42 protein-coding genes (1 of these 42 only partly in view) are annotated in these 57,671 nt (G+C 35.3%); 6 read left to right on the top strand and 36 right to left on the bottom strand.

Going from position 1 to position 57,671, the window contains the following annotated elements; all coding sequences use genetic code 11:
• Positions 1–215: 215 nt before the first annotated feature.
• Complete coding sequence (locus tag LC095_RS18865) at positions 216–1,601, bottom strand: MFS transporter (RefSeq protein ID WP_226529625.1); 1,386 nt, start codon at positions 1,599–1,601, stop codon at positions 216–218.
• An 82-nt stretch (positions 1,602–1,683) separates the two neighbouring features.
• Positions 1,684–3,462, bottom strand: a complete 1,779-nt coding sequence (locus LC095_RS18870) for a sulfatase (protein WP_226529626.1) — start codon at positions 3,460–3,462, stop codon at positions 1,684–1,686.
• Positions 3,463–3,796: 334 nt separating this feature from the next.
• On the opposite strand from LC095_RS18870, the gene LC095_RS18875 reads away from it, so the two are divergent.
• Positions 3,797–4,852, top strand: coding sequence for a LacI family DNA-binding transcriptional regulator (locus tag LC095_RS18875; protein ID WP_226529627.1), 1,056 nt, complete (start codon positions 3,797–3,799; stop codon positions 4,850–4,852).
• Between the two features lie 68 nt (positions 4,853–4,920).
• On the top strand, positions 4,921–5,889 hold the full coding sequence (locus LC095_RS18880; RefSeq protein WP_226529628.1) for a formylglycine-generating enzyme family protein: 969 nt from the start codon (positions 4,921–4,923) through the stop codon (positions 5,887–5,889).
• Between the two features lie 276 nt (positions 5,890–6,165).
• Here the strand turns inward: LC095_RS18880 and LC095_RS18885 are convergent, their stop codons facing one another.
• Both LC095_RS18885 and LC095_RS18890 read right to left on the bottom strand, forming a co-directional pair.
• Positions 6,166–7,707, bottom strand: coding sequence for a sulfatase (locus LC095_RS18885; protein ID WP_226529629.1), 1,542 nt, complete (start codon positions 7,705–7,707; stop codon positions 6,166–6,168).
• A 61-nt stretch (positions 7,708–7,768) separates the two neighbouring features.
• Positions 7,769–9,136, bottom strand: a complete 1,368-nt coding sequence (locus tag LC095_RS18890; RefSeq protein WP_226529630.1) for an MFS transporter — start codon at positions 9,134–9,136, stop codon at positions 7,769–7,771.
• Between the two features lie 447 nt (positions 9,137–9,583).
• Here LC095_RS18890 and LC095_RS27165 point away from each other — a divergent pair, with 447 nt between their 5' ends.
• Positions 9,584–10,321, top strand: a complete 738-nt coding sequence (locus LC095_RS27165; protein WP_226529680.1) for a helix-turn-helix domain-containing protein — start codon at positions 9,584–9,586, stop codon at positions 10,319–10,321.
• A gap of 173 nt (positions 10,322–10,494) precedes the next feature.
• Here LC095_RS27165 and LC095_RS18900 read toward each other — a convergent pair whose 3' ends face one another.
• The 26 genes from LC095_RS18900 to LC095_RS19025 all read right to left on the bottom strand — a co-directional run bounded on the left by LC095_RS18900 (position 10,495) and on the right by LC095_RS19025 (position 49,465).
• Positions 10,495–12,315: a heparinase II/III family protein gene (locus tag LC095_RS18900; protein WP_226529631.1), complete on the bottom strand. Its 1,821-nt coding sequence runs from the start codon at positions 12,313–12,315 to the stop codon at positions 10,495–10,497.
• A gap of 108 nt (positions 12,316–12,423) precedes the next feature.
• A complete protein-coding gene (locus LC095_RS18905) occupies positions 12,424–14,268 on the bottom strand; it encodes a DUF2264 domain-containing protein (protein ID WP_226529632.1) in 1,845 nt (614 codons plus the stop codon).
• 82 nt (positions 14,269–14,350) lie between these two features.
• Positions 14,351–15,958: a response regulator transcription factor gene (locus tag LC095_RS18910; RefSeq protein ID WP_226529633.1), complete on the bottom strand. Its 1,608-nt coding sequence runs from the start codon at positions 15,956–15,958 to the stop codon at positions 14,351–14,353.
• A complete protein-coding gene (locus LC095_RS18915) occupies positions 15,958–17,772 on the bottom strand; it encodes a sensor histidine kinase (RefSeq protein ID WP_226529634.1) in 1,815 nt (604 codons plus the stop codon). The genes LC095_RS18910 and LC095_RS18915 overlap by 1 nt, the downstream gene beginning before the upstream one ends.
• Positions 17,773–17,917: 145 nt before the next feature.
• A complete protein-coding gene (locus LC095_RS18920; protein ID WP_226529635.1) occupies positions 17,918–19,045 on the bottom strand; it encodes a glycoside hydrolase family 88 protein in 1,128 nt (375 codons plus the stop codon).
• A 126-nt stretch (positions 19,046–19,171) separates the two neighbouring features.
• The gene (locus LC095_RS18925; RefSeq protein ID WP_226529636.1) at positions 19,172–20,533 is read right to left on the bottom strand and encodes an ABC transporter substrate-binding protein; all 1,362 of its coding nucleotides are present in this window, start codon (positions 20,531–20,533) and stop codon (positions 19,172–19,174) included.
• 138 nt (positions 20,534–20,671) lie between these two features.
• Positions 20,672–21,505, bottom strand: a complete 834-nt coding sequence (locus LC095_RS18930) for a carbohydrate ABC transporter permease (RefSeq protein ID WP_226529637.1) — start codon at positions 21,503–21,505, stop codon at positions 20,672–20,674.
• Positions 21,506–21,517: 12 nt separating this feature from the next.
• Positions 21,518–22,456, bottom strand: a complete 939-nt coding sequence (locus LC095_RS18935) for a carbohydrate ABC transporter permease (RefSeq protein ID WP_226529638.1) — start codon at positions 22,454–22,456, stop codon at positions 21,518–21,520.
• Positions 22,457–22,641: 185 nt separating this feature from the next.
• Positions 22,642–23,265, bottom strand: a complete 624-nt coding sequence (locus LC095_RS18940; protein WP_226529639.1) for a YesL family protein — start codon at positions 23,263–23,265, stop codon at positions 22,642–22,644.
• A 266-nt stretch (positions 23,266–23,531) separates the two neighbouring features.
• On the bottom strand, positions 23,532–27,320 hold the full coding sequence (locus LC095_RS18945; protein WP_226529640.1) for an S-layer protein: 3,789 nt from the start codon (positions 27,318–27,320) through the stop codon (positions 23,532–23,534).
• Between the two features lie 676 nt (positions 27,321–27,996).
• Entirely contained in the window at positions 27,997–29,205 is a 1,209-nt protein-coding gene (locus LC095_RS18950; protein ID WP_226529641.1) for a PP2C family protein-serine/threonine phosphatase, read from the bottom strand.
• Between the two features lie 16 nt (positions 29,206–29,221).
• Complete coding sequence (locus LC095_RS18955; RefSeq protein WP_226529642.1) at positions 29,222–30,043, bottom strand: alpha/beta fold hydrolase; 822 nt, start codon at positions 30,041–30,043, stop codon at positions 29,222–29,224.
• A gap of 159 nt (positions 30,044–30,202) precedes the next feature.
• Positions 30,203–31,480, bottom strand: a complete 1,278-nt coding sequence (locus tag LC095_RS18960; protein ID WP_226529643.1) for an MFS transporter — start codon at positions 31,478–31,480, stop codon at positions 30,203–30,205.
• A 28-nt stretch (positions 31,481–31,508) separates the two neighbouring features.
• Positions 31,509–31,823, bottom strand: a complete 315-nt coding sequence (gene rhaM / locus LC095_RS18965) for an L-rhamnose mutarotase (protein WP_226529644.1) — start codon at positions 31,821–31,823, stop codon at positions 31,509–31,511.
• A gap of 600 nt (positions 31,824–32,423) precedes the next feature.
• Positions 32,424–34,040, bottom strand: coding sequence for a response regulator transcription factor (locus LC095_RS18970; protein ID WP_226529645.1), 1,617 nt, complete (start codon positions 34,038–34,040; stop codon positions 32,424–32,426).
• A gap of 2 nt (positions 34,041–34,042) precedes the next feature.
• The gene (locus LC095_RS18975) at positions 34,043–35,845 is read right to left on the bottom strand and encodes a sensor histidine kinase (RefSeq protein WP_226529646.1); all 1,803 of its coding nucleotides are present in this window, start codon (positions 35,843–35,845) and stop codon (positions 34,043–34,045) included.
• On the bottom strand, positions 35,835–36,866 hold the full coding sequence (locus LC095_RS18980; protein ID WP_226529647.1) for an autoinducer 2 ABC transporter substrate-binding protein: 1,032 nt from the start codon (positions 36,864–36,866) through the stop codon (positions 35,835–35,837). The genes LC095_RS18975 and LC095_RS18980 overlap by 11 nt, the downstream gene beginning before the upstream one ends.
• Before the next feature lie 144 nt (positions 36,867–37,010).
• Positions 37,011–38,264 carry an L-rhamnose isomerase gene (rhaA, locus tag LC095_RS18985; protein WP_226529648.1) on the bottom strand — a complete coding sequence of 418 codons (1,254 nt, stop codon included), beginning with the start codon at positions 38,262–38,264 and terminating at the stop codon, positions 37,011–37,013.
• Between the two features lie 5 nt (positions 38,265–38,269).
• Positions 38,270–39,685 (bottom strand): rhamnulokinase, encoded by a 1,416-nt coding sequence (gene rhaB / locus LC095_RS18990; RefSeq protein WP_226529649.1) that lies wholly within the window; start codon positions 39,683–39,685, stop codon positions 38,270–38,272.
• 160 nt (positions 39,686–39,845) lie between these two features.
• Positions 39,846–40,811: an AraC family transcriptional regulator gene (locus LC095_RS18995; protein WP_226529650.1), complete on the bottom strand. Its 966-nt coding sequence runs from the start codon at positions 40,809–40,811 to the stop codon at positions 39,846–39,848.
• 101 nt (positions 40,812–40,912) lie between these two features.
• Positions 40,913–41,680 carry a DeoR/GlpR family DNA-binding transcription regulator gene (locus LC095_RS19000; RefSeq protein ID WP_226529651.1) on the bottom strand — a complete coding sequence of 256 codons (768 nt, stop codon included), beginning with the start codon at positions 41,678–41,680 and terminating at the stop codon, positions 40,913–40,915.
• A 247-nt stretch (positions 41,681–41,927) separates the two neighbouring features.
• The gene (locus tag LC095_RS19005; protein WP_226529652.1) at positions 41,928–43,997 is read right to left on the bottom strand and encodes a bifunctional aldolase/short-chain dehydrogenase; all 2,070 of its coding nucleotides are present in this window, start codon (positions 43,995–43,997) and stop codon (positions 41,928–41,930) included.
• Between the two features lie 108 nt (positions 43,998–44,105).
• On the bottom strand, positions 44,106–44,825 hold the full coding sequence (locus tag LC095_RS19010) for a LutC/YkgG family protein (protein WP_226529653.1): 720 nt from the start codon (positions 44,823–44,825) through the stop codon (positions 44,106–44,108).
• A 4-nt stretch (positions 44,826–44,829) separates the two neighbouring features.
• Positions 44,830–46,254: a LutB/LldF family L-lactate oxidation iron-sulfur protein gene (locus tag LC095_RS19015; protein WP_226529654.1), complete on the bottom strand. Its 1,425-nt coding sequence runs from the start codon at positions 46,252–46,254 to the stop codon at positions 44,830–44,832.
• Between the two features lies 1 nt (position 46,255).
• Positions 46,256–46,978 (bottom strand): (Fe-S)-binding protein, encoded by a 723-nt coding sequence (locus LC095_RS19020; protein WP_226529655.1) that lies wholly within the window; start codon positions 46,976–46,978, stop codon positions 46,256–46,258.
• Positions 46,979–47,461: 483 nt separating this feature from the next.
• Entirely contained in the window at positions 47,462–49,465 is a 2,004-nt protein-coding gene (locus LC095_RS19025) for an LTA synthase family protein (protein ID WP_226529656.1), read from the bottom strand.
• A gap of 302 nt (positions 49,466–49,767) precedes the next feature.
• Here LC095_RS19025 and ytvI point away from each other — a divergent pair, with 302 nt between their 5' ends.
• The gene (ytvI, locus tag LC095_RS19030) at positions 49,768–50,805 is read left to right on the top strand and encodes a sporulation integral membrane protein YtvI (protein WP_226529657.1); all 1,038 of its coding nucleotides are present in this window, start codon (positions 49,768–49,770) and stop codon (positions 50,803–50,805) included.
• Positions 50,806–51,030: 225 nt separating this feature from the next.
• On the opposite strand, the gene LC095_RS19035 is transcribed toward ytvI, so the two are convergent.
• Entirely contained in the window at positions 51,031–51,789 is a 759-nt protein-coding gene (locus LC095_RS19035; protein ID WP_226529658.1) for an SDR family oxidoreductase, read from the bottom strand.
• A gap of 202 nt (positions 51,790–51,991) precedes the next feature.
• Here LC095_RS19035 and LC095_RS19040 point away from each other — a divergent pair, with 202 nt between their 5' ends.
• Positions 51,992–52,609, top strand: a complete 618-nt coding sequence (locus LC095_RS19040; protein WP_226529659.1) for a TetR/AcrR family transcriptional regulator — start codon at positions 51,992–51,994, stop codon at positions 52,607–52,609.
• Positions 52,610–52,640: 31 nt separating this feature from the next.
• Positions 52,641–53,384, top strand: coding sequence for a GTP pyrophosphokinase family protein (locus tag LC095_RS19045; protein WP_226529660.1), 744 nt, complete (start codon positions 52,641–52,643; stop codon positions 53,382–53,384).
• Positions 53,385–53,441: 57 nt separating this feature from the next.
• Here the strand turns inward: LC095_RS19045 and LC095_RS19050 are convergent, their stop codons facing one another.
• The 5 genes from LC095_RS19050 to LC095_RS19070 all read right to left on the bottom strand — a co-directional run.
• The gene (locus LC095_RS19050) at positions 53,442–54,212 is read right to left on the bottom strand and encodes a class I SAM-dependent methyltransferase (protein ID WP_226529661.1); all 771 of its coding nucleotides are present in this window, start codon (positions 54,210–54,212) and stop codon (positions 53,442–53,444) included.
• A gap of 197 nt (positions 54,213–54,409) precedes the next feature.
• Positions 54,410–55,195 (bottom strand): Cof-type HAD-IIB family hydrolase, encoded by a 786-nt coding sequence (locus LC095_RS19055; RefSeq protein WP_226529662.1) that lies wholly within the window; start codon positions 55,193–55,195, stop codon positions 54,410–54,412.
• Between the two features lie 75 nt (positions 55,196–55,270).
• Positions 55,271–56,230: a LacI family DNA-binding transcriptional regulator gene (locus LC095_RS19060; RefSeq protein WP_226529681.1), complete on the bottom strand. Its 960-nt coding sequence runs from the start codon at positions 56,228–56,230 to the stop codon at positions 55,271–55,273.
• 465 nt (positions 56,231–56,695) lie between these two features.
• Positions 56,696–57,370, bottom strand: a complete 675-nt coding sequence (locus tag LC095_RS19065) for a PspA/IM30 family protein (protein WP_226529663.1) — start codon at positions 57,368–57,370, stop codon at positions 56,696–56,698.
• A 1-nt stretch (position 57,371) separates the two neighbouring features.
• Positions 57,372–57,671: the 3' portion of a hypothetical protein gene (locus LC095_RS19070; protein ID WP_226529664.1), read on the bottom strand. Its footprint extends 87 nt past the window's final position; 300 of the gene's 387 nt are visible here — the last part of the coding sequence; the start codon falls outside the window, past its right edge — the gene reads right to left on this strand; its stop codon occupies positions 57,372–57,374.

The raw sequence follows: 57,671 nt of genomic DNA on the forward strand, positions 1-57,671 counted from the left end.
GGACATTTATGCTTTATTCTTTTTTTCTAATTGTTAATGCTATCCCTTACTATCTTTATGACAAAAACAATACTAGTATCAAATAATACTAGTATTGTACAAGCAGGAAACTTAAAATATAGAGTTTTTAAAATCACTAATTTTATGCTTCATTTCTAAAGATTTATTACTCTTGTTTTCTTTAAAATTTCTAGGTATTACTTTCTAGAATTCTTTCAAGCTTCCTTTGAAAGTTGCTTAGCTTCCTTTCTTTCCTTAATTTCTTGAATAATCTTCGCATAGAATTTGTTATCGATTTTATAGAATTTTAACGCAATAATCGTAGCCACATGACCTAAGATTGGGAATATTGCATATAGATATAGGATCATTTGTAACGTTTCAGGAGATTGCGCTTGACCGGCAACATATCCAGCACTCGCTAAAAGTGCTCCACCAAGAATTCCACCAACCGCACTTCCTAATTTGTTAATGAATGTTAAACTAGACGATACGACGCCAGCACCTTTCAAACCTGTCTTCCACTCACCATATTCAACACAATCCGGTAGCATTGCCCAAGCAATGGCGCCTGTAAATGGGGCAAGAGCAATCGCTAGCGCTGCTGCAGTAAAGTTCATCCAAATCATTTCCGACGGAGCTACTAGTAAAACGATAAATGGAACGATGGATGCAATACTTCCATATAAGAAGACGCCTTTTTTCTCGATCTTCTTAGATAGAGTAGGCATAAGGAAAAACAACGGAATCGAAACTAGTAAACCAACTAGAGATAACATAGGAAATAAATCCGCTCTACCAACATTATAAGTCCAGAAATATAAAGCAACGGCACTTTGAATAGATGTGGCAATTAGATTTGTGCTCATGGCAATCATTAGCATTAACAATGGGGTATTTTTTCCAATTAATGATAATTGATCCTTAAAAGCAATCTTTGGTTTTGAACCAACTTTATCATTTACTATTTCGACCTTATCATGTCGTTTAGCACTACTTGCACACGTCCAAAAGCTTAATACGATAACGAAAGCATAAATAATAGCTGTAACCAGGTATCCCTGTTCTCCGCCACCAAATATAGCGACAAGAGGTAAGAAAGCAACTTGAGCTAACATTTGAGCAGGAATCCCCATAAATTGCTTTGCAGTGGCAATCCAGGTTCTTTGATTTGGATCTTCACTTAAAACGGGTGTTAATGAATGATATGGAATATTTACAACAGTCGAGATTAATGAGTAAAGAATATATGTTACAAAAACGTATACTATTTTTTGGCCGTCCGGTAAATCTGGTATCCAGAATAAAGATACTGTACTTAAACCTAGTAATGGAGCACCGAAAATGACATATGGACGATATTTACCTAATTTGGAATTCGTTCGATCTGCTATTATCCCCATTAATGGATCTGTAACAGCATCAATAAATCGAGTAATAAAGAACAAAGTACCTACTAACGCTGGTGAAATCCCTTCCACTTCAGTATAGAAAAACATTAAATAAGTCAAAATCAACATGAAAGGTAAATTTGAACCTAATCCACCAAACGCGTACTTAAAAACTTCACTTTTACTAGCTACTCTAACAAGATTTTGCATGTGGTTAACACCCCTTTGTGTATTTAAGAAGAATGTCAAGTGAAGTCCCTATTTCATATTCGACACTTCACTTGCATTCTATTTAACTTGTACGACCTGCTAATCCGATAAAATACTTTGCTTTCTCTTTTTCACCCTTTGGTAGAGAAACACCTATAAATTCCTCAACTACTTCAGTATTCACTTCCATGTAGTTCGAGCCTAATACAAATTCTTTAAACTCATTTAATAGTTTTTGGCGTGTATTCTCAGGAGTTATATTAAGTAATGCTCTCATTTGGTTTTGTGCAGCTCGATCCCAGCGATGTTCTTCCAAGATATTTATTTTTTCTGCTTTTTGAATAGCTTCTTTCTGTTTCTTCAATTCCTCAATCGTCATGATTCCATCTTCAGGGATTCCTAATCTTATAAATTGCTCTTTAGGGGCATCATTTTTTCTTAGTTGATCCGCTATTTTTTGGATAAATGCTAATTCAATCTCTAGGTCTTCTATTTCTTCTTTTTGTTTTGGGTCAGCTGTTAAGTTGAACAGCTTGGATCCATATTGAAATGCATTTACAAACCCAGTTCCAGCTTGAATTTTCATCAACTGACATCCTTGAGTAAATGAAAACGACTCTTGAATTTCTATGTTTTGTAACTCCCCTGGAGCAAAAGGCTGTCTCATATGTGTTGGCATTAATGTATATTCGAATAACGGTTTATTTTCTGGAGATACAGGACCTCTCATATAGACATAATGGCCATCAGTTATATTGACATGACCTCCATGGAATCCGAATAAAGCGTTCTCACGAATCGGCTGATCTGATTGAATCACTTGTCTTAAAGGCTTCCCATCCATATTTTCCGGTAATGTAACACCAAAGAATTCAAGTAAAGTAGGAGCTAAATCTACTGTTTGAACGATTGATTGTCTTCTTTCTCCTTTTTTCCCTTCTCTAGGATCCCATACAAATAGTGGTGTGTGAGCGATTTCGTCATAAACTGGCATAACACTCTTAGACCACCAGCCGTGCTCACCTAATAAATATCCATGATCTGTATTAACAATTAACATTGTATCTTTCCACATATCATGTTCATCCATCATATCCATGACTTTTCCTAAATAATTGTCGCACATACTTAGTAGAGCAGCATATTCATATTTACCATGTTCCACCACTTCATCTGACTCTTGAACAAAATAATAAGGTGGCCAATCAAAATGTTTACCATTGTACTCATGAGGATACAGATCTTTGTATTGCTGATAAGCAAAAAATGGTTCATGTGGATCAAATGTTTCTAGTTGTAGAAACCAATTGTCTTCGTCTTTGTTTTTTTGGATAAAATCCATACCTAAAGAGAATGTTACAGCCTGTGGATGGTCTTCTTCTGATTCAAAATAACTTCGATTCACCGTATCTTGTTTAAACATAGTAGAACTACCAAATGGCTCAGGTGTTTCAGTGTCGGGAATTTCTGGGGCTTTTACATGCCCTTTCCATGGATCTCCCTCTTGTCCTCGTACCATTTCGAAGGAACTATATCTTGGGTGATATGTGGCACCACCATCTTCCCAATAGTGCTGGTGATCTGTTACTAAATGTGTGTAAACACCATTTTGTTTCAACATTTCTGGCATCGAATGATCAAATGGTTCGATAGGTCCCCAGCTACGATGTAAGAAGTTATAACGACCTGTATGGAGCTCTCTTCTTGCCGGCATACAAGGTAAGCTTCCTGCGTAACTCTGATCAAATGCGACTGTTTTTTCTCCTAATCGTTTAAAATTAGGTGCGTGTGTCCAATCACAGCCATAGTTTGGCAGCATATGCCTATTTAGTGAATCAAACATCACCATAATTGCTCGCATTTCTCTCATCTCCTCTTTTTCTACTTATCAAAAATGCTTTGTAAAGTTAAATAATCTCAATATATAAAAGCGCTTTTATAAATTACGAAAAATAATAACCTTAATGGAGACAGTATAAGTTTTTCATTTTAATATTTTATGGAAGCGCTTTTATATCCTATGAAACAAATTTATCAGATAATTAAAACACCTGCAAGATTAATTAATTTATAGGGGTATAACAAAATGTTATATATTAATCTTGTTTTATTTACCATTAACGAATTGACCATCTTTAATAAGTTTGATAAGTTTTTATTATGGAAGCACTTCCACATCTAATGCTCTTTTAACTATGAAAGGAACAAATATGAAAGCATCTATCTATGACGTAGCAAATTTAGCTGGAGTTTCCATCTCCACTGTTTCAAGAGTTTTAAATAAAAGTGGCTATGTAAGCAGCAAAACGGAAAAGAAAGTATATGATGCCGTTGATAAATTAAATTATATACCTAACGTTGTTGCCCAAAACTTAGCGAAAAGTGAAACAAAATTGATTGGATTATATTTTCCCCCTCTACTTGACTCAACAGAAATTCTATCAAGTACGTATATCCTAGAGTTCATAAAGGGAGTTAATGATATTTTGATACAAAAGGGCTATCATCTTCTGTTAATTAACGAAATGAATGATAGAGACCAAATTTTATCTGACAACTATAGGCCTCAGTATTATTCTTTTATTAAGCAGAACCGTATTGATGGCCTTATATTAGGAAGTGCCCCTATCGCATGCTCTTCCTTTTTAGAGCTACTCAATCTGAAATTGCCGATGGTATATATTGGTGAAAAACTTTTTCATAATGGACTAAATGTATACGCTCAATTTAAACAATATAATAAAGATGTACTGGACTATTTTTATAGCAGGGGTCATCGGCATGTAGCTGTTATTAGCTTAGAAGAAAGATTAGAGTCGGTGATACGTGAGTATAAAGAAGAAAAACAAATTGACGAGCTAAAGGTGGAGCATTATTTTTATCCAGAGAATGTGGATTCTTATCTCGACCTATTAAGAAAAATTTTCACTAGCGAAGATAAACCATCAGCATTATTAGTCCATGATCTAACGAAGGTTCAACAGACCATTAACTTTTTAAACAATATTCAATTGTCTGTTCCTGATGACGTATCAATAATGACGATTGAACATAAATATCAAGAAGCTGAAAAATGCTTTCCGTCCGTGACAAGTGTGTATGTTCCTGCTTATCAAATGGGTGTTGAGGCTGCTAAGCTTCTCTTTGAATATCTTCAAGAGTCACAAGACTATTCAAAAGAAATGATCGTGGATTCAAAGATCATAGAACGGAAGTCTGTTAAAAGAATGACTGAATTGAGTAATAATTAATAATAAAAGCTACACCTTCTAATTCATTCAGACCTATTAACAAGAAAGCATAATAAGGATGTGACGAAATGAAAACAGATCAAAAAATGTCGTGTTGTTCGATTAAAAGAGGAGAAACTCTTCAAGATACAGAAGCTGTAACGCAACAAACTCAAGAAATTACAGCATCAACCGAAATTCAATTCAAAGATAAAATGGTTCATCTTCCAGGTGGGGAATTTCTAATGGGGACAAACGAAAAAGAAGGTTTTCCCGCTGATGGTGAAGGCCCTGTTCGAAAAGTAAAAGTAGGTCCCTTCTTAATTGACAAGTATGCCGTTACAAATGATGAATTCAAGCAATTTGTACAAGCCACTGGATATGTAACAGAATCTGAGAAATTCGGTTGGTCTTATGTGTTTCACAACTTTTTACCTCCACAAATGTTAGCACGGGTGAATCGAGTTGTATCGACCCCATGGTGGTGTGGAGTTAACGGAGCTTTTTGGTACCAACCAGAAGGTCCAGGTTCAACGATTGATGACCGTATGGACCATCCAGTTGTTCACGTAACTTGGAATGATGCCCAAGCTTTTTGTAAGTGGGCCGGTAAGAGACTGCCAACAGAAGCAGAATGGGAATATGCTGCGCGTGGAGGTCTTGAGCAAAAAATATACCCATGGGGTGATGAATTAGCTCCAAATGGTGAGCACTATTGTAATATTTGGCAAGGGAAATTTCCTGAAAAGAATACAACTGAGGATGGTTATAAAGGGACGGCTCCGGCCATATCTTTCCCTGAAAACGGATTTGGTCTATATAATGTGTCAGGAAATGTATGGGAATGGTGTTCCGATTGGTTTAGCAGAAGTATCCACAGTCGCGGAGGACGTGAAAATCCTCAAGGCCCAACAAAAGGCGAAACGAAGATTATGCGTGGTGGGTCTTATTTATGTCATGTATCTTATTGTAATCGATACAGAGTTGCTGCACGTACATCAAATACACCAGATAGTTCATCAGGGCATGTAGGGTTTCGATGTGTGGCGGATGTGTAAAGTTGATATACAGTTTTTTTATTCTTAAAATGGTATTAATTAAAATTTATAAAACCGTAGAACATTCGCTGACTTAAAATAGCTAAGTAGTGTATGTTCTTTTTCTTTTAAAAAACTAGAATTATGTATTATATAATTCATAACTAAAAGTAATATTCTCATCCAATCCACTCTAATATCCAATACAGAAAGAATATATAGGAATTTATCTTGATTGTAAAACAAAATATACCTTAGTCTAGCAAAATACTAAACTAAGGTATATTGTAGACACTTTTAAAATAAGTTTCTCATCATCTTTCCAGCAAACGTAACTCTAGCTTCATCAACTTCTTCTGGAAATTCACCAGAATGTCTTCTCTTCAATTCACTAAACTGATGTTCTCTTCCAGTTTGAACAAGTCTTTCTCCATAATTTTTCAGGAAGCCTTTCGCATGGTATGGCCCTCCTTCTTTCATAACAGTCCATAAAGGATCAACATCATCACCCGATTTGAGCATCATTTCATCATGCCATTCATGTAGATAGTATGTTGCTTCCATACAAATATTTTTGTTTTGTTCGGCAACATTGTTTTCTTCTCTTGGATCCTCTTTAAGATTAAATAGCATTTCTTTATCAAATAAATGATATCCATCATGATATGTTCTCATATATAACCAGTCCCCGAAACGTACACTACGCTGAGCAACGTGAGCACATTGAGACACAACTAGGTAGTCACGTCCGCATTCTTTTCCTTCTTTTAATACAGAAGCATAGCTTGTTCCATCCCAATCGGGTGAAGCAGGTAGCTCTAACATTTCAGCTAATGTAACTGGTAAATCTAAATGATAATGCAACCCATCATCAACAATTCCTTGTTGCATTCCAGGCCAAGAAATAATCATTGGAATGCGGCAAGTTCCGTCATCAGCTGTAGCGTGCTCTCCATAAATCCCTAATTGCCCCATGTTCTCACCATGGTCTGCAGAGATGATGATAATTGTGTCCTCTAAAATTCCCTTCTCTTCTAATAATGCAAACAATTTCCCAACATGATCATCAAGGTAGCGAATACCACAGTCATAGCCATCAATCATCGCTCTCAAATCGTCCATGTTCTTGATCTCACCAGGACTTCTTGGAAATTTATCACTTTCTACATTCGTATACGTGTTTCCATTATGATCGATCACTAATTCATGGACTGTATGAGGACCTACAGCTTCTTTGTGCTTTTCTAACGTTTCTTCATTAACCCATTCTGGTAGTGGCTCTTCAGCAAATGGATTACCAAAACTCTCAGGTGCACGATATGGCGTGTGTGCATCCCAGTAATTTACGTAAAGTAACCAGTCATCTTTTTCTGCATTTCGATCTAACCAATCGGTTACAACAGGAGAAACTTGTTCAGCTGATTCCATTCCAAACTTACCAGTGTTGATAATTTCGTTAAAACCTGCGTAGAAATTATATGTTGCATGACGTTGCGGGAATGGACTGATTAACGTTGTATTTAATCCTGCTCCTAGTTGTAAGAAAGAAGGTAGAGATCCGCCAACTGATAGTCTGCCAAAAAGGTTACGATTCACTCCTTCGAGTTTCATATCCCCAGCTGTTCCTCCATGTCCGACTAAACCATTACGAATTCCAAATTGACCAGACATCAATGCTGTTCGGGAAGGTGCACACGGCGCATCTGACGTATAGTAATTATTAAATCGGACACCCTTTTCTGCAATTTTATCAATATTAGGTGATGTATTACGGTGATAACCGTAGCATCCTAGATGACGTGGGCTTACTGAATCTAAATCTAAAAATAAAATTCTCATAATTTCTCTTCTCCTCTTTCCCTATTTTAGTTGAATGTGAATAGTAAATTTAGCTAACTAATTAAGCCTCTTTTGCAATGTCTTCATTAGATTTATTTCTATTTTTCAAGTCTTCTACTACTTGTGCATGAATTTTATCAAGTTTATAGAACTGCAAAAGGATAAGAACTAATGCAAAACTGATAACTGGAAACCATATAAAGCTAAATTCAATCGCTTTCAAAGTTTCAGTGGATTGTTGAGTTAAAGCTGGGTCATAATGATACATTGCTAATAGCCAAGCTCCAGCAGCTCCTCCGATCCCCATTCCAAACTTAGCTGCAAATGTAGAACCTGAGTATAAAAGACCTGTTGCACGAACACCTGATTTCCACTCACCATAATCAATCGTGTCAGCAATTAGAGAGAATAATAGACTCGGAACAAACCCTAGACCTAACCCGCCAAGTCCTACGCCAATTAACAAGAATGGTATAGATTGGGTGATTGAACTGAAATAAATAATGAAAGATCCTACAATTGCAATGACAATCCCAAACTGCATGGTTTTCTTACCGCCAAGTCTCTTAGTAACAAACGGAATTAACATTAAGGATACAATCGTTAAATAATTTAAAGCCATGACAACAGGTACAATATCTTCTCTTCCAAAGTTATATTTAAGGAAATAAACGGTTGTTTGATTACGAATAATAAACACGAAGAAGAAAGCAAGTTTTGCAGTAAAAATAATTAACCACGGTATATTAAACGCTTTCATCCCATCTTTTAAAGGTACACTCTTTTTACTACTATTGTAGTATTCTCTTTCTTTCGTGTTTTTGAAAGCATTAATAAACATAGGAATTGATATGATACCAAATACTGTCATTGTTATCGCGAAACCCTTTGCATCATTACCGTTTCCAAGGTAAGCAACTAAAGGTAACGTGGCAACAGAAACAATAAAACCACCAATCTGCCCGAAGATCATACGGATAGAAGTTACTTCATGACGCTCTTGTGGATTATTTGACATGCTTGGTAGCATGGCAGATAACGGAATGTTAATAAATGTATAAATAAGGCCTAATAAAATATAACTAGAATAAGCGAATAAGATCTTTCCTTGAGTATCGAGGTCTGGAGTTAAAAACGTTAAAACACCTACTGCTGCAAACGGAAGAGCTAACCATAGAAAATAAGGTCTACATTTCCCCCACTTCGTACTTGTACGATCTATTACATAGCCTGCAAGTAAATCTGTTCCTGCGTCGAGAAATCTAACAATCAAGAATAAGGTACCAACAACACCTGCACCTATCCCATAAACATCTGTATAGAAATAAAGTAAATAAGTTGAGACCATCACAAAAATTAAATTTGAAGCTGTATCTGCTAATCCATAACTTATTCTTTCTTTCCATGAAACTTGATCTACTTTATACATAAGTAACCCTCCCATATTTGCGTTTAGTTAGAATCAAATTAAAGTATTTGATTACTTTTAAAGAACAAAATATTTTCCCCTGCCACCACCTTTACATTTGTTTACAGTCTTTAAACTTACTTCAAATGGGCTAATTTACGAATTCCTAAGGCGCCTTTAAACATTACAAAACTATTATGATTTCAGAAAAGATCACATGTACTGTAAACGCTTAACCTCCTTATTGGTAATAAGTATACGAGTAATACCGATTTATAGTCCATGTACAATTTATCGATTTCATGTATGATTTTTTACAACCTTTTACTTTTTCTATATTTCTAATCAGAGAGATCATATATAGTAAAATTATAGAAATTATTCGTGTAAGGAGGGCTTCATATCATTAACATATTAGGAGTTTTTTTTGATAATTTAATTCCAAATTGGCATTCACAAACAGAAAAAATTGATTATAATGTCTTTATTTTAGTAGTAAAAGGAAAAGTCAACTATTCAATATATGGAGAACAGATTATTGCTGAAAAGGGAGATCTCATTTTTATTCCATCTGGAACCTTACGCGGTGCAAAGAATCATGAATCTGGGGAGCATCAAAAATACACCGTTGCGTTTAAACTAGATGAAACTGTTAATTATTCAAATCCATTTCCTATTGAGAAAAAATTCCATAAGATTAAAACAAGAACTCCTGAATATGTTAAGCATCGTTTTGAAAGGTTATTTGTGGATAGTAGAGGTGATAAAAAATTCCGATCTTATATTTGTGTTGGAATACTTCAGGAATTACTTGGTATGTTTGCCCGAGAGCTAGAAAGCCCTACTGTCACACCTAGTAAGGTGAAATACACGTCTATCATTGAGAACTACCTGTTAGAAAATTACCGTAAAAATATTGAAATAGAGCAGCTCGCAAAATTAATTAATCGGTCTCAAAGTTACACAATCTCGATCTTTAAGGAACTAATGGGTCAGTCTCCAATTAGATATATCCATCAACTAAGAATTATTGAAGCATGTAATCTCTTATTAAATACCGATATGACAATAGTAGCTATTTCAGATTATCTCGGATACTATGACCCTTCTTATTTTTCTCGTATGTTCAAAAAACTAACGGCAATGTCTCCTAAAGAATTTGCAATGTATGGACACCAGGTTGAGGTTGATGCTTTATTTTCGTAAAAAAGGATTCAAAAATGTTAGTCTTCATTAATTAGTCTATTCAGAATTTAATTTCTTTAAAAAATAAAGCGTGAATTCTACTTAAGAATTCACGCTTGAACGTTTTGCCAAGTCAAAAATTGATTCGTCTCTTACTTAACATGCACCTTCCATATCACGAAGCGTTGTCCCATTCATTCCCCAAATACAAACCGAAAATCTACACAAGTAACTTCCCTTCGTTCTTTAACTGTAAAATCTAATTGATAAAACTCTTCCTTTTCACCAAAGTGATTTAAAAAATGATTTTTTTGTATACTCAAATCCAATTTGTCTCTGTCAAAAAGTATCTTTATCTTATCATTCCCCACCAACACAACACCAGTAGACTCTTCTGTGATCTTTAAAACTGGTGAAATAAATCGTTCAACGATTGAAGTTGGTTTTTCTGTGCAATAATACGTATCAGACAAAATCATTTCAGGTTTATGCTTCTTTTTCCATATGAATTTTCTTACTAACTTTTCTAGTGTTCCAACATCATAAGCTTTTGCAAGATCCATTTTGAGCACATCTTCTTCTTCACTAGTGAGAAAATCAATAATAGAAGCATGCCGCGCTGCCCCCGCTGATTGATATTGATGATTGATGATTGGAACAGAGTGGCCTTGTGAACTATTACATAAAAATGAATACCGTTCTTGATTAAAATATCCCTCACAATACATTCCACTTCCTAAGTCCTTTAGAAACGTTTCTCCTTTTGCTTGTAAAATAAAATGACCCATATCATTATGATTATGCGGCTCATCATTATGACCGCCTTTACAGGCAAAAACGTAATCAGTATGTCTTGAAATGAGCCACTGAGAATCTTTCAAGTAGTATGTTGCATTTCCCCAAGGTTTTCCCGCTTTATTCTCATCAAACCAAATGAAATTTCTAAATGCCGGTGCCCATCTGCTGCAATGATCATCAGCATATGCTGCACGAAGCTCTGTTTCAGGGACTTCAAGATTCGGAAAAACATCCTTTAAATAATGACTTAAGCCTAAAAAGACAGATCCTGTTTCTGTTGAATCAGAGAAATTCACGACCTTATTTTTATAAATAAAACATTTCTGCTGAAAAGCAGCAATTTGATCGACTTTATCTATCTGAAATAAATCAATTTCTCCAGATGTTTTTTTCTTAAGTAAGTCGGCAAAATAAACATAGTAACCAAAGCCATATTGCCAGTATCCATATCCCTCCATACAGGCTCCATCTTCATTAAAACCCTTTAAATAATAGGTCATTGCCCGAACAACTCTCTCTAAAATAGAGGTGAGCATATGTTCATCATCCACAACATACAAAGCAGCTGCACCAATTGAGCCTGCACACACTGCTGCCCAGTTATGTGTGGATGTCTCCCAATGGAATGAGTGATTTTGAAACGGCAGTATGACTCTGCGGTACACCTCCTGTTTCATTCTCTTCTGAATAAGCGGATCCAAAACATGGTCCATTAATTCGTTTATTTCACTAAGTGTAAAGGCTGTCTCAGCTGCAAAAAGATCAATGGTATAATGGGGATTCTGTATTGTTTGTAGAAAATCCTCTTCATGTTCTGTTTTCATCTCAGGACTATTCTTCAAGTGTGCTGGTAAACACCAACTGTATTCATTGCATATCGACCAAATTGTTTCGTGTAATTCCCTTAAATAAGCAGAATCGCTTGTATCTAATAAAGTCATGATCGCAAACGTATTAAGGCGTCTTCTTTTTGCAAAATAGCTTTTTTCATATTCAAGTCTTGAGCCTGTTTCTCTGAAGATCGTAAATTCTTCAAATGTTAGTTCTTTTATAGGATTTTGCAGTAGCCTATTTGCCTCTTCTCTAATTTCGGTAATCAGTGGCATATAGGATAATTTTCCCTTTATGCTTTCAAACCAGTTTGTTTGGTCTATTTTTGATGAAAACAAAAGAGATGAAGCATTTGGCTTCAACATCTTTTCAAGTTCAATAAACAATGACATTCACCTCTCAAATTAGGTCTAACTGAAACTTTGAAAAAAATCGAAAAAATGAAGGAGCTTCATCCAGAAACTTTATCTCATTCTTTCGATTCTTCAACTGTTTTATATTGTTATTGTAATTGGGTCATGATTACTAAAACGAATCTTCATATGATCTTCTGTTACCTCTACCTCTGGTTCGTTTTCCCAACACTGTTCAATGCCGGATTCTCCATAGACTGCACTAACTAAAAAGCTGGTTCCCGGGGTAATTCTCTTTTGAATCGTCGGGATAACCGTACGAGAATGTAGTATGTTTGTGTTAGAGTTCGGATAAATGAAAGTTGCTTTTCCTTCACCATAAAGGCTCTTCACTCCACTTGTTCCCCAGAATGTCTTGATCATACATTCTTGATCTTTCTCTAGAATTTCCATCTGTGGTTCTAGTTTCTTATCTTCAATTCCTAATGCAAAGCCCCCATCAGCTGTATCTAGCAATCTGCCAGTCTCAATGCGGTGAATTCTAATATGCCAAGGTGTACCCGGAACAAGCCACGTCTTTACTTCCACATCATTCCAAGGCTTCCATTTGGAATAGATATAATCATTCTCTATCGTAAATTCTTCACTATTTCTTTTTACTCGATAGAGATTATCTCCTTCACTTAAGGCTAGCATTGAATCAAATGCCCCCTGTGAAAGGCCCCACTCTGCTCGGGGAACACTAAATCCAAAAGCTGTTGAATAGACAAATTTCTCATATTTTGCTGATGTATGCGTATGTTCATTTGTTGATACATGACCTGAGTTAAAAGCTAGAGCATGATCGCCGGCTTCATTGCGGCATATAATGAGATGAGGTTCTTTCTGAACCACTTTCTCACCAATGGTAGGTAGTGGCTCCTCTTCTGCCTTCCAGAACGGATGCTCCTTATCTAGCGCCAACGGTAAAAAGGCTTTTAATGACCAATAAGGAGAACCTGGTGAATTATAGTTTTCTCCCATAACTAAGTTTGGATAAGAGTATCCGATCGTCAAAATACCCATATCATTGAAAATAGGTTGTTTAAACCACCATCTTAAATTTCTCAGAATAATCCCTTTCATGACACCTATGGAAAATGGCTCTATGCCTGCATATACAGCCGCCCCCCAAAATGAGATACTAGCAAATCTATACGTCAAGCTTCGACCGTAAGGAATCGCGGTTCCATCTGATGAAAACCATGCGATAAAGTCTTTTGCAAATTCCTCTGCTCGAGCCTTATACTTCTGAGACCTAATCGGATCTTCATTTTCCATAACCTTCGCATAGATTAATCCATAAAAATGAAAAGCAAAGGGTACATAATAATCTGAATGTCCATTAATACCATCTGCATACCATCCATTAGATAAATAAAATTGATCCATTCTCTCTAAGTTCACTTCTATTTTTTCTCGGTCATACGGCTCTCCAACATTTTTCAACCCTAAGTTAACTAGAACAGCGAAAAAAAGCCAATTGCAATCATGTGCATGACATTGATTAACCTGAGATAACCAAGCACTTACATTCTCTCTTTCTTGTAGAGTAAGAGGTTCCCATATCTTGTTTGGTATAAGTAATAAAGCAAGACCAAATGAAGCCATCTCAACAATTCTTTGATCAAAATGCTTAATCTCTCCCCAGTATTCCTCATGATTAGGGTCTGTTCCATTTTTTAATCCTTGTAGATGCATTTCCCACAGGTCATACTCGACATCTGTACCTGCCAAAAAAGGTGCCAATCCCCATAAAAGTCTGGAGAATCCCTCCATCTCTGAAGTAGAATCAGAGTAAGCAGCACTTGTGTTACCTAATTTTATACGCGCAAAGCCTTTACTATAGAAAGGCTTTAATGGATTACAAATTTGTCTTAATGCCTCTTCAACATCTTCTCTGGTTTTGAGTGGATTTGTTTTAATAGATTCCGAATAGGTTAGCATATGAAAATGGCTCCTTTCTTCATTACATTAATAATAGAAATAGATAAATCATTACGTTTAACCGCTTACAAAAACACTGTTGTTATTTCCTCTCACCCCTATACTCAATGGGTGTAACACCGGCATAGTTTTTAAACACTTTAATAAAGTAACTTTGATTATCATATCCGAGTCTTTCACAAATTTTCCCGACCGAATCAACCGTTTGTTCAAGTAATTCTTTTGCTCTATTCATCTTAGCTTTTGTGACATATTCTACGAAGGTTTCTCCAACTTCCTTCTTAAAAAGTCTACTAAAATAACTCGAATTTAAATAAAGAACATTTGCTACTTCATCGAGGGTGATTTTTTTTTCCAAATTTATTTCAACATACTTACAAGCATCGATTACTTCTTTACGTCTCGATTTTGTCGCTGACTCGTTTACCGCCTTTAAAAGCATTTCAAAATATTGAATGAGCCATTTTCTTAGTTCTATTAAGGAATCAATCGCTATTATTTCCTCATGTAATATTTCATTTGAAGTATTTGTACCGAAAAATTGTAAAGCCTTTAGTTTAACTTTTAGATCTAACAACAGCTTTAATACCCAGTCTTTCACCATTTCGGATGAATACTGTTTTTCCTTAAAAATGTCCATCCATTTTGTGATAAGCGGCGTTACTTCTGCGGTATCCTTTTTTATCATAAGCTGTCTAATTTCATTTGATGCCTTGTCATACCATTCAAATAAGCTATCCGATGATTTGGTCTCTGCTCTCTTTTTTTCAATCGTACAATTTTCTATATAAAAGCGTTGATTTGTACTATCAAGTAAGGTTTGCAGTGAATGTTTAAATGACATATAGCTATCTAATGGGTCTCCCACTAAAAAGGAAAGTGATATTTTCAACGTATGAAAGACATTCCTCTGAATTATCTCAAGACACCTGGTTGTTTTTCCATAACTGTCTGATTTTAATGTGGAGTTATAGGGAAAAAATAAAAAAGATTCCTTTTTTTCTAATGTAAAATGGGCTGATCCTTTTTCATCCTGTAAAACTTCACTTATGACATTTTGAATCGAAAATGTTAATGTATCTTCGGAAAGATAACATTCTTTTGCTGATCGATAATCCTGGATAAAACATAAAACCGGAATATATGATCTTCCTTTTACATCTAAGCCATAAGAGTGAGCTTCATCATACCATCCCACATTTTCGTAGGTATGTTGATAGAGAGTTTTCCTTAAAAACTCCCGTTTCATTGACTCTCTGTTTCTTTCAACAATACTCTCTAACTTGAATTCTTTTATTTTTTGTTGATTTTCTTTTTCTACATTTTTCTTTAACTTTATCAGTACTTCATCTAAGTCTTTCGGATCTAACGTATCTTTTAATAAATAATCCTGTACATTCAGCTTTAAAGATTGATGAGCATATTCAAACTCATTGTGGCATGTTAGCATACAAACTTGTAGATTGGGATTCATTTCTTTTAATTGTTTTGTTAATTCTATTCCGTTCATTTTAGGCATTCCAATGTCTGTTAGTAAAATATCCGGCATTTCATTTAACGCATAGGTAAGTGCACTAGCCCCATTCTCATGAATGCTTTGAAGATTTAAGCCTAGTTGATTCCAATTTATTATCTCTGATAATAGTTCCAAAACAGGATAATCATCATCTACCAGCATTACCTTATACATTAGCTCTTCAGCCTCCCTTTAAAAACAGACATCGTTATTTTTGTACCCTTACACTTTTCACTTCTTACTTCCATTTGAAAAGCATCTCCAAATGTCATACACATTCTCTCGAACACATTGGCAATCCCAATACTGGAAAAACCACTTTTATTTTGAACATGAATCAACTCCGAGTTTTTCGTGAGTCTGTTTCGAAAATTCGTTAATGTGGCTTCATCCATTCCTTCCCCATTATCTTCAATCATAATATAAAAATCATTTCTTCTTACAAAAGCTTCAAGCTTAATTTTACCGGCACTTTGGTTTAATCCATGAATGATTGAATTTTCAATAATAGGTTGTAAGATAAAGCGTGGGATTGCTTCTAAATAAGCAGCATCAGTAACGTTGACTTCAAACTCCACCTTTTCCCTTTGACGCATGTTCATTAATTGGACGTAATCTGTTACGATGTCTATTTCTTCTTTAAAAGTAATCATCCCTTTGTCTTTATCAATAGTCATTCGTAATAATTTCGATAAAGAGCTAATCATTTCAGCACTCTCATAATCACCTTTTCTCATAACCTTCATTCGGATAGAGTTTAGAACGTTGAATAAAAAGTGTGGGTTAATCTGCGCCTGCAGCATAGACAGTTCTGCTTTCCGCTTTCTATCTTGAGTTTCTGTTATTTCCCTAATCATCTCGTTGATTCGATCCAGCATTTGATCAAATGAGTTAGACAGTTGACCAATTTCATCTTTACTTTGGATGTTTGAGCGAACGTTTAAATCTCCTTTTTGAACGGTAGTGGCCACTTTACCCAAATGGACGAGCGGCTTTGTCATCGTTTGTAATACATACGTTAATAACAGAAAAAAGATCACAAAAGAGGTGAATTGCCCAATAAAGACTTTATGAAAGATTGAATTTATTTTAAAGATTGCTTGTTTGTATGGATTTACAGATACCAGTGTCCAACCTGTATAAGAAATAGGATGACTGGCATAAAGGTAGTTCTCATCAGAAGTTTCTATGATATTAGTAAAACCTGGCTTTTGGACTTCATCTTTATAAGTAAATGTTGTTCCTATCTTTTCATTATTAATATGAGATAAAATTTTATATGAAGAATCAACCAACATCATTTCTTCTTTTCCAGGCAAACTTTCAAATGCCTGTTTCACTTTCTCTTCCATAATTGTCACAACAACATACCCGTAAATTTTCAAATTAGCATCTCTTAACGGTCTGGCAACTGAAATTTGATATGGATTTGTCGCTTGTTCTGATTTAAACACAGTCGGCTGACTTCCTATCCAGATCGATTCATAACCAAAAACACGATCCAAGTCTTTAAACCAAGGCTCTTTAAAAAGTTTCTTTGGGTCATAGTCACTGACAGGATAATTTGTGTAGTGCTCACCATTCTTCAGAAGAATTGTCACATATGACTTCTCACCAAGTAAGGTAATATTTTCGATTAACATCGAGACTTTACGATTTTCTAAGTAACTTTCATATTCTTCTTCCTGCTCTATTAGCTGTTTATCATTTTTCGCATTTTTCTTTAATATTGAACTTATCTCGGAATCCAACTGTACATAATTTACGGCGTATAACATATCCTCAAAAAACTTATTGACATATTCTCCTGCTAATGTCAATTCCCTATTAGCATTTGACATTGCCTGTTCTTTCATTGCATCCTTTGTTAAATAACTGGTAATAAAAAGGGTAATAATGGCAGGAATAACAAGACAGATGACTGATGTGATAATAACTTTATTACGAAAAGAATTGGTTGTCAGCTTTTGAAGAATCGAATTCCACACAAAATTCCTCCTCCAATAAAACGATAAGACACAAGCAGAACACCCTCACAACCTCTGCATATATCTTATCAACTAGTTATTGAATATTGTCATTATTTCGATGTCTGTAATTAGTAGTAAAAACACTGTCTTGTTTTTTAATAACTTACCAAAATAGTTGTCTATTTCCTTTTAAAACGGCAAGACCTTCAACAAAGAAATAATCACCGTAAATGAGTGGTACATCTATGTTCTTACCTTCCGGATAATGACTTGTACCTTCAAGAATTAGACCATCCTCTTCTACAGTATCCCAAGCTCCGTAATTCTCATATAAAGACTTAATGATTTTTATGCCTGATTCCTTATATATTTTAGATTCTGTCTCACTTACCTGTTCAGATAATAACAATAGTCCGCATGCTGCAATTGCGCCTGCAGATGAATCCCGATGCTTTGTTATGTTCTCTGGAAGTCTAAAATCCCAATGTGGTACATAATCTTCAGGCAGGTTTGCAAGAAAGAAGTGTGAAACATTTTTAGCTGCCTGTAGATATTTATCCTCTTTTGTATATTTATAAAGAAGAGAAAGTCCATAAACAGCCCATGATGCGCCGCGGGACCATGCTGATTCAGGCGCATAGCCTTGACCTCCGATTGCCTCAACTCTTTCACCAGTCTCTGGATCAAATCGAATAATATGATACACTGATCCATCTTTTCGTATGAAATGATCCAATACGGTTTCCCCATGTTTTTTAGCAACAATACTATATCTTGGATCCCCTGTTACTTCTGTCGCCCAAAACAATAAAGGTAAATTCATTAAACAATCAATAATGGCCCAGCCTGCATTATCCTCACCTTCGTGCCATGGATTCCAAGCTCTAATATAGTTTCCTGATGCATTAAATCTTCCCATTAATAAGTTTGCCACTAACAATGCACGTCTTTTGGAGTCTTCATCACATAATAGTTTATATCTTGCAACACTTGTAAGTGTCCACATGAATCCCATATCATGATCTAATTTATAGTAATCTGTGATAACATGATCGAGCTGTTCTTCACATGATTCCGCTATTTCCTTAAATGAATTATTTTTTGTGTCACGATACAATAGCCATAAAAGCCCCGGCCAAAATCCCGCCGTCCACCATGATGGAGATTCTAAATGATAATCTCCTTTTACACTTGCATGCGGAAAGTTTGCACCAATTTTCACACTCGTTCTTTCCACTTTAGAATTGACTTTTTGCCAAGCTTCCTCAACCCAAGCTAAATTCGTAGACATATGATCACCTTTCTTTATTTTATGTTAGTAATTAAAAGAAAGGGCGCCAGCTTTTGCTGTATCCAATTTCTCCACTTTATGGTGAGAAAATGACATTTACGCCCGAACCTAAAATATTTCAATTGATTATTTATTATTATCGATAATTTCTTGTGCTCTTTCTTGAGTTGCTTTTATCGTTGCATCAATATCTTGATCACCTAAAATCAACTTTTCGTACTCTTCATTTACAACTTTGTACAGCTCTGCTTGATATGGTACAGGTGGTATAATCTTAGATGATTTTGCCCCTTTTAATACATTCACTAACGATTCTTTATCTACTTTTTCTGGTGTTGCCGTACCTGCCAGAATGCCGTCAATAATAGAATCTAGGTCTTCTTCACTTACACCATTCCAGGAAGGAACATTTTTCCCTTGAACCACTTGCCCTTCAGTTGTATACCAACGAATAAATGTATATGCTTCTTCCTTATGTTCAGAATTAGCAGCTACAGACATAAAGTCCGTTGTAACCGGGGAAAATCCACCAGCATCTCCCTCTTCATTTTTTGGATAAGGAGCTACTGCTACATTAAAGTCTAATGGGAACTGATCCGTACCACCCAGCTCAGTGTTCATCCAGCTGCCAATTAACACCATACTTGCATCTTGACCAAAGAATTGATTACGATAATGAAGCTTCTGTGAAATGATATCTGTATATGGTGTCGCTGACTTATCTACCTTTTCCATTTGTTCTCTCATTTCCAAAGTCTTTTTAAATAGTGGACTGTCGAAATTAGATGTGCCATCAGCTTTTACGAATTCTGTATTATCTTCTTCACTGGCAAGAGCTAATTTCATAAACTCCATCCAGCCTCCACCTTGAGGACCATGAAAATAGGTTCCATAATGATCGTCTGTTGTAAGCTTTTTCGCATATTCCATATACTCATCCCATGTCCAATCAGCCGGTACTTCAAGTCCTGCTTCATCTAAATGATTTTTGTTTAATAATACATACCAAGGATTAAACTTACCTGGAAGTGCGTAATAGCTATCATTAATCTTAGTATCTACTTTATATTCTTCGTTTAACTCGTATCCTTCTTCTTCGATAAATTCATCAATTGGCGCAACCATTCCTAACGCTACCCTTTGGGCATAACTAGCTGGATCACTAAACATTAAGACATCTAATTGCTCACCAGATGCAGCAGCTAAATCTAACTTCTGCGTTGCTTCCTGTGTGTCACCCTTTTCACTTAGGATAACGAGATCTACATCAATTTTAGGAAATTCTTCTTCAAATGCAGCGATGGTTTTTTCCCAATTATAGCTTGTTTCATTACCATGTGTATGGAATTTAATCGTAACCGCTTCGTCAGACCCCTTACTATCAGTTTCTGTCCCGGAGGTACTTTCTCCACCACCTCCTGAACAACCTGCCAGCACTCCAATTAACATAGTAGAAGCTGCTAATGTTGACCAAAACTTTCTTTTCATACTATATTTCCCCCTTTAATTAGCTTACTTTATTGTAAACCCTTACACAACACATTTTAGCAAAGGCATTTATCATAGTTATAAAAATAATTTTACCCATCTCGGAAATTATTTGACTTTTATAGTAGATATCTACTATTAACCTTTTACTCCACCTAGTGCAATTCCTTCAATTACTTGTTTTTGACCAATAATAAACACAATTAACAATGGTAGAATGGCAGATACAGCAGCAGCCATTATTAATGAATAAAATTCTCCATTAATTGTTGTAAACTTTTGCATAGCTAATTGAATGGTATAAAGTGCGTCTGTACGTAAGAAAATTAATGGATTTTGATAATCGTTCCAAGTCCATATAAACCTTAATATGGCATATGTTGCAACAGCCGGCCTTACAATCGGCAATGCGATAGACCAAAAGATCCTCCAATGACCTGCACCGTCAATTTTCGCAGCATCAATATATTCATTATGAATCCCCATAAAGAACTGCCTGAGCATAAATGTCCCTAAAACACTAAAGCTTCCCAATAGAATAAGACCTAAATGACTATCAAATAATCCAATATTTCGATATAAAATAAACTGTGGAACTAAACTTGCCTGTGGCGGTACCATGTATGTTGCTAGAACGATGATAAATAACCATTTCCCAGCAGGAAAATTAACTTTTGAAAAACCATAAGCAGCTAAAGCGGAAACTGTGCATGAAACCAATGTTGTCAACACCGCAACCTTGATTGAGTTCCAATAATAGATATAGAATGGAAAGTCACCGAACCAAACTTGTTGATAGTTATTAAACCCGTTCCACCTTTCAGGTATCCACTCAATAGGAAATTTAAAAACATCTGCTTCTATTTTAAATGAAGTTGATAACATCCATACAAAAGGCAATAAAAACAAAATACTGAGTAGGAAAACAACAATCGTTATAATGAGTTTTTGAGCATTTAATTGCTTCGTCATAGAGTTCCCCCCTTAATAATTAACCCATTTTTTTTGGCCAACCCATTGGAATATCGTGATTAAAAATACAATAAAGAATAAAATAACGGCCATTGCAGATGAATAACCAATATCCAAATTAACAAAAGCTGTGTCATACAAATGCCAAACTAGCATACTAGTTGAGTGTAAAGGACCACCTTTTGTTAAAACAGCAATTAAATCAAACACTTTAAAGGTTGAAATGATTCCTGTAATTAGTAAGAAAAATGATGTTGGAGAGACCATCGGGAATGTTATATGACGAAATTTAACCCAGGAACTCGCCCCATCCATCTCTGCTGCTTCATATAATTCTAGAGGAATTGATTGAAGGCCGGCAATATAGATAATTAAGTTAAAGCCTACGGAAATCCATATTTGAATGATCATGACAGATAGTAACGCAAAATTAGGATCCGCTATCCACAATGGAGGATTCTCAATTCCTAATGACATAAGCGTCTGATTTATCGGTCCTGAGGAAGGGTGAAATAAAACTTGCCAAACAACCGCAATCGCCACGACACTTGAAATGTAAGGCATGAAAAACGCAACTTTAAAGTAACTTTTCATGTAAACGCTTTTATCAATAACCACAGCTAAGAGTAAAGAAACAGCCATACAAATCGGCACTGTAAATAAGAAGATCCCGTTATTTAATAATGATTTCAGGAACACTTTATCTCCCATTAATTCTTTAAAGTTCTCAAAACCTACCCACTTCAGCTGATCAATACTTTGGATAAACTTCCAATCTGAGAAACTTAGTATAAATGTAGCGAAGATTGGTAGTAATACTAATATAGAAACACCAATCAGCATTGGAGATACAAATAAAAAACCTGCCAGACTTTCGGTCTTTTCAGTTGATCCTTTTTTTCTCCTTGTTAGTACTTTTGAGGATGTATTAATTTCTGCTTTCGAGTCCATTAGGTATCACCTCTCTTTTAATATGTATTTATTATAGGAAAAACATCATTGCAAACCTTAACGGTATTTTGATGAAAGTTACAACATTTTTTACTTCTTTGGGTTTGCCTATTTAGGAAACAACAAAAAACACCCTAGACCATTAGGTTGATAGGGTGTCTATAATAAAAATTCAGCTATTCTTTTCAAACATCCACACTAGGACTCATTTTTGGAAAGATCGAGTAAGAAAAGTACGTGAGTGCAAAAGCTATTCCACTACCTAAAAACAGAACAGCTACACCAGGAAAAAGTAAACTAATGAACAGACCAGTTCCGACGGCGAGAACCATCATGAAAGTACGTAATGGAAAAGAGGTTCCTAATAGAATAGAAGACTTATAATAATGAAGGATTGAGCCTTCAAAATGTACATATACAGGAAATATATATAGGAAGATAACCAATAGGATCATAGACATAATCACAAAACATGTTAAGAAAACAAAATGCAGTAATCCTTGCATTGCCTGAATCAATACTAAGTCAATATACATAAAAGCTAAGACAACTAATAATGTCCCCATAAGAATATTTGCCTTTTTGAACTCTCGTTTATAGACATTCCAAAACGAAGAAAAGATTGAAATGTTATGTTCTCCCATCATCCATTTACGTATTATTGTGAATAAAGCTACCGTTGAAGGTGCTATTCCAAATAAAATAAGACCGGCTAATGTAAAGAACATCCATAATAGATTTATATAAGCAAGTTTACTAATCCAATCACAAATTCTGTATATGCCTCCTGTCCAACCGGATGTTTCCATTCTTTTCCCCTCCTCGTTGGTGCCATAATACCTTTATATTAAATTGTGTCCCCTTATTTGAGTATCAATTTTTTTACTCATTTTCGTATTATTTTTACTTTTATGATTCGAACTTTTAGGTACAACAGCTTTCTTCACTTAAATCCCATACTAAGAAAACCCGGGCTTAACATAACCCAGGTCTCAATAGTGATATCGTCCGTCAGCACCTTTATATATAATTGGGCACTTACTATGGAAAGCATGAACTTCTTAGCTATACACGTTTATTTTTCAATTAACCCTTCAACTGCTTCAATGAGCATAAACCTTGATTCTGCTACTTGATCTATCGTAACCTGTGGATTTTTCAAAACTTTTTTTGCATTCATGAATGCTCTATGGAAAATTTTCCAGCTCTCCTTTGTATAGTTTTTCTGATCTTTATCTACATGGTCATCATATAACATCTGCAGTTTATCTTTATTAACTTCAACTTTGTTTTTTCCAGTTATTACATCTATACCATCCAAAACAAATGTACCACCTTTTACAACTACTCTAGCTGTGTGCTTCTTATCTTTAAATCCTCTTATTTGATAGGATGTTTGTCTGTCTCCATTGGAGAAAATTCTAACATTTTCATCGATTAATTGATCATTTACATACACATCAATGACCGCATCCGGAGTTGCTCCGAATAAATTGAAGCCTGAACCTTTAAAATCAAAGATCATACTGCTAGTTGAGCTCTCCACTTTTGGTGTACTGTAGATATTTACTCCTCGATAATCCATGTATGTTTCTTTCGGTTCATTATCTTTTAATGAAACCTTTAACGTATGCTCTTTTTCTTCAAGACCTCTTACAGAGTATCTTACACCTGTGCTCGAATCTACAGCAAAATTACCCATATCCACACCATCAAGTTCAAAATTATAAAGGCTCTTATCACCTGTTCCGGAGAGGTAATCAATTCCTGTTCCATAGAAATTGATTAGAAGATATGGATCATCATTAAAATTCGCCCAAGCATTTGTATTATTTGATCCCCAGGTATTATTTTTTCTAAACGCATATACGGTATTCTCTTCATTACCAATAAGTGATTCATCAGATATTTTCACCATATCATTTGGTGTTAATTTTTGGACAGACAAGACTGGATCGTTTGTTTCAATTTCGACCTTACTAAAGCTAAGATACTTTTCTTTTGCTACTACTTTAAGGGTATGTTCTCTATCTTCAAGTATTTCCGAAGACCACACTTGCTGATGAATTTCACTATTATTTACATAATTAGCTTCACCGACTAATTTTCCATCCAAATAAATATCAGCTGTTCCATTTGAAGGATTTGTTATACCATATAACCTAACTTCTGTCCCCTTAAATGTAATTTCCAGAGAACCATCTGAGGTCCATGCATTCGAATTGTTGGAAGACCAATTGCCGGAATAGTAAACTTTATTCAATGTGCCTTTCTCTGTTGTTGAATCACCATGTCCTACTGTCACACCGTTCCAAACAGGAATATCAGTTGCTGCTGTCATCAGCGTACGGTTAAAGTGCGCATAACCCGCTTGTGTATAACTCCATTTCCCAACATACCCGATTGGATTTAATTTATCCTTATTGTTTAAAGCTTCTTCTTCCGTTTCAAATTTTTTCCCTTGTGCACTGTCTACCTTTTCAGACTCATAAGTGTATCCCTTGATAGGATCTATTCGCAAATTATCAATAAGAGTTTCATAGTATCCAGAACCTAAAACGACTCTGCCTGCCATTACAGTTGAATCTTCATCTGTATATGCAGCAATTTTCTTTCCATCTAGGTAAAGAGTAAATACATTTTCTTTTGCTTCAAACCCTAAATTATGCCAAACTTTGTTATTGAATTTATCAATCTTTCCGCTTTCAACAACTTTGCCTAGTTTAAGGATCTCATATTTTCCATCACTATATATACGGGCATTGTACGGTGCATAAGAATCTGACCCGCCTGCTTTCACTTGACGTACGCCAATTAAAGCATAGTTACTTCTGCCCTCTGCTTCCGGTGTATGTGTGTCCAATAAAAAGTCGTAAGAAGCTTTGTAATTGACCCAGCGGTGATCACCTATTGTCGTATGTGGATTACTGTTAGAGGCTGATCCATCTGTCCCACCCCAAACTGCCCAATCCGCTCCGATAATGTCAGGAGTCATTTTTTGCTGCAGCATATTACCATGTGCTTTTGCATCAGGTATTTTAAGATCTGTCCGTTTTGAACTTCCACTTGTGACTGGTTTCGTTGCTTTATTGACAACCTCAAATGCCCCAATTTGGTCGGTTGTATACCGCGGAGTACCTCCCCGTCGCTCAACATAATCTCTACCCTTTTTATCAACCGGATATTGTCTATATTCAAAATCATCCTTATATGGTAATGATAAAATCTTGTCTTTTGAGATATCGACAGGCTGTGACTCATATTCAAAATTTTTCACTTTTGACTCCTTATCTAATGTAGATATCGTCACAATTGAATATGGTTTTACTTCAATCTCATATTCACCATTTTGAGGTGTAATTACATTAATATTTTTAAACCAATTTGAATCATATGATTCACCTTTATCTGGCCCACGTGTTTCCCATACATAGATTGGTGCATTTTCTTTGCCGCTTAAATTTTCCGTTTTAATTTTATAGTTCCGGGTTTCCTTTGTATTATTTGCAAAAACAGTCGTATAATCGTCTGTTTGCGGGTCTTTTAACGTAAGGTAGTTATGAGTACTCGTGTCAACATCAACACCACCATCAAAGAAGTTCCCATCACTATATGTTGCGTCTTTTACGTACATCCAGCGCTCGTTTTCAGGTGTTGAATGATCATCATATCCAACAAAGTTCATGACATGGCGCACTCCTTGTACCCCACCGTCAACTTCATAAAAACCTGACCATGGATCATAGGCACTAATTAAGTGCTTCGGATTATACGCTGACCCTTCATAAAAGGCTGCAACAGACGGCTGGAAATCAAAAGAAACAGCATTTAGTGGATTATTTTGTGCACCTGTCCATGAATACACAGAAATAATCCGTGATGTTACATCAATAATTCCCGCTTTCCCACCAAGTCCATTGTAATTCGGCTCCATATTTTCACGATAACGTGCGTTGATCATTGGAGCAATTCCTTCAGAAACCCAGATTTCTTTTGGCTTCTTACCTTCATCAATTAATTTGTTTTGTAACTCAGTTAGCTCATTTGAACCAGTCAGCCCATAGTGGGAACTAATGACATCAATTTCATCTATTAAATCTGAATGATCAAGAAGAGTGCGACTAATCGTCTTTGTATCACGATACCCGTCTGCAGCAACAAGTTTAATATCTTTATAGTCAGTCTCATAGTTCGGCTCTTCTTTTATTTTTGTCGTAAAATATTTAAGCCAGTCAACTTCATTTCTACCATTATTTTGTGCTCTTTCATTTTGTGAGATTCCTATATAATCCAATTTAAATCCATATTCATGAAACACTGCATCTATTGTCTTTTTGTACCATTGGTATCGGTTTTCATATTCTTTTTCTGCTGCACCATTCCAAGTAAATCTAGGTTCACCCCAACGTAAAATTTCCGTTGTAATATCAGGGTTAATTGATTTTGCATCAGCTGCAAACTGGAATCCTGCTCCTCTTAAAACGTTTGCAGGTTCATCTGCATAGCGCATTGTTGCAGGTTCAGTTCCTGAGGAAGAATTCACATCCCCACCTAACTCCACCTTTACATGTGATAAACCTGCACCTGTATCCTTATTAAATAAAAGATTCATCATTTCCCAATACTTTTTTGGATGCTCTTCTTTATAATCCAGCATTAAACGTGATGTATTATTAGCCGTTACTGTTCCAAACCCTTTAAATCTGTTATATTCATCTACATTGTTTCCATCGATTGTGATTGTTTTTGTGGTTACTTCTGCTTTGGATTCACTCGGATTTATAGAAATGATAGATCCTATTAGCATAGAAGCAATCGTTAAAGTACCGACTGCTTTTTTTAGTTTTATTCTTTTCCTGGCCATTTTTTATCATCTTTCCTTTCTGCATGTTAAAAAGTAAAAACAATAAGTTTACTTTTTTACACATTTACTAATCTTGCAAATCAAAATCACATGATGATAAGTGAAATATTGACATTTCAACCCCTGCTCTGTTTTATAGACTTACCTCCATTCTTTTCCTTATTAGTACAAATTTCCTCACCCCCTTTAAGAACATACTTTAGAATTGGTCAACGAATATTTGAAAGTTACATATCAAGCTATCTATTGGAATAAGTATTATGAAGTTAATGCTTGTTAAAAACGTATATTGTTTGGGGAAGTTTCTTTCTAGTAGCAAATTTAGGTAGAAGTAAAGAATATTATGCTAACAGGTCATTTGGGTCGGTTTTTTGATAGCGTTTACATTATTCCACATTAACTTTCATTTTCGATACAATTATATTGACTGTTATTGATGTTTTTTTTACTTTTTTACCTTCATAATCTACTTCAGCGAAGATATATTGTATTTCAACAAAAAATAAAAAACCACTGTAATTCTCACTTACAGTGGTTTTTCCTTCTAAACCTATATATATTTTATCAATTTTAATTTCTTATCTAACTAGTTACTTAGGAATGATTTTGCCCCATCTGTAGCGAGTTCTCCACACTTAAAATGTCATAAACATATTCCTTTTTTCGCATGATGTTTTTACAATAAATCTATTAATAAAAAACATTGATCATCACTTTCATGATAAGCAAATTCTGTGCTATCTATAGACTGAATAATTTTCTTTTTTAAACTTACCAGGGGAATATTTAGATTGTTCAAGAGCAAAGGTTTTAAATGATTAAATCCAAAGGGATCTGTTACACCATCTGTATAGAGTAGCAATCTACTTCCTTTTTCATATGGAAGTGTTGTTGTTTTAAATTCTATTCCCTCGAAAGTTCCGATAGGAGGATAAGATGACTGGAGTTCTTTTATTCCTGTTGTATCTTGTAAAAATGCGGGTGGGTGACCGCCATTGATAAAGTCAATCTTCTGTGCTGCTGTATCTATCAATAGATAAATGACTGTACAATAATACATTGATTGTTCACTATTTTGAAAGAGATTGTGTAGATATTGATCCAATTCTTTCACAACCGTTTGGGGATTTCCATCTTTTAGGATCAATCTTTGAAACAATGACTGGAGTGACATGGTAATTAATGCTGATGAAATACCGTGCCCCATGACATCCAGAATAATCACTCCATACCGGTATTTATCAATTTGATAAATACCATAAATATCTCCAGATAATTCATGTGATGCTTTATAATGAGATTCTATATGTATACATTCATTAAAAATTCGATCTGGTAATGCTGTTTCTTGTATTTTTCTGGCAAGCTCCAATTCTCTTTTCGTTTCAATTTTAAATTTTTGATTTTGCTCATATAATTCCAGTAATTCTTGTTGTTTTTCTTCCACTGTTTTTAACGCAGTTTTTAATTCAGAAACTGCTTTCTGTTTATCCAAGAGAGTTTTTTCTAATTCTTTTTTTGTATTAAGTAGGACATTTTCATATTCATCTCTTATTTTTATAGGAATAAGTATACAATCTATTACATTTTGGTAATTGTGTACCCTTTTATTAGCATTTATAAGGACAGGAATTTCTTTCCCATTTTTTGCTTCTAAAGAGATATACAATTCCTCTACTCTTTTTCCAATTTGAACAAGTGGCATGAAATAAAGTTCGTAAAACACACGAGCCGACTTAGGTAAAATAGCATGTATATGCTGTCCTATTATCACATCAGAAGAAAGATCGAGTAACTCACATAGAGTTTGATTAACTGATCGAATTACGCTATCTTCAGATAATGATAGAAATCCACCTGGTGCGCAGTTCAACTGTTCATCCATTCTTTTCTCCTTAATGTTAGTTAGTATCAGTAACAGAAAACTCCTCAAGATATTGATGAATGACTTGTATCGTTTCTTCAGGATGACTCATATGTGGACAATGACCGGTTGCAATTAACCGCTTCAATTCACTATTTGGTAGTTGATGTAAAAGGTATTCTCCGACCTCATCTGGTGCAATGATATCATTTGAACATTGCATAATTAAGGAAGGAACAGTTACTTTAAATAAGTCTCCCCGATTATCGGAAAAAAAGGTAGCTTCAGCAAATTGGCGGGCAATGACCGGATCTGTAGAGCAAAAACGGTTTTCAAGATCCTTTGACAGTGAATGCCTATTCGGATCATTTACAAGGGTTGAAGCAAACATATTTGCCCATCCTATATAGTTTTTTTCCATCATATCCAGCAACCCCAACAAATCGTTCTTTTCAAAACCTCCGTAATAAGATGGAGGATCGTTAAGATAGCATGGAGACGGTCCGATCATAATAAGGGTAGAAAAGTAGGCAGGTTTTTTAATTGATGCCAACATTCCAATCATACTACTAACAGAATGACCAACAAAAATAGTTTTTTCCAAATCTAAAGCAGAACAAATATCCAGTAAATCCTGAACGTATCCTGATAATGTATGATATTTTTCCGGGTCATATGACTCTATATCAGAATTTCCTATTCCTACATAATCAAATAAAATCACTTTATAATCGTCCAAAAAAGCATTCTTAACATCTTGCCAGACTGTCTGATCACACCCAAAGCCAGGCGCAAAAATGATTGTTTTTTCACCTGAACCTTCTATTTTCACATTGTTACGTTTTATGACATGACTCATAAGATCCCCCCCTTAAATGATACCTTTTATTATCTTAACATTCTTTTTCTTCGTAGGGCTTCAATATTATTAGAAAAATGAATAAAATCATATAGTAATAAGTTATAGTTAAATACAAAAAACTGATGATACATTTTAAGTATCATCAGTTTATAGATGTTAAGCACTATAACGTTCTTGTTCAATTTGTTTTAGAGACTTCCCTCTTGTTTCAGGAGCCATTACAAAACCGATTATAGCTGCAATTATTAGGAATCCAATCATAATTAAGCCTGATATTTTAAACCCTAGAACCGTTATCATTGTTGGCACGATAAGCGAAATAAGTCCTACCGCTACGCGAGCAATACAGAATAAGAAGCCTTGTGCTTTTGCACGATATTTTGTATGGAATAGTTCGCTTGCCCATAATCCATAAAATGCCTGGGCTCCAAATCCTGCTGCAATCCCCCATAGGATAACAAATAGGAATAACTCAGTAAGACCCATTGATCCTAATGAAAGAACAGCCCATGCCACTATTCCCATTACTGCTCCTACAGTATATAGAATTTTCCTGCTAACTTTGTCACCTAACTTAATAAACACAAAGTAAGTAGATGCGACTGTTAATATCCATAAAAATGCTTGTAATAGATTGGCCTGGGCTGAGGAAAGTCCGCCTACTGTTTCATAGATATATGGCATGAAATAGCCCATTACCCCTGCAACTAAATTCCAGAAAACATAAATTCCCAGCAGTAAAATAATTGCCTGGCGGTTTGCTTTTACTGTAAAAAGTTCCTTGATTGGATTTTCTGCTACTTGCCCTGTTGCTTTTAACTTTGCCTTTAATTTCTCTTCTTTTTTCTTCTCTTCTTCCCAAATGGTCGATTCATTGATTTGCTGTTGTAAAATCCAAGTAACTAAAGCGATTACAAATAATTGAGCAAAGATAATTCTGCTTCCTAAAAGACCTAGTGGCGCAAGTGCTACAGATAATAGTAATGATACTGCAGGGCCAATTGACCATGCTAATTGTCCAAAACCTACCCTGGCAGCACGTTCATTATCTGGAGCCTCTTCAGCAATATATGTCCATGCAGCCGGAATTGCAGCACCTACAGCAATACCTGTAATAACATAACCAATTAATAACATTGGAAAGTTAAAAGAAAATGTAATCAATAGAACACCAAGCATATATAATAGTAGATCATATTTGTAAATTAATTTCCGACCATATTTATCTACCAATATCCCTCCAGCTAATGCCCCAATGGCTGCTCCAAAGCCATTTGCACTTAAAGCTCCAAGTAATCCTAATTTAAAGTCATCTAAATTTAAATATTCCATCCAAAGTGTAAGACCACCAGCTCCCGCAACGATTGAACCGGCTTCTAAATAGTTCGACATTGCTACAGTGATTGTAGACTTCATTCCTTTTTTTCCAGCCATGTGCATACTCCTTTCAACCTAATGTGTTTTAAGCTAAATAAAAAACACTTTTTAATTCTTTTGAAACTGGACTATTATCTGGATTTGTTTCCATTAAAGGTTCCATATACGTCCACCACTTTTGACAAATATCTGTTGAAGCCATTTGATTCCATTTTTCCTTATCCTCAATTTCTAAATAGGCAAACAGCTGACCAGATTCTTCATTTAGAAAAATAGAATAATTATGTGCTCCGTGTTCTTTAAGTTCTTTTTCCATCTCCGGCCATAACTCATCATGACGACGTTGATACTCTTCGTACTGATCTTTATAAACAAACATAATTGATGCTTTTCTAATCATCATTGTCCCTCCAATGGTGGTAATTAAACGCTTTCTTTCTGATACTCTTACTATATAAAACTTCAATTATTAATGGTAGGAGACAAAACTAAGGTAGGGGGGTGAATATTATGATGTTTGAAAAGGGTTTCAAGTTAATGTAAAAAAACAATTAAGTTTCAGCTTTTGGATGGATTTTAATGGGAAAAAGAGAGGTTATGTATAAGACATTTTCAGATGACTTTTAGTTTGAATTGTCTTTCTGAGAGCCTATGAAGGACATTTTACTGCTTCCCAAAAAGTGAAATGTCCTTCTGTGAGCTTATGAAGGACATTTTACTGCTTCCCAAAAAGTGAAATGTCCTTCTGCGAGCTTATGAAGGACATTTCAGCTGCTTCTTAAAAGGAAATTGTCCTTCTGAGAGCCTATGAAGGACATTTCAGCTGCTTCCTAAAAGGAAATTGTCCTTCTGTTAGCTTATAAAGGACATTCTAGCTCCTTCCTAAAAGAGTAATGTCCTTCCTTTTCTGAGTAACTTTTAGTAATTAAAAATCTCAAAAGAATAAAAAGCAGCCCTAATAATTGGACTGCTTTTAAACAGCTAGATTACCATAAATGTACTAGTCTCTTTTAAAATGATACTCACGGTATTGTGAGGGTGATTGACCATACCATTGTTTGAAAAGACGGCTAAAGTATTTTGTATCCTGATATCCTAGCTTTGATGAAATATCATAAACCTTTGTATCAGTTGTTTCGAGAAGCTCCTTTGCTTTTTCTAAACGACATTTTGTAATATAATCTAAAATTGTCTCACCGGTTTGTGCTTTGAAATAGTTACTAAAATAGGTCGGGCTCATATAAATGTGTTCGGCAATTTCTTTAATGGTTATATGCTTTCCAAGGTTCTCATGAATCCAATTCTTTGCGCGTAGAATAGGATCTGAATCTATTTTCCTTCGACTATCTACTTTTCTTTTGATATCAACTACCCAATGCTTTATACTGTCTTTCAGCTGAGTAAAATTGCCCGCCTTTTTCGTGACTTTTAGAGCTTTTGAAAGCATTTCAGCATTTTCTCCAAAGCCGTCAATTTCCATCCACTTGTTAATGACTTGAAGACATAAGTAATGAACGGCATCTTCTATTATTGTCGGGGAACTTATGCTTTCTAATTCATTGAACAGTTGATTTACAGCACTAACGGTTTCGTCTTCCCCTTTCCCGTCAAGTGATGATAATATTTGTTGAACTTGTTTGTAGATCATGGATGATACATTTTTTGGCTTTGAATTAACCGTTAAATTAACAAGCATGTGTTGATGATAAATCTTATTTCCCCCATGTATCATCCGATACTGAAGCAAAGTTAACAGCTGATCTTTTATACTAGGTAATAATTTAATTTCTTGAAAAGGGTTAGCTACCCCAATAGAAATTGTAAAAGGAGTTATTTTTTGTATACCCGCTTTGTACTGTTCTATCATTTGGTTAACTTTAACATGATTTATGTCAGAAAAACGTATGAGAATCCAATATTGAAGTTTTCCGCTTCTCCACCACCAGTAATCCATTTCTATTGCAGCCAACTGAGAAATTTGTTTGAACATTCCTTCCATTTTCAAATCCCAATTCGAAGTTGAAGCTAGATTTTCTACTGCAGAAATGTTCTGGTCAACACTGACATAAAGTAATTGATAAACTCCATCAGGAAATTGCTTTGTCCAATCAATGACAGATAAATCCATCGCATCATTCCAGGTGATTTCACTTAATAACTGTATTTGCTTTGTATAAATTAACTGCTGTGCCTTGCTATTTATTTCGCTCCACTTTTGTTGTTCCATTCGTTTAGCAGAAATCTTGACTTTAACCTCTTCCAATTGCTCAGTAAATTTATGTTTATCTACAGGCTTTAAAATATAATTGACTGCCCCTTCACGCATAGCTGTTTGTAAGTAAGTGAAATCATCATAACCGCTTATAATAATAGAAGTAAATGAATGTGTTTTTTTCAATTCGCTGATTAAGGTTAAACCATCCATTTCAGGCATTTGTACATCTGTTATCAGTAAATCAAACGAAATGGATTGATTTGTGATTTCTTCAAAAGCTTCTTTTCCATCTGAGAATAGATTGATAATTTCCCATTCTTCCCCACAAGCTTGAACAAGTCTTTCAATTCTACGTCGTATTCTACTTTCGTCATCTACAATAATTGTTTTAATCGAAGTCATGATTACTCACCATTTTCTTGCATTTTTATTCTCTGTGGAATTCTTATCGTTACAACAGTTCCTTCGTCTACCTTGCTTTCTATTGTGATGCCGTATTCAGACCCATACATCATAACGATTCGAGCATGGACATTCGTTATCCCAAATCCTGAATCTCTATTAATGATCGGATTTTTCTCTAATAATTGATTTAACTCATCAAGCTTTTTAGTCTCGATTCCCGGACCATTATCTTTAATCACAAACAAAATTGAGGAATCCTCTTTATGAATAACTTCAATATCAAGATGAAGGGTTTTCCGCTTTTTCATTCCATACTTTATTGAATTTTCTATTATTGGCTGTAAAATAAACTTTGGCGTTAAGTACCCTTTTTGTTCCTTATTTTGGTGAATCTGAAAAGAGATTCTCTCCTCAAAACGAAATTTCTGCAAGGTTAAATAATCTTCAATATGGAGAATTTCCTCTTTAATTGGAACAATTTTATCTATGTTACTTAGTGAATATCTAAGCATTCTTCCCAGTATAGCTACCATATCCACAACTAAATCAGATTCTCCATCTTCAATTGCTGCACCAATTGTTTCTAATGTGTTGTACATAAAATGGGGATTGATTTGCGACTGTAGTGCATATAGTTCAGCATCTTTTTGCCGTAACTCAATGTGATAATTTTTCTTAATCAATTCCCTTATTCTTCTAATCATTGATTGAAAACAAGTTGCTAAGACTCCCACTTCATCCTTAGAATGGATGGGAATTTTCACATCAAGGTTCCCGCGTTCAACATCTTTCATAATTTTTCCTAGAATATTAATTGGTTTTGTTACACTCCAAGCAACACCAACCGAAATGATCGTGGTAAAAATCACAAGAATAATAAAAATAATAATGGCTACCGTTTTAACCACATCCGTTCTCTCGGTTAAATAGGTAATCGGTATACTGTGAACTAGAATCCAGTCCTGTTTCTCAGACTGGTTGATACTGATTAGTGTTCTGTCTTGGTCATCATTTGTGCGAAAGCTTCCATTAAGAAGAGGATAATCATGAACTTCCTCGAAATAAGAACCAATCTTGTTATGAACCGGGTGGTAAATAATCTGACCTTGACTGTCCATTAGCCACATCGTTGCTTTTTCTTCTTCATCTAAATCTTCGAGTATTTCTTCTATAAAATTTAATTTAACTGCTAAAAATAATGTCCCAAGATTTTTTCGATTATCAAGATCTACAATGTCCTTAACAAGAAGCATATATGGAGGGTTTCCTTCAAAGGACAAGTTAGCTTGACTCGGCAGAAGTATTTTTGTATCTCCACCAAGATCATGTGCTTCCCCATATGGAAATGTATGATCACTAAAATTAAAGCCTTCATATGATACACGCGTACTAATGAAAGATCTATTTTTAGATAGTAAAAATGCCCCTAAAATATTATTGTTATTACTCCCTAAATACGTTCTCGAAAGAAAGCTTTCTATTGTAAATTGATCTTCAAGTAAGGAAGACCTCTCATCATACGGGTTTGTCCTTAAGATCGCCATCACATCACTTGAGTTGTAAATGAGATTAGGTAAATTTCCCAGCTCATTAATTTCATTTTCAATATTTTTATTAGCCTGTTTTAAAAGCCTTGGTACATACTCTCCTACTTCTTCCTCTATTGCTTTTGTATTTTGATAGTAGGTGATATACCCTAATATAGCCATCGGAATAACGGTAAGAAGAATGTAGGTAATGATTAATTTTGTCTTAAGGCGAAAGTGTTTTAGTTGCAACGCTTCCATCATTCTAGAAATCATACTGATCGATATTCTCCTTTGTAAAATCAATTGGCTGACCCATAATGACTGTATCTTCCTTCACCCGAATGTTTCCGATATTCGAAATATATTGATTATCCTGAATCTCCTGACCGTCTAATAGTTCTTTGGCCACACTAACTGTTAAATAACCTAGTTTCTTTGGACTCCACAGGGTCACAACCTGAGAAGATCCATCTTTAATGTATTCTCTCATCAAGTTTGGTGTTGATAATCCTACTACAGTGATTTCTCCAGCTTTATGTGCATCCTGTACTGCTTGTGATGCTGCAGGTGGACCCACAGAAGAGCTACCAATAACCCCTTTAATATCAGGATATTTTTTCACTAAATCTGTTGCTGCCTTATATGCTTGTTTTGGATCATCATTTGATTCTACGATATCAACGAGCCTCATATTCGGATAATTTTCTTTTTGATGCAGCTTCATCCATTCGATCCATTCATTTAAATTGGCTGCATCACTTGCTCCCGTTACAATGGCATAATCCCCTTGTTCATGTACACGCGATGAAAGGGTATCCATAATATGCCGACCTAGAACCTCCGGATCAACCATATTTATAAACATTTCTCTATATTGCTCATTTGCATCAGAATCCCATGTAATGACCCTTATCCCTTTAAGGCTTGCCTTTTTCAGGGCCGGACCAAGCTTTTCAGGATCGTTTGCAGAGACGGCTATTAAATCTACATTCTGTTCAATGTAATGATTAATAATGGATTCCTGCTGCTTCCAATCTGCAATTAATGGGCCTGAGTAAAGTACATTTACATCTAAATCATATCCAGCTTCAACGGCACCTTCTTCTACTGCATTAAAATAAGGAATCCCTGTTACTTTCGGAACGATTGCAATCGTGTAATCCTGATGATTTATTTCGGATTGTTCCTGCTTTTGGTCTTTCTCGCCGTTGTATATAACCTCGTATTTTGATGAAAAACTACAACCGCTTATAAATATGAGAAAAAACAAACAGATATATATTCGAGGAAACATAGAAAAAGCTCCTATTTGAAAATTAATTTTAGATTAATGTTTAATTATACTAATATAAACAGCAAAAAGCACATAGTGATTGAGTGATCACTTTTGTGCTTTTTGACATTTTATGCGAATATCCACCTTCAAATTTAAGAACGCTTATCTCTTAGAAAGCACTTCATTCTCATACTTCTTAACATCTTCTAACCAAGTTTCCTTCACAGGAACACCATTTTGCTCACAATAGTAATCCCAGATTGCACCAAATGGATATGTTTTGAATTCTTCCATTAATGCTAGTCTTTCTGTAAAGTTTCCTTCTTCTTGAAGCTGTTTTAAATGATTGTTTGGTACGAGCATTGCGTACAGTAGAGATTTAATCATATTACGTGTACCAATTGTCCAAGCAGCAACACGGTTAATACTTGCATCAAAGAAATCTAGACCGATCATTACTTTATCTAGTGCGTCATTTCGTACAATTTCAAGTGCAATTTCTTTTAATTCGTCATCAAGAGTGACAACGTGGTCACTGTCCCAACGTACTGGTCTTGATACGTGTAATGCTAGTTTATCACTGTATAGAAGCATAGAAGAAATCTTGTTGGATACCATTTCTGTTGGATGATAGTGCCCTGTATCTAATAAGCAAAGCTTGTTATTTTTTAAGGCATAACCCATGTAAAATTCGTGAGAGCCTACCACATATGCTTCTGAACCAATTCCAAATAATTTACTCTCTACTGCATCGATATTATATTGTTCATCAATTTCTACTTCAAAGATTTTATCTAATGACTCTTTTAAACGTACTCTTGGCGTTAAGCGGTCACTTGGTACATCTTTGTAACCATCCGGGATCCAGACGTTTGTTAAAGCAGGTGTACCTAACTCTTTTCCGAAGTATTCAGCGATTTTACGGCTGGCAATGCAGTGGTTGATCCAGAATTCACGGATTTCTTGGTCTGGATGTGATAGTGTTAAGCCATCAGCCGATTTTTCATGTGAAAATAATGTTGGATTAAAATCAAGTCCAAGTCCTTGTTCTTTTGCCCAGTTAACCCAGTTCTCGAAGTGTTTCGGTTCTAACTGATCACGTTCAACTACTTCCCCATTTGTTTCAGCGTAAATCGCATGAAGATTTACACGGTGTTTTCCCGGAATTAATGATAGCGCTTTTTCCAGGTCGCTTCTTAATTCTTCAGGTGTTCTTGCTTTACCAGGGTAATTTCCTGTTACATCAATTCCTCCGGATAATTCTCCTTTATTTACTTCAAACCCTCCAACATCATCACCTTGCCAACAGTGGATTGAGATTGGAACTTGTTTTAATTGCTCAAGTACTTCATCTACATAAATACCCCATTTTTCATATTCCTTCTTGGCTAATTCATAGCTTTCTCTTACTGACATCATAATCATCCTCTCACGTATTGGTTTTTGTATGTTTTCACTTCAAATGAATCTTTAATTGTCGTTCTTGCTTCTTGAATTGTATGAATCTCACCTAATGCCATAAATTGTGCCACAATATTTCCAATAGCTGTCGCTTCGATTGGTCCCGCACAAACCTCTTTGTTCGTAACATTTGCAATCATTTGGTTAAGCATTTCATTTTGGCAACCTCCGCCGATTACATTTATTCTTGGAAAGTTTTTCTCAAAAATCTCTTCTATTTCATTAATTGCCAGCTTATAGCTTTCTGCTAAACTATCATACACACATTTTGCCATTTGACCGGGTGTTTGCGGAATTGGCTGTTTTGTTTCCTGACAGTATTTTTGGATTTCGTCAACCATATTGTCAGGCTTTAGGAAACGGTCATCATCTACATTAACGATCGACTGGAACTGTTGTTCACTTTCAGCCAGCTTTACTAATTCTGCAAAAGAGTATTGGTCATGATAGTTGCGCTTTACTTCTTGAATCATCCAAAGGCCCATAATATTTTTAAGAAAACGGTAGCGATAATCAATCCCGCCTTCATTCGTAAAGTTATATTTAAGCGCTTGCGGAACACAAATTGGAAAGCGATTTTCAACACCAATTAGCGACCATGTGCCGGAGCTGATATAAATTGAGTCCTCTACTTCCGGCACAGAGATTACAGCTGATCCAGTGTCATGTGTCGCCGGTAATACGACTTTCATGTCAAAACCAAACTCTTCAACAAGCTCTTTTGAAAGTGTCCCTAACACTGTTTTAGGTGGTAGTATCTCGTGAAACATTTCTTTGTTAATTCCAAGCTTGTCTAGAAGCTCATGATCCCATTTTTTCGTAAATGCATTTACAAGCTGTGTAGAGGTTGCATTTGTATACTCATTCGCCTTTTTTCCTGTTAATAAAAAATTAAAATACTCAGGAATCATGAGGAATGACTTTGCTTTTTGTAAAACTTCAGGTGATGTTTGCTTCAACGCATACAATTGATAAATCGTATTAAATTTTTGAAATTGGATTCCGGTTTCAAAGTATAATTTTTCCTTTGGAATGATTTTAAAAACCTCTTCCATCATTCCGTCTGTTCTTGGATCCCTGTATGCAATTGCATCTGTTAAGAGGTTGTCATGCTCATCAAGTAACACATAATCAACTGCCCATGTATCAATTCCAATGCTATCCGGTTTGATACCTAGTTCACTGCATTTTTTTATACCTGTTTTGATTTCTTGAAATAAGGCCTCAATATCCCAGCAAAAATGTTCATTTTTTTTCACTATCTTATTTTCAAAACGATGAATTTCATCTAAGTTTAATTTCCCATTAGCTAAATGCCCAAGTATTAACCTCCCACTTGAAGCACCAATATCTACAGCTAAGCTATAACTACTCATTTTGACACCTCTTTCCTGAAAACGCTTGCTTCTATGTTTATTTTAGTTGATATCACCGGAAGTTCCTATATCTTAATTCATTATTTTTATTGTCCTTATTTGCCATGAGAAAAGGATGCAAAAAAAGTCATGTCCCCTACTATTTCCAGTGGTGACATGACTAATTGTTAGAAAGTTGATCTCGAAATTTCTTAGGTGTATATCCATATTTGCTTTTGAAAACGCGATAAAAATAACTAATATTTTCATAACCTACCTCTTCTACAATGGAAGAAATAGAAAGTGAAGTATTCTCCAGCAGATCCTTTGCGATGGTCAATCTTTTTGCTTGAACAAGCTCTTTAAATGTATAGGCTGTTGCCTTTTTAATCTCTTTACTTAAGGTGTAGTGCGGTTGATTTAGGATTTCTGCCAATTCATATAAAGAGGCATGTCGAAAATGTTCTTCAATATATTTTAGGGACTCTACAATAATATAGTGCTTATTCAGATTCTGGTTGTATCGAACCTTATCCGAATTTTTTATCAGCTCTACCATCAGCAAACCCATATATAATTTTATCGTTGATTCTGAGAGCATTGACGGATTCATAATTTCCACGATAATTTTCCCAATAAGGTCTTGAACACTGTCAATTTCCGATACAGCAAAATATAAATATTGACCTTGTTGTGTTTGGTCGAATAGGCTGCTAATCAAAAAGTTCGAAATCAAATTTTCCGTCGTTAAGTAAGAAAAAATAAAAGTAAAGAATTCGGGTTTAATAATAAAGTTAATAATAATATCTTCTTCATTGCACGCTTCAAGTTCATGTTCTATATGTTGATTTAGAAATAAAAGATCTCCCTTTTTTAATTCCATTCGTTCATTTCCAACGGTTTGGGTAAGAGAACCATTAAAAACATAATTCACTTCTATATAATTGTGCTTATGCTTCGGAAAGTGAACAAATCTAGTGTGTTTCCGTACCATAATCATTTTGTTTTGATTTAAAAATCTCTCTCCTTCAACAATGAAGGGTTCCTGGCTAGTATAAAGCTCCTTCTGAACTTCTTTTTTTTGCTGAAGCATTAATTTTTCTTCATCATTTAGTTGTAATAGTTCATGTAAAAGATTTGCACTCATTTAGATCCCTCTTTTTTCTAGCAAAAAACGGAATAGCCTCCACTACCCCGTTTTATCCAGTTATCCCATTTTTAAATAGGCGTAATCTTTTGACCGAAGACTCACCTTATCTCGACAGTTTTTACTTGTACACCTTTTTCTTCCAGTGCTCTGCAAAATGATTCATCAATGTGATCATCTGTAATGACGTGACCAATTCGCTGAATGTCCGTAATTTGAGCAAATGTTCTTACACCAAATTTTGTAGAATCAGCCATCAGTATTGTTTTGTCTGCAATCGACATCATTTGTCTTTTTAATAAAGCCTGCCATTCATTTGAATCGCTTAAACCAGCGTCAACATGTACCCCTTTACATGATAAGAAAGCTTTGTTCACATGGTACATATTAAGTGACCTTTCGGCTAATGGACCAACATAGGAAAGAGACTTCGGTTGGAGCATCCCACCAGTTGAGATCACTTTTACCTGTTCTTTTTTACTAAGCTCTATCGCTACCTTAATTGAATTTGTTAAAACAGTTAAGGGCAGATCAGGCATTTCCTTTGCCATATACCATGCTGTTGTACTCGCATCAAGTACGATCTGATCACCTGGCTGAATAAGTTTCACTGCTTCAATTGCAATGGATCTTTTTTCCGAAGCATTTGTGATTTCCCGTTCAGCATACGATACTTCAGTTTGCTCGTCTTTTATACTAACAGCTCCACCATGACTACGGCGTAACAAGTTTTCTTTTTCAAGTTTCTCTAAATCACGTCGAATTGTCTCTTCCGTTACTTGGAAAATCTTACTTAACTCTGTTACACGAACACTTAACTTCTCATTTACAACTTCAACGATTTTTTTATGTCTTTCTACTACAAGCATTGATCAATACCTCCTGTTACTTCTTTTTATAATGAGGTCTGAGCTTACGTGCTAAAAGAGACAGCTCTTATGCTTGTAGGCTCTAGATATATTATTATACAAGAGTATACGTTTAAACGCATCGTGTTTTATACTAATGCGCTTTCAAAACAGTTGCAACAAAAACTTGGCTTATTTCCAAGTCCTAATAATATAAAAAACAAGGTGTAATAGAAACTTTATTCTGTTACACCTTGTTTAGTCTTTATTATCTAGTAAACGCTGCTGGAACTCCACCATCTACAGTTAACATACAACCTGTAGTACGATCTGATTTTGATGATGCAAAGAATAAAATAGATTGTGCAATATCTTTTGGATAGATATTTACTAGTAATGTAGTTCGTTTACGATAGTGATCTTCTAATTGATCTGGGTGAATTCCGTATGCTGCGGCACGCTCTTCTCTCCAGCTTGATCCCCAAATTGCTGAACCTTGAAGCACTGCATCTGGAAGAACTGAGTTTACACGGATTCCGAATTCTCCACCTTCTGCTGCAATACATCTTGCAAGGTGTGTTTCCATTGCTTTAACTGAGCTGTATGCTGCTGCATTTTTACCTGCATATACAGAGTTTTTCGAACCGATGAATACCATGTTTCCACCAGTACCTTGTGATTTCATTTGTTTGAACGCTTCACGGGCAACTAGGAAGTAACCTGTACCAAGAACGTTCATATTTAGGTTCCACTCTTTTAAAGATGTTTCATCAAACGGGCTTGAAGTTGCCAAACCTGCATTGTTTACGATAATATCAACGCCACCGTAAGTTAAAGCAGTTTGTTTGAATGCTTCTTGAACAGCTTCTTCACTTGTTACATCCATTTTTACTGCGAATGCACGACCCTCTCCATATTTCTCGTTGATTTCTGCTGCTACCTTTTCAGCACCTTCTAGGTTAAGGTCAGCAATTACTACATGTGCACCTTCTGCAACAAATTGACGGCAAGTTTCGCTACCGATACCACCAGCGCCACCTGTTACGAATGCAACTTGTCTTGAGAATTCAGCTTCTGCAGGAGCTAGAGATAATTTATAAAGCTCCAATGGCCAGTATTCTACATTAAATGATTCATTTTCATTTAATGAAACAAATTTTCCTAGAGTTGTAGAACGTTTCATAACCGCGATTGCACGGTGGTATAAAGCACCACTAACGTTAGCCATCGCTACGTTTTTACCAGTGTTCACCATTCCGATACCAGGAATTAAAATAACACGTGGAGCTGTTTCAGAAATTTGGTCACCTTCGTTTTTGTTTCGTTCGAAGTATGCTTTGTACTCTTCTTTAAAGGCTTCGATTCCTGATTTTACTTTTTCAATTAAGCTAGTAATATCTTGTTCTTGAGGGTTCCAGTTAATGAATAGTGGTGTCATTTTTGTGTGAACTAAATGATCTGGACATGCTGCTCCAACTTGTGATAATTCTGGAGCATTTTGGCTGTTTACAAATTGCAGCACATCTTCCGCATCATCATATGTTAATAGCATTTTCTTTTCTTCACTAACTGCACCGCGAATCACTGGCATTACTTGCGCTAAAGCGCTTTTACGATCTTCTTCAGAAAGTGCTTCGTATTTTTGTCCTCCAAATACATTTTCTTCTACCAATTTAGCTTGGATATATTGTTCTGCTTCATTAATAACAGAAATTGTTTTTTCATAGCTTTCTTCAGCAGTTTCTCCCCAAACAACAAGACCGTGTTTTTCCATTAATACTAATTCTGCGTTTGGATTGTTTTTAACACCTTCTGCGATCATTTTAGAAAGTGTGAATCCTGGGCGAACATAAGGTACCCAGACAAAACGATCTCCGTAGATTTCTTCAGCAATTTGGCGACCATTGTCTGCACAACAAAGACCAATGATTGCATCTGGGTGTGTATGGTCAACATGCTTGAATGGTAAGAACGCATGTAATAGAGTTTCGATTGATGCGCGTGGGTGTTTGCTATCGATCATGCAGTGTGCAAGGTATGCTACCATATCTTCATCTGACATTTCGTCACGTTCGATTAATGGTCGAATATCTTCCATTCTTAGACCAGTGAAATTGTGAGCTTTCATTGTTGCTAAATCTGATCCACTACCTTTAACGTACATAACCTCAACGTCACGGCCACGGAAGTCTTTTTCAATCGTTTTCATTGATGTATTTCCGCCACCCCAGTTACAAACCGCACGATCTGAACCAATTAAGTTTGAGCGATAAACTAGCTCTTCTACACCTTGAGACAATGAAGCTGCTTTTTCTTTATTCCATAAACTTTGTACCACTTTGTTTCCTCCTCTATTGTGTTTATATCTGTTTTTGTTTGATTATCTGTTTTTAATTATATACTATGTTTGTTTATTTTTGAATATATTTTTTGTTTATTTTTGAATTTATTTATCTTCCACAAGAATATACGTTGCTTTTATTGGACCGTGAACCCCTACAATGAGGTTCAATTCAATATCAGCGCTATTACTTGGTCCTGTAATAAAATCAATACAGGAAGAAATGTTTTTTCCTTCTTGGACTTGTTTGTTAATGAAAGCAGTAGCTTGTGTCATTCTAGGCACAAGTGTACTTTTAGGTACAATCGCAATATAGGTTTTTGGTAATAAGCTAACGGATCTCCCTTTGTTTTCACTACTGAATAACACAACTGTTCCAGATTCTGCAAGAGTGATATCACTAAAAGTGATCCCCACATCTGCTTTTTCTGCCGCTTCTAAGTTTTTCTCTTTAAGAGCCGGATTCCAAATGTGGACTTCAATATTCTCTTCAGGGAGCTTATCTAATAGATCTTTTTCTAATCCAAACTGTTGGTGACGTTCATCCTTCCATGTCACAATACTTCCAACTTCGTATTGCGCAAACACTTCCCGGATTTTTTGGGAAAGTTGCTCAGAATTCGTCTCAATAAATTGGGTATGAATAACTTCACAATGTTTTTTCAGAACCTCGACCAATTCATCCTGTGTGGCATCTTTTAACACATCATATTGAGTGGTTGTCGTCCATTGTGGTTTTGTAACGGTTTTCACTCTATCTCTTCCTAATTTTTCAGCTACTGTATTGAGAAATGAATCGCGATTTATGATTTGTCCTGCTGCCATCTTTTTATTCCCCTCCTTTTTCTCTCTTTTTATACCAGTCTCTAAATCTTTCTTTACTTGGTGCCGGGAAATCACGTACATCTGTCCATGGCTTCATAGGACCTGGTCCTTTTTGAATGCTGTTTTCTTTTGTAAATGGCGCCATGACAGATGAAGCTGATTTTGTCCCTGTTTTATATAGACTTGGTGAACTTGCTGCTAGTTGGAACCCTTTCATCGCAAGCTTTTCACCAAATGGTGATTTCTTTTCATCTTCAACAATTTTTCTTCGATGTTTAATTAAAAGTTCATGAAGAGGTATTTTTACTGGGCAGACATCTGTACATGCTGCACATAATGATGATGCATAAGGGAGCTCCTTATAATCTTCATAACCTCCAAGCAACGGTGATAACACTGCACCAATTGGTCCCGCATAGATTGAGCCATAAGAATGTCCACCAACATGTCGATATACTGGACATACATTGACACAAGCTGCACAACGAATACAATGAAGGGCACTTTGAAATTCAGTTCCCAGTATATTTGAACGTCCGTTATCAACAATAACCAAATGGAATTCTTCAGGTCCATCAACGTCACCCTCGTCTTTTGGTCCAGTTAATCCTGTAATATAGCTAGTTAGTTTTTGTCCAACAGAGCTTCTGCACAGTAAACTTACCATTATATCTAGCTCTTCCCATGTTGGAACGATCCGCTCCATTCCCATAACAGTAATTTGTGTTTTCGGTAAAGCGGTTACAAGTCCGGCATTTCCTTCATTTGTGACTAGACTTATAGAACCAGATTCCGCAACAGCAAAGTTACATCCTGTAATTCCAAGATCTGCACTTAAGAATTCTTGCCTTAATTGCTCTCTAGCAAAAAGAGCAAGCTCTTCAGGAATTTCCGACTTATCATAGCCTCTTTTTTCTTTGAATGTGTCACGAATTTGCTCTTTGTTTTTATGAAGAGCCGGAACAACGATATGTGATGGTGGATCATGATCATCAAGCTGAAGAATATATTCACCTAAATCCGTTTCTACTACTTCACAGCCCGCATTTTCAAGCGCACTATTTAAGTGGATTTCTTCTGTTACCATTGATTTTGACTTTACGACTTTCTTCGCTTGTTTTTCTTTTGCTACTTTTGTGATGTACTCATTTGCCTCTTCTTTTGTTGAAGCAAAAAATACATGGCCACCACGTTTTTTTACATTTTCACTTAACTGTTCCAAATAGTAGTCAAGGTGTTGAAGCGTATGTGATCTGATTTCTTCACCAAGCTTTCTCCATTCTTCCCAATTCCCCAGCTCTTCTGTTGCCAACAGCCGTTTTCCCTGCATTCTCTCTTGAGCAGATGCAACCGCATTTCTCATAAAGGAATTGTTTACACCTTTATCAACACGATCAAAAAACTTTTCATCACTAATTTTCATCGCCATTTCACTTCACCTCGCTGTTCAATACTTCTGCTATATGAATGACTTTAATTGGCTTTCCTTTTCGGTTAATTCTTCCACCGATGTTCATTAAGCAGCCGCAATCAGCGCCAATTAATACTTCTGCACCTGTTTCTTCTATATGTCTCACCTTTTCATCTACCATTTGCTCTGAAATAGGAACCATTTTGACTGAAAAAGTTCCACCAAATCCACAGCAATCATGACTATTAGGAAGCGGCTTTACCTCTAAGCCATCAACATTATCTAATAGCTTGCCGGGTGAGTCCTTTACACCTAGTAAGCGTGTCATGTGACAGGATTTATGATAAGTGGCACAAGCCGGTAAACTAGCATTCACGTTTTCTACTTTTAGTACTTCGACAATAAACTGAGTTAATTCAAATGATTTTTTTGCTAATTTTTCCGCTTTTTCTTTCCACACTGGCTCATTTTCAAATAGATGACCGTATTCATGTAGCATCGCTACACATGAACCGGATGGACCTACAACATAATCTGAATTCTCAAACGTACGAATCATGTGTTTTGCCACTTCTTTTGTTTCTTTATGATATCCGCTATTAAAAGCAGGTTGTCCACAGCAGGTTTGCTGTTCTGGAAAATCAACTTCACAACCAAGCTTTTCTAAAAGCTCCACAGTGTGTTTTCCAACATTCGAATAAAACACATCTGCTAAGCATGTAATAAATAAGGATACTTTCATTTCCTAATTCCCTCCATTCATTTTTGGAGCAATCTTTTTTATTGATTATACTACTAAACCCACAAAATATCACCCGTTTTTATTTGTTTTTTTTGATTTGTTTTTATTTTAATTAGATATCTTAGTTTTTTTAGGAGATTTCAAAAATGATTTATTAGAATTAGTGACGGACTTTTTGTTGCTGTAGGTAGCGGCATTTGTCTTTCATTGCCTCTATGAAGGACTTTTCTCTTCTGTGACATATGACTATTGTCTTTCATTCCCCCTATGAAGGACTTTTCTCTTCTGTGACAGATGACTTTTGTCTTTCATTCCCCCTATGAAGGACTTTTCTCTTCTGTGACGGATGACCTTTGTCTTTCATTCCCCCTATGAACGACTTTTCCCTCAAAGAGTAAATCCCTTTTGTACTTTACTCACATTAAATCATTTACAAAAACAAAAAAAGCTGCTGAGTTCATAAACTCAACAGCTTTCATATCATTATTTAGTTTCAGTTGCATTTTCTTTTTCAGTTTGAGCTTCTGCATTTTCTGCTTCTGTCTCAGTATTACTCTTTTCAATAATTGATTTCTTTTCACTGTAGTCATACTTTGAACGGTCTACAGGAGTGAAATTTTGTGGTGTGTAGAAGCGTAAAAGATCTCCTTCCACAAGCTTGTCAGAGTAACTTAATTTCATTTCAGCAATTTCTTTTTGCTTTAGCGCTTCTTCTGTTGCATCTATTTCAGTTCCAGTTGCTGAATCAAAGTATTTACCACCAGTGTATACTACTTCCGGACTGACAAAGTCACCATTTCTAAATGGAACCAGCTCATCATGTTCTTCAGATAATAAATCTGTTCCAAATTGCACATACTGTTTAGTATCAACACCTAGTAAATGCAATAATGTTGGAAGAAGATCAATTTGACCGCCATATTGGTGCATTGTTCCGCCTTCAAGACCAGGTGCATGAATAAATAATGGGACTCTTTGAAGACCTGTACTTTCAAATTGTCCAACTTCTTTACCTAGAACTTTAGACATTGCTTTATTATGATTTTCTGAAATACCGTAATGGTCACCATACATAACAACAATTGTATTTTTATCTAACCCGGATTCTTTTAGATAATCAAAGAATTCCTTTAATGCCTCATCAGCATAACGTGCTGTCTGGAAGTAATTATCAACAGACATATCTCCAGTCGTATGAGGTTCAATTGTTGCTAATTCCTGATTCATTTTATAAGGATAATGATTTGTTACTGTAATAAATTTTGTATAAAACGGCTGTGGTAATGTTTCAAGTAATGGTTCTGATTGCTGGAAGAACGGCTTATCCATTAACCCGTATTCAGCAAGATCTTCTGGATTTAAATCATAATAACTAGAGTCAAAGAAATAATCATAACCAAATGATTTATAAATTTCGTCACGATTCCAGAAGGAACCTTTATTACCGTGGAATACAGCTGACGTGTATCCTTCTTGACCTAAAATAGCTGGTGCAGATTGATACGTATTTAAACCTTTTGTTGAGAAAGCAGATCCTTGTGGAAGCCCAAACAACGAGTTTTCTAACATAAATTCAGCATCAGCTGTTTTTCCTTGTGCTGTTTGATGGAAAAAGTTATCGAAATACAATGTGTTAGAATCCTTTGTTAAAGAATTCAAAAACGGTGTTACTTCCTCTCCATTTAACTTATAATCGATAATAAAATTCTGAATCGATTCTAAGTGAAGATAAACGACATTCATTCCTTTTGCAGCACCAAAATATTCAGGATTTGGGCTTGCATAATTAGAACGAGTATAGTTAAGCACTTCTGTAATATCATTACTATCCGCCATTGCACGTTTAGCAGATGCTCTTGTACTTTGTACAGCATCATAAATCGTATAATTGTACATACCTAAATACTTAACGATATAATTTCGGTCAAATGTTCTTGTTAATAGCTGAGGACGATCTTTTTCAGCAAGTCCAAGGTTAATGCTCATAATAAGTATTGCTGCTAATAAAACAGTCCCTACTTTTCTAAGTTTAATGACCTGTACTTGTTTGTTTTGACGTCGGAATAAAATTCCTAACACAAGTATAATAACCGGATCAAGGAAAATCAGAATATCGGTTGAATGCAATAGTGAAGTCACACTAGTACTTACATCCCCAAAGTTTTGCGTTTGAGTCAATGTTGGCAGTGTAATAAAATCACTAAAGAATCTGTAGTACACAACATTGGCAAACAATAAAAAGCTCATTAAAAAGTCAAACACAATTAACCATAACAATTTTCTTTTTCTTGATAATAAAGATAACCCAAGGAACAATAGTGCTGATCCTAACGGATTGAAAAATAATAGAAACTCTTGTAAGCCATTTTCTAAGCCTAAATTAAATTCATTATGTTGAACGAAATATGTTTTTATCCATAATAATAAAACAGCTAAAAAGAAAAGGCTCATATAATTATTTTGGATGTTATTAAAAAACTTCCTCATTATTTCACCTCTTGTTCAATTTCAAATCAAAGTCATTCAATTATTCTATTAGATTTTCATCATAAAGTAAAGGTCTTGCTGTTAGTCTAATTTTCCCAAATATTTTTCATCACCTGTATACCGGCATGTAAACAATATCATTAACTGGTCAACAACATGGTATAATGACTACATAGTCCACGTTTTCTTTTTGGTAGAATAATATAATTTATTTTATTCATATTAACATATAGGAGAAATTGGCTCCACAGTATATAATAAAGATATAATATGTTTGATTTTTCACAATTTTGAGGTGCCCAATGTCATATAAAAAAATAATTTTTCTTACCGTAACGATAGGTATCATCATATTTTTGATTCCATACTGTATTCCCATTATTTTAGCACTATTAACAGCTATATTATTAGAACCTGCTGTACAGGTTGGCATGCGTTCATTAAAAATAAAACGGCAGCTAAGTGTAACGATTGTTTTTATCCTGTTTCTTTTAATTTTTGGATTAAGCGGCTACTGGATCATAACTACACTCGTTGTTCAATTGTTAGATGTGACGAAAAACTTTCCTGATTATTATTATCTTTTCGCAGATGAAGCACAAGAGTTATTCAAGCACTTCCAGGGATATTATATCCAAATCCCTAATGAATATCTTTCAACCATCCAGCAAGGGATAGAATCACTTAAAGACTTTGTATTAGGATTAGCTACTTCCATTACGAAGAACCTATTTGATTTTATTGCATCTATTCCATTAATCTTAGTACACACGATTATTTATTTAGTAGCCATGTTTCTATTTTGCCTTGACTTGCCAAAAATTAAGATCAGAGTGCTGAGTATTTTTTCTGATTCGACTAGAGAAAAAATCGATTTGGTTGTTAGTCAATTGTTAAAAGCATTTATCGGCTTTTTTAAAGCACAAATTATCTTCTGTTTCATTACATTTATTTTGTCTTTTGTAGGGCTTCTTATTTTAAAAGTAGAATATGCACTTGTTTTATCACTATGCGTTGTTTTAGTTGATATACTGCCTATCTTAGGGGCAGGTTCCTTCCTGGTTCCTTGGGCAATCTACAACTTTGTGTTTGGCAGCACACATCTCGGAATCGGGTTAATTATCCTTTTCGCCGTTATTACGATTGTCCGGAGAGTAATAGAGCCTAAAATCCTTGGAGCCAGCATAGGAATCAGTGCACTTTCGGCTTTGATAAGTATGTATATCGGATTTGAATTAATAGGATTCATAGGGTTGATCATTGGTCCTGCTCTCATTATTATCTTGCAAGCTTTATATAAAGCAGGATTTATTAAAATAGGCAAGCTCAACAAAATATAATATGACTGCATCCCTTCTGTTTCAAAACACCTGCTACGTGTTAAAAATAGAAGGGATTTTTTAACATGATTTTTGAAAGAAAGATTCACCATGCCGCTGGGGCATTATATCATATTGTAAAACAGTAGCTTGTGTTTAATAATTTTATCGGTGAGTAAACAAAAAGTGTAGAAGGTCCGTATTCAAAACATGGACCTTCTACACTTTTAATTTTGGGTTTCTCTATTAATATGCAGTCCAGCCAGCATCCGCTGTAATAACTGTACCATTAACAAAACTTGATTCTTCTGTTGCCAAGAATAAAGCAACCTTTGCAATTTCCTCAGGTTTTCCTACTCTGGGATTTATCCCTAATCCCGGTTGAATACGTCCCATCCCAAATTGATTAACTCCAGTCATTGATGCTGAAATATTCGTTTCGACTCCACCAGGAGCAATTGCATTACAACGAATACCTTGTCCAGCATACATATATCCAGTGTTTTTGGTAAATCCAACAACAGCATGTTTAGATGCAGTATAGGCAGCTCCGGCACGTGCACCGTTTAAACCTCCTGCTGAGGCAATATTAATAATAACTCCCTTTTGTTTCTCTAAAAAAATGGGCAACACTTTGCGCGTACTTCTCATAACACTGTTCGTATTTATTGAAAAAACTCTTTCCCATTTTTCATCATCAATATCACCAGCGGGCTCAAAATTATCCATGATGCCTGCATTGTTGACAAGTACATCTACAGTACCATATGTTTGTACAGTTGTATGAATCAGGTTTTGAATATCCTCTTCTTTTGCCACATTTGCTGATACAGCAATTGCTTCTCCTCCTGCAGATTTTATCTCCTCAACAGTTGCATTTGCTGCTTGGTCATTAATATCTGAAACGACTACTTTAGCTCCCTCTTTCGCGTAAAGTACAGCGATTTCCTTCCCCATACCAGAGGCTGCTCCAGTGACTACTGTTACTTTGTTATTAAGTTTCATATTTTCTCCTCCTCATTGTCATCGTTCTTATATCAAAATAAACAAAATAAACAACATTTGTTTATTATCTCTACTCTTTTATAGTAAGATGAATTCATTAAGCATTCAATCAGCAAACAACCCCCGGATTGTTTGTTATCCAACACATCCCCTATCATTTGTTTACTATTGATGTTAAATTGAACAATTGGAGGCATTATGTATGTATGAGAAAAATAGCTCTATTGATCGGAGAATCCTCAAATCTCAACAAGCTTTAAAAAAATCATTACTATCACTTATGCAGCAAAAGGCATTAAAGGAAATTACGATTAAAGACATTGTAGAGGGTGCAGATTTAAATAGAGGGACTTTTTATAAACATTACCAATATAAAGAGGATTTACTTGATGATATTATGGAAGATGTGATTGCGGATTTAAAATACTCATTCCGCGAGCCATATAAAGACAAAGAAACCTTCGAAATAGAAAACTTAACGGTTGCTTCTATAAAAATTTTTGAACACGTAGAAAAGAATAAAGAATTTTATAGCTTAATGTTAAAATCCAATGTTCTTTCCGGATTTCAAACCCGAGTTTGTGACGTGTTAAATGATTTGGCACTTCAAGATTTACAAGCTCTGTTACCGGATTCTAATGTGAACCGCGAACTGCAGGTTACGTATCACTCCTATGCCATATTAGGTATGATCACCGAGTGGATTAAAGATGGGTTTAAATATAGCTCCACCTATCTTGCGGAACAATTATTGGAGATTCTAAGGTATAATAAAGTAGATACTGTTTTTAAATTAAGTGTGAATGAAGAGAATAAATAATATCACCTACTACATCGAGAGAGGTAAAATAATGAGTACAGAACAATTTAATCTACAAGACCTAAAAAAAGTAAAAATAGAATTAACACGATTTATGATGGCCTATCAATTTGCTTTAGATGAAATAAATACGAAAATTAATATTTTGAAGGATGAATTCACATATATACATGACTATAATCCAATTGAGCATGTAAAATCCCGCTTAAAATCACCAGAAAGTATCTTTAAAAAAGTGATAAAAAAAGAATGTCCTTTATCTCTTGATTCTATTAAGGAAAATATTAGAGACATTGCAGGAATTAGAATTAACGTTTCATTCATTTCAGACATTTATGAAGTGAGCAAGCTGCTTGCAAACCAAAAAGATATTCATGTTGTTGAATATAAAGATTACATCAAAAATCCAAAGCCTAATGGATATCAAAGTCTTCACATGATTTTGGAAATCCCTATTTTCATGTCAGATCGTGAAGAATTGGTAAGTGTAGAGGTTCAAATCCGTACCATTGCGATGGACTTTTGGGCAAGTTTAGAACATAAAATCTATTATAAATATAATAAAGAAATTCCTAAAAGATTACGCCAAGAACTTAAGGATGCTGCGACCGTTGCGACACAGCTTGATCAAAAAATGGAGCGTCTAAACCGGGAGATAAATGCTTATAAAGAAACGGCAGCAGAGCAGGAAGAACTAGACTCTGTGATTACAATTGATAAAAATCAATTTCAGCTACCTTTAGCATTGATTGAGTCTTTCATTTCGGAAAAATAGCGATAAAAAATACCGTCACCCTTCCAGAGGAGACGGTATTTTTTTCATTGAAAGCATTCACCTTTTTATTGCCTTCAACAACATTGCTTCCCCTAAAAAAGATCTAACCTGGTTATCTTCTATATTCATTCTAAATTTGCATTTTACCTTTTCTGGGGCGTTAAGAATAAAATCTGTTAAATCTTCTTTTACCTTTTCAGATAAATGCATCCGTTCACACCAACTCATAAATTCAAATCTTTTTTCAAAGCGAGAGAGTTCATGTATTTCAAAACCTTCTAATTCTATTTTCTGGATCCATTCTGTTTTTTTCCATGCACGATAATGGCTATAATCTCTTGTTTTTTCAATTTTATTATAAAAGTGATCAAATAAATCGTCCTCTGGAGCAACATTATCATCTAATAGAAATTGCCCTCCACGTTTTAACACACGATAAACTTCACTTATAAACTTTTCAATATTAGGAAAATGGTGTGGAGCAATTCGACATGTAACAATATCAAATTGTTCATCTGAGAAAGGCATTTCTTCAGCATCACCTTCAACAAATACAACGTTAGAATGTCCATTATTATGAATAAACTTTTTAGAAGCCGTCAGCATTTCCGGTGTCAAGTCCATGGCAGTTACGTTTTTGACTAAGGCAGCAAAAGCATTTGCCGTATGTCCGCCTCCTGTGGCGACATCTAAAACAACTTCGGTTCCAGTTATATCAGCCATTTCGAGCAATCTTTTCAGATCAGTACCTTTTCTGTGGATTTGGCTTTTCACATAATCATCAGCACTCCGGCTAAATTGCCTTTTCACATCGTTTTTGTTACTCAACTCATTCTCCTCCATCTCTTGTGTCAGTATTGTAACACCTATTCTTTATTATAGAGATAAGAGTAATATAAGAAAATTACATTCATTTTATAAAAGTAAATAAGGAAAAGTTATGATTGGATTTTTTATTAAAAACAAAAAATCCTTAACACCTCAATTATAAGATGCTAAGGATTTTTCAGTTTGTATATAGCATACTATTTACTTAATAAACCAACCATCTGAAGTCCATGAACAATCCCATCTTCTTCAACAGACTTTGTCACATGTTTGGCTACCGCCTTTACAGATTCTTCAGCATTTCCCATCGCTACACTATTTGTAATCTGGGAAAGCATTTCAATATCATTTAATCCGTCCCCAAATGCATATTGGCGTTCAGATGGGAATCCTAATTTTTCTACAATCTTTTCAATTCCTTTAGCTTTGGATCCTCCGTTAGGGAGAATATCTACAGATAATGGATGCCATCTGATAAAATCAAAGTCCTTGAAATTTTCTTCATATTGCGTTTCTTCTCCTTCACGGCAGAATAGAAGGGATTGATATAATTCACGACCTTTATAGTAGTGTGGGTCATGTGTAGGAAAACGGTCAATTTTCAATGTGTTAATACTCTCATTTATATAAGCATGCTCTGGAACATTCGCTTTCATATCTTCATGGTCCATATATACAACAGGATGCTCATTTGAAAGAGCAGTTTCTGTTAATTTTTCAAGTGAATCTATGTTTAGTGGATTTGAATAAACGACATCACCGTTTAATACAACATACTGACCGTTATAGCTGACATATGTATGAATATCCAATTCTTTTCGCAAATCCTCAAACATAAAGGGAGCTCGACCTGTTGCAATCGCAACTTCATGCCCCAGTTTTTTCAATTGAAAGATTGCTTCCTTCGTTGAGGTTGGCAATGTTTTATCATGTTTCAGCAAGGTTCCGTCAATATCAAAAAATATTACACTTCGATTTGTCATGATGATTCCACCTTTCGTTTTTCTTTCCCACTTGTCATTATATAGTAAAAAAATGAAATTTTACATAAAACCTCCTTAAACAGTTCCTCTTTCAATGAATTGAACAGAAAATTCTTTATGTGTAACCTCTGCATTAACTGCTTGTAGAAACATATTTTCTCCCATTTCCTTAAGCGGTAGTTCAAACGAGGTAATGTTCATCATTCTTGCGATTGGCTGGTTATCAAATCCAATAATAGCAAGCTGTTTCGGTATTGAGATGTCTAAACTTTGACAGGCTGTTACAATTCCTGCAGCCACCTGATCAGTTGTCACAATTAGGGCGGATGGAGTAGTGATCATTCCGAGGATTCTTTTTAACACTTTCTCACCGTCCTCAAAATAAAGACAATGATCAATAATATACTCTTGATTGTATTCTAACTGGTATTTGTTCACAAAATCCCTATAAGCCAACTCCCGCTGACGGCTATTCGTTCCAGTTTTTCTTCCTATACAATAGCCAATGTTTCTGTGACCTTTTTGATATAAATATTCTAGTGCATTATCAAAAGTTTTATAGTGATCGATAAATGTTGTAGATAACTCTTTTCCCTTCATATTTTCACACAACACGATCGAACCATACTGTAAATATTCCTCAATAGTAGATACATGACAACTTCTTGAACAAATGACCAATGAATCAATTTGTTTATGTTTTAACATGTCTAAAGCTTCCAATTCTCTACTTTCCATATAATCAGTTTGAAACAATACTAATTTGTAATTGTGTTCAAACGCCTGTTTTGCTATCCCTTTTAGAAGGAGAGCAAAATAAGGATGATCTGAGTAAGGAAGTACTACCCCCATCAATAACGTTTTTCCTCTGCTTAAATGAACAGCATTTATATTTTTATGGTAATTACTATCCTGTATCGCCTTTAAAACTGCATTCTTTTTTTCCTCACTAACATATGGATGGTTATTGATGACACGAGAAACTGTTGTGACCGAAACTCCAGCCATCTTAGCTAAGTCTCTAATATTTGTCATATTCTCACCTTCACTCATTTTGCTAGTCTTTCTTTGATTTCATTCTACCATTGCTTTCAACAAAATAATCTTCAAAATTATTAATGGGTGTGACTTTTACCGATTGCCCGGAACTTGTTATACACAAATAAGCTGCAGAATAGATTACAAAGCATATTATCATTAGTCCTAACATAAGTATCTCTCCTCGCTTTTATTATTTGATTATGAGTGTAAAGTATGAAACGCGTTCCAGGTCAATAGGTGAATGGAAAATTCAAAAAGACCTTCACTTACAAACATAAGTTAAGGCCTCATATAGGCAGGGTACGAAGTGATCCGTTGTGACTTCTCTTATTGTGATTTATTTTTATTTTTACCCTAAGCCAAAATTCACTCTCCAAAAATTGATTGCAATAAAATATCCTGTATAAAAAAAAGAAGCACTATATGTAAACAGCTAGTGCTTCTCTCAACATGACTCTATTATTTCACTTGGCTCTCTTTTTCACTTCGTAACTTTTCGAGCTCACTACCTAATTCATCTTCATTCACATAGTTACGATAATAAGCATCATGTTGAGCTAAAGGACCTATAAATTGGTTGCCTGCTTGTACTTCTGCTTCCATTAACATGATCTGTTCTTCAGCACGGACAACTCCTCTCGCAATTGTGTCTGTTTGGAAGGATGCAGTAGCATTCTGAATTTGTTTAATGGATTGAGCCACATTTACTCTTGATGCCAAAAGAACTTTTTTGTGTTGTAATTCACTGTAAATTTCCTGGAGTTCCTGAAGCTTGTCCTTAAGCATTTGAGTTTGCCCTTGTATCGCTTCATATTGTTGTTGAAAAACATAAAGTTGTTTTTCATAATTTAATTTTTCCTGAACAGCTAATTTCACCATATGTTCTTCTTCATGCTGAATAGCCAACTTAGCTTGTCTTGTTCTTTTATCGATAACGTTCTTTGTGTCATGAATCAGTGCAGCTTGTTTATTTTCAACAAAAATTTGACGAGAGAGGGCCTTTTGGGCTTTTACCATTTCCAGCTCCATCTCACGTGAATATTCATTCAACATGGCAATCGGATCTTCCGCCTTATCTAATAAACTATTAATATCTGCCTTTGCAATTGTTTTCATTCTTTTAAAAATACCCATTTTAGTTATTCTCCTTTTTATTCGTTATTTCTCTTTCCCATTGGTCTAATATATTTTCATTTTTCTTGATAGCTGGTTTATGTGAATGCATAAGCGATGTATCAATGAGCTGTTGCATGGATGAGTTCTTTGCTTTTTTTCTAAGCATTATTATTAAAAGAATCAATATAGCAACACCTATGATAAGGAATACCAGAAAGCCTATCCATGAAAATCCTCCATGCTGAGGACCATACATGTGGTGGTGTCCCTCAAAACCTCCCCGTGGTGCCATTCCACCATGTCCATGAGGGCCTGCTGC

The sequence above is a fragment of the Metabacillus niabensis genome (genome assembly GCF_020524345.1).
Classification (GTDB): Bacteria; Bacillota; Bacilli; order Bacillales; family Bacillaceae; genus Metabacillus; species Metabacillus niabensis_B.

Bases quoted from the DNA above. Each gene is read 5' to 3' on its own strand.
- LC095_RS18865 (WP_226529625.1), bottom strand. From the start codon at position 1,601: ATGCAAAATCTTGTTAGAGTAGCTAGTAAAAGTGAAGTTTTTAAGTAC.
- LC095_RS18870 (WP_226529626.1), bottom strand. From the start codon at position 3,462: ATGCGAGCAATTATGGTGATGTTTGATTCACTAAATAGGCATATGCTG.
- LC095_RS18875 (WP_226529627.1), top strand. From the start codon at position 3,797: ATGAAAGGAACAAATATGAAAGCATCTATCTATGACGTAGCAAATTTA.
- LC095_RS18880 (WP_226529628.1), top strand. From the start codon at position 4,921: ATGAAAACAGATCAAAAAATGTCGTGTTGTTCGATTAAAAGAGGAGAA.
- LC095_RS18885 (WP_226529629.1), bottom strand. From the start codon at position 7,707: ATGAGAATTTTATTTTTAGATTTAGATTCAGTAAGCCCACGTCATCTA.
- LC095_RS18890 (WP_226529630.1), bottom strand. From the start codon at position 9,136: ATGTATAAAGTAGATCAAGTTTCATGGAAAGAAAGAATAAGTTATGGA.
- LC095_RS18905 (WP_226529632.1), bottom strand. From the start codon at position 14,268: ATGCTAACCTATTCGGAATCTATTAAAACAAATCCACTCAAAACCAGA.
- LC095_RS18910 (WP_226529633.1), bottom strand. From the start codon at position 15,958: ATGTATAAGGTAATGCTGGTAGATGATGATTATCCTGTTTTGGAACTA.
- LC095_RS18920 (WP_226529635.1), bottom strand. From the start codon at position 19,045: ATGTCTACGAATTTAGCTTGGGTTGAGGAAGCTTGGCAAAAAGTCAAT.
- LC095_RS18925 (WP_226529636.1), bottom strand. From the start codon at position 20,533: ATGAAAAGAAAGTTTTGGTCAACATTAGCAGCTTCTACTATGTTAATT.
- LC095_RS18930 (WP_226529637.1), bottom strand. From the start codon at position 21,505: ATGACGAAGCAATTAAATGCTCAAAAACTCATTATAACGATTGTTGTT.
- LC095_RS18935 (WP_226529638.1), bottom strand. From the start codon at position 22,456: ATGGACTCGAAAGCAGAAATTAATACATCCTCAAAAGTACTAACAAGG.
- LC095_RS18940 (WP_226529639.1), bottom strand. From the start codon at position 23,265: ATGGAAACATCCGGTTGGACAGGAGGCATATACAGAATTTGTGATTGG.
- LC095_RS18945 (WP_226529640.1), bottom strand. From the start codon at position 27,320: ATGGCCAGGAAAAGAATAAAACTAAAAAAAGCAGTCGGTACTTTAACG.
- LC095_RS18950 (WP_226529641.1), bottom strand. From the start codon at position 29,205: ATGGATGAACAGTTGAACTGCGCACCAGGTGGATTTCTATCATTATCT.
- LC095_RS18955 (WP_226529642.1), bottom strand. From the start codon at position 30,043: ATGAGTCATGTCATAAAACGTAACAATGTGAAAATAGAAGGTTCAGGT.
- LC095_RS18960 (WP_226529643.1), bottom strand. From the start codon at position 31,480: ATGGCTGGAAAAAAAGGAATGAAGTCTACAATCACTGTAGCAATGTCG.
- rhaM (WP_226529644.1), bottom strand. From the start codon at position 31,823: ATGATTAGAAAAGCATCAATTATGTTTGTTTATAAAGATCAGTACGAA.
- LC095_RS18970 (WP_226529645.1), bottom strand. From the start codon at position 34,040: ATGACTTCGATTAAAACAATTATTGTAGATGACGAAAGTAGAATACGA.
- LC095_RS18975 (WP_226529646.1), bottom strand. From the start codon at position 35,845: ATGATTTCTAGAATGATGGAAGCGTTGCAACTAAAACACTTTCGCCTT.
- LC095_RS18980 (WP_226529647.1), bottom strand. From the start codon at position 36,866: ATGTTTCCTCGAATATATATCTGTTTGTTTTTTCTCATATTTATAAGC.
- rhaA (WP_226529648.1), bottom strand. From the start codon at position 38,264: ATGTCAGTAAGAGAAAGCTATGAATTAGCCAAGAAGGAATATGAAAAA.
- rhaB (WP_226529649.1), bottom strand. From the start codon at position 39,685: ATGAGTAGTTATAGCTTAGCTGTAGATATTGGTGCTTCAAGTGGGAGG.
- LC095_RS18995 (WP_226529650.1), bottom strand. From the start codon at position 40,811: ATGAGTGCAAATCTTTTACATGAACTATTACAACTAAATGATGAAGAA.
- LC095_RS19000 (WP_226529651.1), bottom strand. From the start codon at position 41,680: ATGCTTGTAGTAGAAAGACATAAAAAAATCGTTGAAGTTGTAAATGAG.
- LC095_RS19010 (WP_226529653.1), bottom strand. From the start codon at position 44,825: ATGGCAGCAGGACAAATCATAAATCGCGATTCATTTCTCAATACAGTA.
- LC095_RS19015 (WP_226529654.1), bottom strand. From the start codon at position 46,254: ATGGCGATGAAAATTAGTGATGAAAAGTTTTTTGATCGTGTTGATAAA.
- LC095_RS19020 (WP_226529655.1), bottom strand. From the start codon at position 46,978: ATGAAAGTATCCTTATTTATTACATGCTTAGCAGATGTGTTTTATTCG.
- LC095_RS19025 (WP_226529656.1), bottom strand. From the start codon at position 49,465: ATGAGGAAGTTTTTTAATAACATCCAAAATAATTATATGAGCCTTTTC.
- ytvI (WP_226529657.1), top strand. From the start codon at position 49,768: ATGTCATATAAAAAAATAATTTTTCTTACCGTAACGATAGGTATCATC.
- LC095_RS19035 (WP_226529658.1), bottom strand. From the start codon at position 51,789: ATGAAACTTAATAACAAAGTAACAGTAGTCACTGGAGCAGCCTCTGGT.
- LC095_RS19040 (WP_226529659.1), top strand. From the start codon at position 51,992: ATGTATGAGAAAAATAGCTCTATTGATCGGAGAATCCTCAAATCTCAA.
- LC095_RS19045 (WP_226529660.1), top strand. From the start codon at position 52,641: ATGAGTACAGAACAATTTAATCTACAAGACCTAAAAAAAGTAAAAATA.
- LC095_RS19055 (WP_226529662.1), bottom strand. From the start codon at position 55,195: ATGACAAATCGAAGTGTAATATTTTTTGATATTGACGGAACCTTGCTG.
- LC095_RS19060 (WP_226529681.1), bottom strand. From the start codon at position 56,230: ATGACAAATATTAGAGACTTAGCTAAGATGGCTGGAGTTTCGGTCACA.
- LC095_RS19065 (WP_226529663.1), bottom strand. From the start codon at position 57,370: ATGGGTATTTTTAAAAGAATGAAAACAATTGCAAAGGCAGATATTAAT.